At 48.2% G+C, this 57,671-nt stretch carries 45 protein-coding genes, 15 tRNA genes and 1 riboswitch (2 of these 61 cut by a window edge); of the genes, 30 read left to right on the top strand and 30 right to left on the bottom strand.

Features of this window, described 5'->3' with window-relative positions:
* The 6 genes from secF to K0H60_RS07485 all read right to left on the bottom strand — a co-directional run.
* Positions 1-735: the 5' portion of a protein translocase subunit SecF gene (secF, locus tag K0H60_RS07510; RefSeq protein WP_023267666.1), read on the bottom strand. It extends 213 nt beyond the left edge of the window; only the first 735 of its 948 coding nucleotides appear in the window; it begins with the start codon at positions 733-735; its stop codon lies off the left edge, out of view.
* 12 nt (positions 736-747) lie between these two features.
* A complete protein-coding gene (secD, locus tag K0H60_RS07505; RefSeq protein ID WP_088212208.1) occupies positions 748-2,598 on the bottom strand; it encodes a protein translocase subunit SecD in 1,851 nt (616 codons plus the stop codon).
* Between the two features lie 17 nt (positions 2,599-2,615).
* Positions 2,616-2,948 (bottom strand): preprotein translocase subunit YajC, encoded by a 333-nt coding sequence (gene yajC, locus K0H60_RS07500; RefSeq protein ID WP_023267664.1) that lies wholly within the window; start codon positions 2,946-2,948, stop codon positions 2,616-2,618.
* A gap of 26 nt (positions 2,949-2,974) precedes the next feature.
* Positions 2,975-4,099, bottom strand: a complete 1,125-nt coding sequence (tgt, locus tag K0H60_RS07495) for a tRNA guanosine(34) transglycosylase Tgt (RefSeq protein ID WP_220057737.1) — start codon at positions 4,097-4,099, stop codon at positions 2,975-2,977.
* 161 nt (positions 4,100-4,260) lie between these two features.
* On the bottom strand, positions 4,261-5,298 hold the full coding sequence (gene queA / locus K0H60_RS07490; protein ID WP_220057736.1) for a tRNA preQ1(34) S-adenosylmethionine ribosyltransferase-isomerase QueA: 1,038 nt from the start codon (positions 5,296-5,298) through the stop codon (positions 4,261-4,263).
* Positions 5,299-5,362: 64 nt separating this feature from the next.
* Complete coding sequence (locus K0H60_RS07485; protein WP_220057735.1) at positions 5,363-5,566, bottom strand: hypothetical protein; 204 nt, start codon at positions 5,564-5,566, stop codon at positions 5,363-5,365.
* 182 nt (positions 5,567-5,748) lie between these two features.
* On the opposite strand from K0H60_RS07485, the gene K0H60_RS07480 reads away from it, so the two are divergent.
* The 3 genes from K0H60_RS07480 to K0H60_RS07470 all read left to right on the top strand — a co-directional run bounded on the left by K0H60_RS07480 (position 5,749) and on the right by K0H60_RS07470 (position 7,853).
* Positions 5,749-6,375, top strand: coding sequence for an acyl carrier protein phosphodiesterase (locus K0H60_RS07480; RefSeq protein ID WP_220057734.1), 627 nt, complete (start codon positions 5,749-5,751; stop codon positions 6,373-6,375).
* 145 nt (positions 6,376-6,520) lie between these two features.
* Positions 6,521-7,075, top strand: a complete 555-nt coding sequence (locus tag K0H60_RS07475; protein ID WP_220057733.1) for a protein disulfide oxidoreductase — start codon at positions 6,521-6,523, stop codon at positions 7,073-7,075.
* Between the two features lie 106 nt (positions 7,076-7,181).
* Complete coding sequence (locus K0H60_RS07470) at positions 7,182-7,853, top strand: RluA family pseudouridine synthase (RefSeq protein ID WP_220057732.1); 672 nt, start codon at positions 7,182-7,184, stop codon at positions 7,851-7,853.
* A gap of 109 nt (positions 7,854-7,962) precedes the next feature.
* Here K0H60_RS07470 and K0H60_RS07465 read toward each other — a convergent pair whose 3' ends face one another.
* Positions 7,963-8,397, bottom strand: a complete 435-nt coding sequence (locus K0H60_RS07465) for a hypothetical protein (RefSeq protein ID WP_220057731.1) — start codon at positions 8,395-8,397, stop codon at positions 7,963-7,965.
* Between the two features lie 336 nt (positions 8,398-8,733).
* On the opposite strand from K0H60_RS07465, the gene K0H60_RS07460 reads away from it, so the two are divergent.
* Positions 8,734-10,113: a Gfo/Idh/MocA family oxidoreductase gene (locus K0H60_RS07460; protein WP_220057730.1), complete on the top strand. Its 1,380-nt coding sequence runs from the start codon at positions 8,734-8,736 to the stop codon at positions 10,111-10,113.
* A gap of 52 nt (positions 10,114-10,165) precedes the next feature.
* Here K0H60_RS07460 and K0H60_RS07455 read toward each other — a convergent pair whose 3' ends face one another.
* From K0H60_RS07455 to K0H60_RS07420, 8 genes are all read right to left on the bottom strand, one after another.
* Positions 10,166-10,690 carry a CIA30 family protein gene (locus tag K0H60_RS07455; RefSeq protein WP_220057729.1) on the bottom strand — a complete coding sequence of 175 codons (525 nt, stop codon included), beginning with the start codon at positions 10,688-10,690 and terminating at the stop codon, positions 10,166-10,168.
* Between the two features lie 76 nt (positions 10,691-10,766).
* Positions 10,767-11,993, bottom strand: coding sequence for a serine/threonine transporter SstT (gene sstT / locus K0H60_RS07450; protein ID WP_220057728.1), 1,227 nt, complete (start codon positions 11,991-11,993; stop codon positions 10,767-10,769).
* Between the two features lie 172 nt (positions 11,994-12,165).
* Positions 12,166-13,065 carry a chemotaxis protein CheV gene (locus K0H60_RS07445; RefSeq protein ID WP_011716492.1) on the bottom strand — a complete coding sequence of 300 codons (900 nt, stop codon included), beginning with the start codon at positions 13,063-13,065 and terminating at the stop codon, positions 12,166-12,168.
* Positions 13,066-13,156: 91 nt separating this feature from the next.
* Entirely contained in the window at positions 13,157-14,677 is a 1,521-nt protein-coding gene (locus tag K0H60_RS07440) for a phospholipase D family protein (protein ID WP_434086672.1), read from the bottom strand.
* 148 nt (positions 14,678-14,825) lie between these two features.
* Positions 14,826-15,296 (bottom strand): phosphatase domain-containing protein, encoded by a 471-nt coding sequence (locus K0H60_RS07435; RefSeq protein WP_220055117.1) that lies wholly within the window; start codon positions 15,294-15,296, stop codon positions 14,826-14,828.
* A gap of 65 nt (positions 15,297-15,361) precedes the next feature.
* Positions 15,362-16,645 (bottom strand): DEAD/DEAH box helicase, encoded by a 1,284-nt coding sequence (locus tag K0H60_RS07430; protein ID WP_220057726.1) that lies wholly within the window; start codon positions 16,643-16,645, stop codon positions 15,362-15,364.
* Positions 16,646-16,682: 37 nt separating this feature from the next.
* Positions 16,683-17,249, bottom strand: coding sequence for a methylated-DNA--[protein]-cysteine S-methyltransferase (locus tag K0H60_RS07425; RefSeq protein ID WP_220057725.1), 567 nt, complete (start codon positions 17,247-17,249; stop codon positions 16,683-16,685).
* Positions 17,250-17,378: 129 nt separating this feature from the next.
* On the bottom strand, positions 17,379-19,007 hold the full coding sequence (locus K0H60_RS07420; RefSeq protein ID WP_220057724.1) for a DNA-3-methyladenine glycosylase 2 family protein: 1,629 nt from the start codon (positions 19,005-19,007) through the stop codon (positions 17,379-17,381).
* Positions 19,008-19,188: 181 nt separating this feature from the next.
* Here K0H60_RS07420 and K0H60_RS07415 point away from each other — a divergent pair, with 181 nt between their 5' ends.
* Entirely contained in the window at positions 19,189-21,018 is a 1,830-nt protein-coding gene (locus K0H60_RS07415; protein ID WP_109287771.1) for an ABC transporter ATP-binding protein, read from the top strand.
* Between the two features lie 490 nt (positions 21,019-21,508).
* Here K0H60_RS07415 and K0H60_RS07410 read toward each other — a convergent pair.
* The 10 genes from K0H60_RS07410 to gltX all read right to left on the bottom strand — a co-directional run bounded on the left by K0H60_RS07410 (position 21,509) and on the right by gltX (position 24,421).
* Positions 21,509-21,584 (bottom strand) — tRNA-Glu (locus K0H60_RS07410).
* Positions 21,585-21,684: 100 nt separating this feature from the next.
* Positions 21,685-21,760, bottom strand: a tRNA-Glu gene (locus K0H60_RS07405).
* Positions 21,761-21,860: 100 nt separating this feature from the next.
* Positions 21,861-21,936: transfer RNA gene (locus K0H60_RS07400), tRNA-Glu, on the bottom strand.
* Between the two features lie 78 nt (positions 21,937-22,014).
* Positions 22,015-22,090 (bottom strand) — tRNA-Glu (locus K0H60_RS07395).
* Positions 22,091-22,190: 100 nt separating this feature from the next.
* Positions 22,191-22,266: transfer RNA gene (locus tag K0H60_RS07390), tRNA-Glu, on the bottom strand.
* Positions 22,267-22,366: 100 nt separating this feature from the next.
* Positions 22,367-22,442 (bottom strand) — tRNA-Glu (locus K0H60_RS07385).
* Positions 22,443-22,506: 64 nt separating this feature from the next.
* Positions 22,507-22,582: transfer RNA gene (locus K0H60_RS07380), tRNA-Ala, on the bottom strand.
* Positions 22,583-22,688: 106 nt separating this feature from the next.
* Positions 22,689-22,764, bottom strand: a tRNA-Glu gene (locus K0H60_RS07375).
* 67 nt (positions 22,765-22,831) lie between these two features.
* Positions 22,832-22,907, bottom strand: a tRNA-Ala gene (locus K0H60_RS07370).
* Between the two features lie 104 nt (positions 22,908-23,011).
* Positions 23,012-24,421 carry a glutamate--tRNA ligase gene (gene gltX / locus K0H60_RS07365; RefSeq protein ID WP_011625747.1) on the bottom strand — a complete coding sequence of 470 codons (1,410 nt, stop codon included), beginning with the start codon at positions 24,419-24,421 and terminating at the stop codon, positions 23,012-23,014.
* Between the two features lie 586 nt (positions 24,422-25,007).
* On the opposite strand from gltX, the gene K0H60_RS07360 reads away from it, so the two are divergent.
* From K0H60_RS07360 to K0H60_RS07305, 12 genes are all read left to right on the top strand, one after another.
* Positions 25,008-25,083, top strand: a tRNA-Val gene (locus K0H60_RS07360).
* 48 nt (positions 25,084-25,131) lie between these two features.
* A tRNA-Val gene (locus K0H60_RS07355) sits at positions 25,132-25,207 on the top strand.
* Between the two features lie 32 nt (positions 25,208-25,239).
* A tRNA-Val gene (locus K0H60_RS07350) sits at positions 25,240-25,315 on the top strand.
* Positions 25,316-25,356: 41 nt separating this feature from the next.
* A tRNA-Val gene (locus tag K0H60_RS07345) sits at positions 25,357-25,432 on the top strand.
* Positions 25,433-25,457: 25 nt separating this feature from the next.
* Positions 25,458-25,533 (top strand) — tRNA-Val (locus K0H60_RS07340).
* A 25-nt stretch (positions 25,534-25,558) separates the two neighbouring features.
* A tRNA-Val gene (locus K0H60_RS07335) sits at positions 25,559-25,634 on the top strand.
* A gap of 143 nt (positions 25,635-25,777) precedes the next feature.
* Positions 25,778-26,008 carry a hypothetical protein gene (locus K0H60_RS07330; protein WP_069455278.1) on the top strand — a complete coding sequence of 77 codons (231 nt, stop codon included), beginning with the start codon at positions 25,778-25,780 and terminating at the stop codon, positions 26,006-26,008.
* 394 nt (positions 26,009-26,402) lie between these two features.
* Entirely contained in the window at positions 26,403-27,425 is a 1,023-nt protein-coding gene (locus K0H60_RS07325; RefSeq protein WP_011716484.1) for a TRAP transporter substrate-binding protein, read from the top strand.
* 62 nt (positions 27,426-27,487) lie between these two features.
* Entirely contained in the window at positions 27,488-28,132 is a 645-nt protein-coding gene (locus tag K0H60_RS07320) for a TRAP transporter small permease (protein ID WP_086904586.1), read from the top strand.
* Entirely contained in the window at positions 28,132-29,529 is a 1,398-nt protein-coding gene (locus K0H60_RS07315; RefSeq protein WP_220057723.1) for a TRAP transporter large permease, read from the top strand. Before K0H60_RS07320 ends, K0H60_RS07315 begins: the two co-directional genes overlap by 1 nt.
* Positions 29,530-29,628: 99 nt before the next feature.
* Entirely contained in the window at positions 29,629-31,440 is a 1,812-nt protein-coding gene (locus K0H60_RS07310) for a sensor histidine kinase (protein WP_089068140.1), read from the top strand.
* The gene (locus K0H60_RS07305; protein WP_011716480.1) at positions 31,437-32,816 is read left to right on the top strand and encodes a sigma-54-dependent transcriptional regulator; all 1,380 of its coding nucleotides are present in this window, start codon (positions 31,437-31,439) and stop codon (positions 32,814-32,816) included. The genes K0H60_RS07310 and K0H60_RS07305 overlap by 4 nt, the downstream gene beginning before the upstream one ends.
* A gap of 124 nt (positions 32,817-32,940) precedes the next feature.
* Here the strand turns inward: K0H60_RS07305 and K0H60_RS07300 are convergent, their stop codons facing one another.
* Together K0H60_RS07300 and K0H60_RS07295 are read right to left on the bottom strand one after the other, a co-directional pair.
* Positions 32,941-36,012: a transglycosylase domain-containing protein gene (locus tag K0H60_RS07300; protein WP_220057722.1), complete on the bottom strand. Its 3,072-nt coding sequence runs from the start codon at positions 36,010-36,012 to the stop codon at positions 32,941-32,943.
* A gap of 288 nt (positions 36,013-36,300) precedes the next feature.
* Positions 36,301-36,879 carry a thymidine kinase gene (locus tag K0H60_RS07295; RefSeq protein ID WP_126512879.1) on the bottom strand — a complete coding sequence of 193 codons (579 nt, stop codon included), beginning with the start codon at positions 36,877-36,879 and terminating at the stop codon, positions 36,301-36,303.
* A gap of 540 nt (positions 36,880-37,419) precedes the next feature.
* Between K0H60_RS07295 and K0H60_RS07290 the strand changes: the two genes are divergently transcribed.
* Both K0H60_RS07290 and K0H60_RS07285 read left to right on the top strand, forming a co-directional pair.
* Positions 37,420-39,510, top strand: coding sequence for a multiheme c-type cytochrome (locus K0H60_RS07290; RefSeq protein ID WP_220057721.1), 2,091 nt, complete (start codon positions 37,420-37,422; stop codon positions 39,508-39,510).
* 170 nt (positions 39,511-39,680) lie between these two features.
* A complete protein-coding gene (locus tag K0H60_RS07285; RefSeq protein ID WP_220057720.1) occupies positions 39,681-41,831 on the top strand; it encodes a M3 family metallopeptidase in 2,151 nt (716 codons plus the stop codon).
* Between the two features lie 115 nt (positions 41,832-41,946).
* On the opposite strand, the gene K0H60_RS07280 is transcribed toward K0H60_RS07285, so the two are convergent.
* The 3 genes from K0H60_RS07280 to K0H60_RS07270 form a co-directional block, all read right to left on the bottom strand.
* A complete protein-coding gene (locus tag K0H60_RS07280; RefSeq protein WP_220057719.1) occupies positions 41,947-43,515 on the bottom strand; it encodes a Na+/H+ antiporter NhaC family protein in 1,569 nt (522 codons plus the stop codon).
* A 79-nt stretch (positions 43,516-43,594) separates the two neighbouring features.
* A riboswitch (Lysine riboswitch) is annotated at positions 43,595-43,791 on the bottom strand.
* Positions 43,792-43,886: 95 nt separating this feature from the next.
* Positions 43,887-44,813, bottom strand: coding sequence for an electron transfer flavoprotein subunit alpha/FixB family protein (locus tag K0H60_RS07275; RefSeq protein ID WP_220057718.1), 927 nt, complete (start codon positions 44,811-44,813; stop codon positions 43,887-43,889).
* Positions 44,814-45,563, bottom strand: a complete 750-nt coding sequence (locus K0H60_RS07270; RefSeq protein ID WP_011716473.1) for an electron transfer flavoprotein subunit beta/FixA family protein — start codon at positions 45,561-45,563, stop codon at positions 44,814-44,816.
* Between the two features lie 310 nt (positions 45,564-45,873).
* Here K0H60_RS07270 and K0H60_RS07265 point away from each other — a divergent pair, with 310 nt between their 5' ends.
* The 11 genes from K0H60_RS07265 to K0H60_RS07215 form a co-directional block, all read left to right on the top strand.
* Positions 45,874-46,266 (top strand): H-NS histone family protein, encoded by a 393-nt coding sequence (locus tag K0H60_RS07265; protein WP_220057717.1) that lies wholly within the window; start codon positions 45,874-45,876, stop codon positions 46,264-46,266.
* Between the two features lie 199 nt (positions 46,267-46,465).
* Positions 46,466-49,537, top strand: coding sequence for an amidohydrolase family protein (locus tag K0H60_RS07260; protein WP_220057716.1), 3,072 nt, complete (start codon positions 46,466-46,468; stop codon positions 49,535-49,537).
* Positions 49,537-50,826: an amidohydrolase family protein gene (locus K0H60_RS07255; protein WP_220057715.1), complete on the top strand. Its 1,290-nt coding sequence runs from the start codon at positions 49,537-49,539 to the stop codon at positions 50,824-50,826. The genes K0H60_RS07260 and K0H60_RS07255 overlap by 1 nt, the downstream gene beginning before the upstream one ends.
* A gap of 77 nt (positions 50,827-50,903) precedes the next feature.
* On the top strand, positions 50,904-51,284 hold the full coding sequence (gene rcsF, locus K0H60_RS07250) for an Rcs stress response system protein RcsF (protein WP_011622132.1): 381 nt from the start codon (positions 50,904-50,906) through the stop codon (positions 51,282-51,284).
* A gap of 94 nt (positions 51,285-51,378) precedes the next feature.
* Entirely contained in the window at positions 51,379-52,113 is a 735-nt protein-coding gene (gene tsaA, locus K0H60_RS07245; protein ID WP_220057714.1) for a tRNA (N6-threonylcarbamoyladenosine(37)-N6)-methyltransferase TrmO, read from the top strand.
* Entirely contained in the window at positions 52,114-52,743 is a 630-nt protein-coding gene (locus K0H60_RS07240; RefSeq protein WP_220057713.1) for an acyltransferase, read from the top strand.
* A 169-nt stretch (positions 52,744-52,912) separates the two neighbouring features.
* Positions 52,913-54,625 (top strand): proline--tRNA ligase, encoded by a 1,713-nt coding sequence (locus K0H60_RS07235; RefSeq protein WP_220057712.1) that lies wholly within the window; start codon positions 52,913-52,915, stop codon positions 54,623-54,625.
* A gap of 263 nt (positions 54,626-54,888) precedes the next feature.
* Positions 54,889-56,013 carry a patatin-like phospholipase family protein gene (locus K0H60_RS07230; protein ID WP_011716465.1) on the top strand — a complete coding sequence of 375 codons (1,125 nt, stop codon included), beginning with the start codon at positions 54,889-54,891 and terminating at the stop codon, positions 56,011-56,013.
* Positions 56,014-56,284: 271 nt separating this feature from the next.
* Positions 56,285-56,533: a hypothetical protein gene (locus K0H60_RS07225; RefSeq protein ID WP_011716464.1), complete on the top strand. Its 249-nt coding sequence runs from the start codon at positions 56,285-56,287 to the stop codon at positions 56,531-56,533.
* Between the two features lie 151 nt (positions 56,534-56,684).
* On the top strand, positions 56,685-57,395 hold the full coding sequence (locus K0H60_RS07220) for a YjbF family lipoprotein (protein ID WP_011716463.1): 711 nt from the start codon (positions 56,685-56,687) through the stop codon (positions 57,393-57,395).
* Positions 57,396-57,405: 10 nt separating this feature from the next.
* Positions 57,406-57,671 carry the beginning of a capsule biosynthesis GfcC family protein gene (locus tag K0H60_RS07215; RefSeq protein ID WP_011716462.1) on the top strand. It continues 523 nt past the right edge of the window, so only the first 266 of its 789 coding nucleotides appear in the window; its start codon is at positions 57,406-57,408; the stop codon falls past the right edge of the window.

Below are 57,671 nucleotides of genomic sequence, written 5' to 3'. Positions count from 1 at the left end.
ACCGGTAGTAATAATGGTACGGCTCATGGTTTGGGTGATAGAGACGTTGACCACTTCTTCTGGCTCGCTCTTACGCATCTTGAGGAAGTTTTCACGGATACGGTCAAACACAACGATGGTATCGTTCAGTGAGTAACCCACAACCGTTAATACCCCCGCCAATACGGTCAGGTCGAATTCCAGTTGGAATAAGGAGAACACCCCTAAGGTCACAATCACGTCGTGGGCAAGTGCTGCCACCGAACCGAAGGCTAAACGCCATTCGAAACGGAAAGACACGTAGATCATGATACAGATAAGCGCGACCAATACCGCTAAACCGCCCTGCTCGGCCAGTTCTTTACCCACTTGAGGACCGACGAATTCAACACGTTTCTGTTGAACGCCCGCATCCACTTGTTGGGCAGCAGCCATCACAGATTTCACCTGTACGTCGCTGCTCACGCCTTCTTTAACAGACAGACGCACTAAAATGTCACGGCTAGAACCGAAGTTTTGTACCACAGCACCATCTAACTCAGGTGCAGACAGTTTCGAACGCAGCACGTTCAAATCGACGGGTTGAGTGAACTCCATCTCAACCACAGTACCGCCGGTAAAGTCTAAGCCCCAGTTGATGCCTTTGGTCGCCAAGGACACCAGCGAGCCAAAGACCAAAATGGCAGACATAATACTGATAGGCAGCGCATGACGGAGGAAGTTAACCGTACGTTTTAAAGATAAAATTTCTAACATTATCGCTTCCCCTTAGATAGACAGCGTCTTCACGCGCTTACCGCCCCAAATCGCGTTCACGATTGAGCGAGTCCCCACGATAGCGGTAAACATCGATGTCGCAATACCGATCATCAGGGTTACCGCGAAGCCTTTGATCGCGCCCGTACCGACGGCGAACAGGATCAGCGCTGTCAAGAAGGTGGTGATGTTAGCGTCGGCGATGGTCGAGAATGCGTTACCGTAACCTTCGTGAATGGCTTGCTGTACGCTGCGACCTGCACGTAACTCTTCACGGATACGCTCGTAAATCAGTACGTTACCGTCAACCGCCATACCCACTGTTAACACCATACCCGCAATACCAGGCAGGGTTAATACGGCGCCAGGGATCATAGACATCACCCCAACCACCATCACTAAGTTGGCTGTTAAGGCTAAGTTAGCGATCAAACCAAAACTACGGTAGTAAACCAACATGAAGATAAGTACGACTGCCATACCCCAAATCATAGCTTGCACACCGCTTTCGATGTTTTCCGCACCTAGGCTTGGACCGATTGTACGTTCTTCCACAATCGATACTGGTGCAATCAGGGCACCGGCACGCAGCAACAGTGCGAGGTTTTGTGCTTCACCGTGGCTTAAGCCGGTGATCACAAAGTTACGGCCTAAACGCGCTTGGATGGTCGCCACAGAAATCACTTCTTGGATTTTCTGCATCTTGACGCTGCCATCGGCGTTACGCTCACCGCTGTCTTTATATTCGATGAACAAGGTCGCCATCGGTTTACCGATATTGTCCTTAGTCACGTTAGAGAAAATGGTACCGCCTTTAGCATCGAGGTTGATGCTCACCTGTGGACGGCTGTATTGGTCAAAACTTGGTTGTGCGCCAGTGATATGATCACCCGTTAGCATCACTTCCTTCTTCAGTACCACTTGACCGCCTTCACGGCGTTGATACACCTCAGAACCCGCTGGAACACGGCCAGATTGCGCCGCATTCGGGTCGGCCTTATCGTCTACCATGTGGAATTCAATCGATGCAGTAGCACCTAAGATTTCCTTGGCACGGGCAGTGTCTTGTACACCTGGCAGCTCAACGATAATACGCTCAGCACCTTGGCGTTGAACCACAGGCTCAGCTACCCCTAACTCGTTCACACGGTTACGGATAGTGGTAATGTTTTGCTGCAGCGCTTCTTCTTTAATCTGCTTGAGATAGGTTTCGCTCATCACGGCTTGCAGGGCAAAGTCTTCACCCTTGGTCACGTCGGTGAACACCATGTCATTGCTGCGCGATTTTAAGAAACGTTCTGCACTGGCTAAACTTTCTTTGTCACGGAATTTAATCTCGATACCTTGTGCATTGTTGCGAATGCCCGCGTAACGGATTTTTTCTTCACGTAATTGTGAACGGAAATCGGCCACTTTGGCCTCTTCCATCTTACGGATGGCTTCGCCCATGTCCACTTCCATTAAGAAGTGCACACCACCACGAAGGTCCAGACCGAGTTTCATTGGGCTACCGCCCATGGACTCGAGCCACTGCGGCGTCGCAGGGGCAAGGTTAAGTGCCACGGTAAACTTATCGCCTAAGTCTTCGGCGATGGTTTCCTTGGCCAGCAACTGTTGATCCGCGTTTTGCACGCGAACCAACAATTGGCCTTTTTCAAGCTCAGAACGTTTTACCGCAATGCCCTTACTGGCTAACAGCTCGTTCACTCTGGCTTGGGTAGATGCCGTGACTTCAGCACCTCGAGTCGCCACTACTTGCACCGCATGATCTTCACCGAACAGGTTAGGTACGGCATAGAAACAACCTATGGCGATGACGAGCACCACCATAATGTTTTTCCACATTGGGTATTTATTTAACACGCCTGAGCCCTCTTGGCTTACAACGACTGGATAGAGCCCTTAGGCAATACAGCTGCAATGTAATCTTTTTTAATTGTAATTTGAGTTGTGTCGTTCAAGCTCAGTAACACGTAGTCATTTTCATCGCTGATCTTTGCAATCTTGCCTAAGATACCGCCGCTGGTCAGGACTTCGTCGCCCTTGCTTAAAGATGACATCAGGTTCTTGTGCTCTTTAACACGCTTAGATTGCGGACGGAAAATCATGAAATAGAAAATCAGACCGAAAATCACCAGCATGAAAATCAATTCCATGGTGCCGCCACCCTGTGGAGCGCCTGCAGCATTTGCATATGCATTTGAAATGAACATAGTTTTCTCTTCTTATTAGCAAAAAATCAATCGACTAACTCTGGTACTTCACGACCTTGACTGGTATAGAAGTCCTTTACAAAGGCGTCTAATGTACCCGTCTCAATCGCCCCGCGCAAACCTTCCATTAACATTTGATAGTATCTCAAGTTGTGAATGGTGTTTAAACGCGCACCCAGAATCTCATTACAACGATCTAAATGGTAAAGGTATGCCCGTGAATAGTTTTTACAGGTATAACAATCACACTTAGGATCGAGCGGTGAAGTGTCATCACGATGACGCGCATTGCGGATCTTGATCACACCTTCACTGGTAAACAGATGACCGTTACGGGCGTTACGGGTTGGCATCACACAGTCAAACATGTCGATACCACGACGCACACCTTCAACTAAATCCTCTGGCTTACCGACCCCCATCAGATAGCGCGGCTTGTCCGCAGGAATTTGTGGACAGACATGCTCAAGAATGCGGTGCATGTCTTCCTTAGGCTCACCTACGGCCAAACCACCGACGGCATAACCGTCGAAACCAATGTCGACTAAGCCTTTTAAGCTCTCGTCGCGTAAATCTTCATAAACACTGCCTTGGATGATCCCAAATAATGAATTGGGGTTTTCCAGACGGTCGAACTCGTCGCGTGAACGCTTAGCCCAACGCAGTGACATCTGCATTGACTTGCGCGCTTCATCTTCTGTCGCCGGATACGGCGTACATTCGTCAAAAATCATCACCACATCACTGCCCAATGCATGTTGAATTTGCATTGATTTTTCAGGATCTAAGAAGATTTTCTCGCCGTTGATTGGCGAACGGAAATGCACACCTTCTTCGGTAATTTTACGAATGTCACCCAAACTGAACACTTGGAAACCGCCCGAATCGGTCAGAATAGGACGCTGCCAGTTCATAAAATCGTGCAAGTCACCATGCTTACGCATGATTTCTTCGCCGGGACGTAACCACAGGTGGAAGGTGTTACCAAGCAGAATGTCCGCGCCAGTAGCACGCACTTCTTCAGGCGTCATGCCTTTTACCGTACCGTAGGTACCAACAGGCATAAAGGCTGGGGTTTCCACCGTGCCGCGTTCAAAAATCAAGCGACCACGGCGCGCACGGCCGTCGGTAGTGTCGAGTTCAAATTTCATAATTCACCTCGCCAGATAAACAGTCTGACTACATTTGTAATGGCACGCGCCATTTTGATTAACAATAGAGATAGGGGCAGATCCAAAAGGTTCAACCTTTGGCTGAAAAAAATTACCGCCCAAACTCAATGTGGGCGGCTATTTTAAAACAAAATCTTGGTCTAGTGAGCTTTTTTCGTCACAAACATGGCATCGCCATAGCTAAAGAAGCGATATTTTTGCGTGATTGCGTGTTGATACGCCGCCATAACATGGTCAAAACCAGCAAAGGCACTGACCAACATAATGAGGGTCGACTCCGGCAGGTGGAAGTTGGTGATCATGGCATCGACGATTTGGAATTGATACCCAGGGTAGATAAAGATATCGGTATCGCCGCTAAAGGCTTTAAGTTCACCTTCACTTGCACGGGCCGCACTCTCCAGTGAACGCACGGACGTCGTCCCCACTGCAACCACACGCTTGCCCGCCGCTTTAGTTTGGGCAATTAAATCCACCACATCCTGCGGCACACTAGCCCACTCGGAATGCATTTTATGCTCGAGCACGTTATCGACGCGCACTGGCTGGAAGGTGCCAGCGCCCACATGCAAAGTCACAAACGCGATATTCACGCCCTTGGCTTTTAAGGCATCGAGCATAGCATCGTCAAAGTGCAATCCCGCCGTTGGCGCGGCAACCGCACCTGGGTTTTGGTTATACACGGTTTGATAACGCTCTTTGTCGGCATCCTCATCGGGACGGTCGATATAAGGGGGCAGTGGCATATGCCCTACCGCTTCGAGCACTTCTAAAATCGTCAGGTCGGATAAGAGTTCGAGTTCAAATAAGGCGTCATGGCGCGCAGCCATTTTCATCTCATAACCGCCGTCGAGGTGGATAATGCTGTCCACCTTCGGGGATTTAGAGCTACGTACATGGGCGAGGATGCGCTTATCGTCGAGCATACGCTCAACTAAAATCTCGAGTTTGCCACCACTGGCCTTTTGGCCAAATAGACGCGCAGGGATCACCCGGGTATTGTTGAATACCATTAAATCGCCAGGATTAATCATCCCCAGCAGATCGGTAAACTGTTTATCAGCGAGCGTGCCAGTATTGCCATCTAGGGTTAACAGACGTGACGCATTGCGTTGCGCCATGGGATAACGAGCGATAAGTTCGTCGGGAAGATCGAAGGAAAAGTCTGTTACGCGCATGCAAAGGCCTCTAGATAGCTTAGAACGGCGGCTAGTCTATGGTTAGAGGCCAATAAGATCAAGATTACTTGTTCGCGATATCCATATCGGCGTCTGACTTATTTAGCACATTTGAGGCTAACGCATCATCGACATCATATTTAGGTCGAGTCCGCGAAAAATGATCCATACGAAAGCTATGTTGCTCATAGGGAATATCGACAAGCACTTTTTTACGCTTAGGGCGCTCGTCTTTACCGAGCATTTTGGTAAACCAGTTCCACATCATCCATGATCCTTAACAGGTTAATTGATTGGTGCATTTTCAGCCCATTGTTAGCATTTACCCTCCTGTTGAAACGCTAACGTAAGCACTCCCTTAGAAAAGCACACGATTTTTGCCTATTTGCGCTTTCCTCAGCGCGCCCGCCCATGATACCGTGAACTAACGCGATTAACCAAGCACAAAAAATGAACATTCTTACACACTTACATCTGGCCGAGATCAGTAAAACCCACCTAAGCGCCAATCTGGCAGGCAATTTTATCACCGCGCCAATCGATTCTGCGCCGCAAGCACTTCGCCAAGGACTGTGGTTAAACCAAGAAATCAATCAGCTCTGCGCCACCCATGAACTGACCCAAGAGCTAATGGCCCTGTTCCCTGCCCAGTTAACAAGCATAGCAGCTGATTTGATGTTCGTAAGTTTCGATCATTATTTAGCCTACTACTGGGAAGAATATCATCACCTGCCGCTGCCCGAGTTTAGCCAAAAGGCCTATCGCGAACTGGCAGAATTTGCGACGCAAAGCGATGAGTATCACCCTCAGCCCTGTCTGGACATCATCGCCGATATGCGCAGTCAAGATTGGTTAAACGCTTACGCCACACCTAAAGGCATTCAACAGGCATTGGCGCAACGCGCAAAAGGTCATCCGCACAGTGCCTTATTTAACGGCGCGGATAAACTGCTAGCGAAAATGCAGATAGAGACAGAAACCGCCTTTCGCACCTTTTACCCTCAGTTGATGGCATACACCCGTATTTGGAGTCGTAAAACCCCGAGTGACTATCTACCCAGTGGCTCAGCCGACTAGATTTGAACTTAGCGCTTAGCTCGAACTAAGCTCGGAAGTTGGCACAGACTCGAATAAGTGAATTCAGTGTTCAAGCCTTATTTAAGCCTAAGCGTTTACTCTAACGCCTTTGCGATAACGCCTATTCAGTGAGGTTCCCGTCACAGTGACGACTGCAAACTCAAGCGCTAAGCCATCTAAACCACTCAGTTGGCGCCAAAAACTACGAAGCCCGCGCTTTTGGCTTAAACAGTTTAGGGATCTTAGCATCATGGCGCTGGTGCTCTACGGCGTCAGCCTCTATTTGCAACGGGATATGCTCACCGGCCAAGCGCCAGAATTAAGCGGTATCGCGATTGATGGTAGCCAGCTTGCACTTAATTCTGCCCAGACAGAGCCAACATTAGTCTATTTCTGGGGCACTTGGTGCCCGGTGTGCCGCGTCACCTCCCCTATGGTTGAGAGTATCAACCAAGACCATAATGTCATTTCAGTGGCGGTGGCTTCTGGCAGTGATCGCGAGGTCCAGCACTATATGGACGAGCACCAATATCACTTTCCGGTGCTAAACGATGACAAAGGTGAGCGAAGTACTCAGTGGGGCGCGATGGCATTTCCAGCCATTTATATTATCGATACCCATGGGGAGATCCGTTATATCACCTCGGGAGTCACCTCGACTTGGGGCATGAAGTTCAGATTGTGGTTGGCACAATTCTAGTTCAGCTCTAGTTCGGTTCTAGCAACCTCAGCAAACGCCAGCTCGAGAATATACTGCTTAGTGACTGATATTTTGCTAGTATGGCCGCGCAAATGATGAGGATACGATGCAGATATTTGATTACCAGCCCCCTTCAGTCCCTTGGTTAGATCTTCGCTATCAAGATAGAGATTTAATCATTATTAATAAACCTTCTGGATTGTTGTCTAACCCCGGCAGGGCCGCACATACCTTCGATTGCGCCCTCACCCGGCTACAACGTTTGTATCCTGACACTATTCTCGTGCATCGACTCGATTGTGCCACCTCTGGCATTATGGTGTTTGCCCGCAACAAAAAGGCCGAGTCCCAGTTAAAAACCCAGTTCCAAGATAGGCAAAACGAGAAAGTGTATATCGCCGAAGTCATGGGGATGATAGCAAAGGATGCAGGGATAATCGATTTAGCTATCGCGCCCGATCCCGAGCACCCGCCCTATCAAAAGACGCAAGCGGCAGGGACGGCTGGCGCGAAGAGTGCTCTGACCCATTACCGTGTGCTAGAAAGACGCGAAAACAGCACCTTAGTCGAATTAACGCCACAAACGGGCCGTACCCACCAACTGAGGGTGCATATGCTCGCCTTGGGACATCCCATTCTTGGGGATGAATTTTATGGCGATAATGAAGTGATAAAGGCCAGACCGAGACTCTGTCTTCACGCCCAAAGTTTACGTTTTACCCATCCTTACTCGGGTAAAGCCATGCATTTTTACAGTAAGCATCCCTTCTCGGCTTAGCACAAATAGTTAACCGCTAAAGACACGAGGTCGCCTTAAGCGACCTCGTATCGAGCAAACCGGGTTGGTGTTTGCCGATTTATTGATTAGCGTATTTCGCTGCGACTCATTAAGCCACGCGCTGATTGAAATCAATATCCGCCATCAACTTATCGACTTGGAAATAACTGCCCTGCTCATTGCAAAACTGCAGTTGCATGGCGGGCGTCACCATAAAATATTCACCGAAGAAGTTGCCGCCGACATCTTCCACTTTTTGGCCCAGCGGCGTATCGGACAGACTCACTTCATCCAAACTATGGCAGCCATCGCTAAACCAGGTTTCTAAATAATATTTGTCCGCTTCTTTATAGAGGGTAATTTTGTCACCAAGCAGTGGACGCTCATCTAACCAACGACCAATAATTTCTCGATTTTGCATATCTGACTCCCGCCAATGAAGGCGACGGCGTTTTTCAATCCCAGACATCCTGATATCCTTATGCAATACCCACTCACCTAAAGTGAACGTCAGTTGTGGTAGTACATTAAGCATAGAACCCATTTACCGCTTTACTCCCCCGAGTCGCAAATTACCCCAAATTCACCACAAAATGTAACTTTTTGGTTAAATTAAATTTGCTAAACGTTTAAAAACTAAAAGATAATTTCGCCTGATTAATTAATCGGCAGTGTAGCTTAATTAGAAAATAAAAACGCGATCTTTATCACTATTTACCTATCGCTAAAGTAAAGATAAATACCTTATTTCACATCTTGCGCATTCATCCGCACGAATGAGGTTGTTACATCTTTTATTATTCACTCGGCTTAGGATTCTGATATAACAAACGGGATATACATCGCCCTACAAATAATCAAAAAATAATGCAGGAAGCTTATGCACAATATTCATCGCCGCCATTTTCTAAAAGCTGCGGGCGCCGTTACCGCAGGTCTAGTTACGGCCAATATTGCCCTCAATGCCAACGCCAGCAGCGTTGCCCCTAAACCCCGCGTTGGAAGATCCGTAATCGGACTTATCGCCCCAAAAATGGAGCTGGTTAGAGTCGGTTTTATCGGTGTGGGAGAGCGGGGTTTTAGCCATGTCGAACAATTCTGCCACTTAGACGGCGTAGAACTTAAAGCCATTTGTGATACCCACCAAGCCGTTATCGATAGAGCCGTTGAGCATATCGTTAAGCAAAACCGGCCAAAACCTGCGGTCTACACGGGGAATGATCTCAGCTATCGCGAACTGTTAAACCGCGATGATATCGATATTGTGATTATTTCAACCCCGTGGGAATGGCACGCTCCCATGGCCATCGATACCATGGAAAGTGGTAAACACGCCTTTGTGGAAGTGCCATTGGCATTGACGGTGGAAGAATGCTGGCAACTTGTCGACACCGCCGAACGCACCCAGAAAAACTGCATGATGATGGAGAACGTCAATTACGGCCGCGAAGAATTGATGGTGCTTAACATGGTGCGCCAAGGTGTGTTTGGCGAGCTGCTCCACGGTGAGGCGGCTTATATCCATGAGCTGCGCTGGCAAATGAAGGAAATCGACCATAAAACCGGTTCGTGGCGCACCTATTGGCACACCAAACGCAACGGTAACTTATATCCGACCCACGGCTTAGGGCCGATTTCTCAATATATGAACATCAACCGCGGTGATCGTTTCGATTATCTCACCTCCATGAGTTCACCCGCGCTCGGTCGCGCGCTGTATGCCAAACGAGAATTCCCCGCTGATCATGAGCGTAATCAGCTCAAGTACATCAATGGCGATATGAGCACTAGCCTGATTAAAACCGTTAAGGGCCGAACCATTATGGTTCAGCACGATACCACAACCCCTCGACCCTACAGCCGCCATAACCTTATCCAAGGCACCAATGGCGTTTTTGCCGGATTCCCAAATCGGATTGCCGTTGAGCACGGCGGTTTTGGTAAGAGTTACCACGAGTGGGATATGGACATGCAAAAGTGGTATGACAAATACGATCATCCACTCTGGCAACGCATCGGTAAAGAAGCCGAAATCAACGGCGGTCATGGCGGGATGGATTTTGTGATGCTCTGGCGTATGATCTATTGCCTACGTAACGGCGAGGCGCTCGATCAGGATGTCTACGATGGCGCCGCTTGGTCTGTGGTGAATATTTTAAGTGAGCAATCGCTGAATAACCGCAGCAACTCGGTCAACTTCCCCGACTTTACCCGCGGCGCGTGGGAGCATGCCACGCCATTGGGGATTGTCGGCGCCTAAATCACTCTAAAGTGAGCGGTTAACGTAAAGGGATAAACTTAGGATTATCCCTTTAATAGCAACCTATCGATTTAATCTTCAACGAAAAATCACCACTTTGCTGCGCACCAATCACCAGCCCTATGCTAGTCAAACGGCTTAAATCTATCGCAGCACGCTCAATCGGCTTACCACGGCACTGGGGATAAAACGCCGTAAAAGGGATTTCGATGCGTTGCCAGTGAATAATACTGCCACCGTTAACGCCAAAGGATTGATGCTTAGCATCGGGCATTGGCGCCTGATAAACCGTGCTCTGCGGCGTATCGGCATCCTTAATGTTCACTTTGTAGTGCTTGCTTCTGTCGCGGTCGAGTTCGAGGTAAATCCCACTAAACTCGCCGACATCAAGCGGCGAAAACTCGCAGCGCACCGAGGCAAAGCCACCCCCATTGGCGAGCGACACATGGCCGCTAAACATCCCATAACCTAAAGGTGAGATGGTGAGCTTACTGCGTGACAGGCCACCCATCACGGTATCATTGACGCCATACCAAGACTTAGCCGCATCTAAGTCCTTAAAATCGAAAAGGATCATAACTACTCCTATAAAAAAAGCAGCCACCGTGGTGACTGCTCTTATGATACTTTTTCTACACTAACAACAGCACACTTTATCCAAGTTTAGCTTTGTTTTCAGCGGCTTCACAAGCAGCGGCCGTAAAAATCACGTCCGTAGAGCTATTCAGTGCGGTTTCGGCCGCATCTTGGATAACCCCGATAATAAAGCCAACGGCAACCACTTGCATGGCCACATCATTAGAAATACCAAACAGGCTACAGGCCAGCGGAATAAGCAGTAACGAGCCACCAGCCACACCGGATGCGCCACAGGCCGAAATCGCCGCCACCACACTCAGCAGTAACGCCGTTAATAAATCCACCTGAATGCCTAAGGTATGCGCCGCGGCTAAGGTCAGCACGGTAATGGTAATCGCCGCGCCGCCCATGTTGATGGTTGCACCTAACGGAATTGAAACAGAATAGGTGTCTTCATGCAGCTTTAACTTTTCACACAGCGCCATATTCACCGGAATGTTTGCCGCACTGGAGCGGGTGAAAAATGCGGTTACACCACTTTCACGCAGACAACGGATCACTAAAGGATAGGGATTACGTTTAATTTTCACGTAAACAATCAGTGGGTTCACAATCAAAGCTATGATAGCCATCGCGCCGAGTAACACGGCTAATAGCTTGGCGTAACCCGCAATGGCGGCAAAACCGGTTTCGGCAAAGGTCGCCGCTACCAGACCAAAAATACCGATAGGCGCTAAACGAATGATAAAACGCACCATTTGTGAAATACCATGGCTCACATCGGCAAACACTTGCTTGGTCGAATCACTCGCATGGTGCAGGGCTAAACCTAAACCCACACCCCACGCCAAAATGCCAATGTAGTTGCCCGTCATTAACGCATTGACTGGGTTATCAACCAGTTTGAAGAGTAAGGTATTGATCACATCGCCAATGCCCTGCGGCGGGCTGGTGCCCTCAACGCCAGCGACCAACACTAAATTGGTTGGGAACAGCATGCTCAACACCACGGCGGTTAACGCAGCGGCGAAGGTACCAAATAAGTACAGCACCACAATCGGGCGCATATTGGTTTGAGTATTTTTCTTTTGATTGGCGATGGAAGACGCCACAAGGATAAACACCAGAATAGGTGCGATGGCTTTTAATGCACCTACGAAGAGACTACCTAAAAACGCGACTTGCTTTGCGGCTTCATGTGAATAACTGGCTAAACTCACACCAGCGATGATCCCCACGAGAATTTGCAGCACCAAACTGCCATTAGCCAACTTGGCTAACAAAGACGATTCTTGTTTCATTACTTAACCTATCGTTATTATATTTCGGCTGAGTTTCCCCACCCCACACCTTCAAAATCGAGGCCAATAAGGTTTTTATAGGATGTGATCGAACTTGTCTAGCTTTGCAGGGAAATAAGCCGATTAAATTACCCTGCCCCTGCAAAACCCTTACAAAAATCCAACATGGGACCTAATTCGCCCGCGTTGCCGCTAAATCGGCGCCCCGCAGCATGGCTTCCACCAGCTCATGGGCATCAAACTTTGTCAGTGCCTCATTTGCGCCAACTTGATGGGCTTGGCTGACGCTGATCTCGCTCGAAAGTGAGGTATGCAAAATGATATAAGCTTTGGCGAGAAGAGGATTGTCACGCACTTCAAACGCCAGCTCATAACCATCGAGCCCTGGCATTTCAATATCGCTGACCAGAATATCGATGGGATGATGCTCGGCGGCGGCCTGCTCCATAATCGAGAGCGCCTCTTTACCGTCTGGGGTCACAAAATAAGGAATGTTAATGCTATCGAGCGCATCGGAAAGTTGTTTACGCGCAACCTTAGAATCATCCACCAGCAAAATACGCATGGGTTTTAACTTCTCGCGCTGCACGTCAGTTAAAATGGCGCGATTGGCCTCGGGCGCATCGGGGAAGACTTTCGACAGCAACAACTCAACGTCGAGTAACTGTACCAGCTGATTATCGTAGCGCGTCACTCCGGTTAAAAAGGCATTACGGCCTAAATTGGCCGATGGCGCTTCAATATCGCGCCAATTGCACTCGATGATCTTATCAATCGCACGTACCAAAAAGCCGATAATCATCCGCTGACAATCGGTAATGATGATATAGCAATGTTGACGCTCTTCATCGCTGATGGGGCGATAACCAATCGCTGCCGCCATATCTACCACGGGAATGGTATGGCCGCGAATCGTTGCGGCTCCCATGATCGTCGGATGAGATTGAGGAATTTTACTCAGCGGAGTGTAAGGCACTAACTCACGGATTTTAAGCGTGCCCAGAGCAAAGACCTGTGTTTGCGACAACCGAAACAGTAATAGCCCCTGGGATTGACTTGCCTTGCTTTTCATAAACCTAAATTCTCATTAACTATTCTGTTTTTATCATAACGGTTCACAAAATGAGTTGCGATAGCTAAAACCGCTATTTAGTCACCTTAGCTTATAACTGTGACTCTATTGGCAATAGCCCGAGGAAATCGGCGACAAAGATACGCCAAAATCCCGCGTCGGGCTCACTGTCGTAGCGCTGCTGCGCCCCATCGTCCCACCAGATGAGATCGCCATCCTCCAAGGCGAGTCGATAGGTATTCGTCGCGAGCTTTTCTTCAATATTATGGCTGACATGGCCACTCAATTGCGGCTGAGTGATCAATAATCCAAGCTCAGTATTCACCGCCGCAGAACGGGGATCAAAGTTAAATGAGCCCACAAATATTTGATTATTATCAAATACAAACGATTTGGCGTGCAGGCTGCTTTTTGAGCTGCCATGCCAGCTGTGGGAGCGCTCACCCGCCTGAGCTTTCACCTCGTAGATTTCGACGCCCGCAGCCAACAAGGTTTTTCGATATTGCTTATATCCCGCATGCACCGCCAGCACATCGGTTGCCGCCAGACTATTAGTAATGACTCGTACCCGCTTACCCGACTGTGCCAAGAGTGTGAGCAGATCGGTTCCCGATTGCGTCGGCACAAAATAAGGCGAAATGATGAGTAACTCGGACTCCACCTGCGTCAGGTAAGGTAATAACTGGCTGAGTAACCAAGTGGATTTATCGCCCTGCTGCAATTTATCGGGCGGGTCAACCAGCACTAAGGCTTTGCCCCAAAACCAAGTCATGCTATCGCTCTGCAAATTTGCCAATAATTGGCTTTCGGCTAAGCGCTTCACATATTCGCTGGACTTAGACTGTTCACGCTGCTCACTCACCCGCCGCGCCAGCGCCTCAAGCTCCGCCTGCGTGGGATTATGATCACTTAAGACTTCAATCGGATGGGTCGTGTCGGCATTCCAATATCGGTCAAATTCATCGGACACCTTAGGCACTGCATCGCCCATGGCTAACAGGTCAAAATCGCCAAATTCGAGGTCACGATTCGCGGCAAAATACTCATCACCAATATTACGTCCACCGACAATGGTCATCACGTTGTCCACGGTGAACGATTTATTATGCATCCTGTGATTTAGGCGACTAAAACCAAACAACATGGCAAGGCCGCGGTAATTGCGCTCTGTGCTTGGGTTAAACAGCCGAATATTGATGTTAGGGTAGCGCGCGAGGGCAATTAGCTGCTCGTCCATGTCGGCACTGGTCATATCATCCAGCAATAAACGCACTCGCACACCGCGGTCCGCGGCATCCAATAAAAACCACGTCAGCAAGCGGCCGGTTTCATCATTACGATAAATATAATATTGCAGATCGATACTGCTGACGGCGGACTCAATCAGCAACAAGCGAGCGACGAAGGCATCGACCCCATCACCGAGGGGGAACACGCCAGTTTGCTCGGGATGCTGCGCGATGGCGGTTTTTACCGCCTGATACAGGGTGGAGTTTTCGGCTAAGGGATAGGCTGTTTCAATTGATTTTGCGGGTAATTCTGCCATTGAGCTACAACCGTTAATCAACAGGAGCAAAAGCCCCCAAAAGGGAAGCGAGAGACGAAATACCATTTGTTTGACGGGATAACTCTTGCGTTTTTGCCCTATCTCCTTGGCAAGATGCTGAGCGATTGTGTTGGCGAAAACGGCGCCACAATTGCGCGATGATATCCCGAATATCGTCACTAAATGGTATTCCTTATTTTATGAATTCAGATGGTTATTCCTGTAACGCATAGAGCACATCGAAGGCAAACTGGTCCCAACCTTCGGCAGTAAACGCAATATCGCGAATGCTGCGCACTTGACTAACGGCATGCAAAGGCGCGGCGCCATTGACCATCAAGTAATAGGCCATAATAAGCCCTGTACGATCTTTACCCGAGCGGCAATGGATTAACACGGGCAAGTTATCGGCTTCACACTGCTGAATAAACGCCAGCGCACGCGGTAACTGGGCAACACATATAGCAACATCCCCTTCCTGCGGCGGAACATTGCGGGAGAAAGGAATGCATTCATAACGCAGTCCGTGGTGCTTAAAACTGCCCGGCTCACAGCCCTCTCCGCCATTCACGGATAACACGGCACGGATCCCAGAGTCCTTAAGCTCGGCTAAATCCCAAGGATCCTTATTGGGGCCACTTCGACCCGCTATCTTGCCTTCAACTAACCAAAATAGATGCTGCATACTGCTCCCACAAACCAGATGCGAAGGGACATGAGATGCACTAAGCATAACTCACGCCCGAGGAATTAAGATTTTTTACCCCAAAATTCAAGGTTCGCCGCGGGTAACTGTTTACGCTTTTTCTTGCCAGTACCTTCGGGTTTAGCCTGCGGTTTTTCCTGCGCTAACACTTCGAGTGGCATCTCGGCATTCGCTTCAAATCCTGGGATTTGTTCACGTACAAGTTTGATTTTGTTTTTCTTTTCAATCACGCCGAAGTGATGATATTCCTCATGGGAAATCAAGGTCACCGCCAAACCCGCTTCTCCCGCGCGGCCGCTACGGCCAATACGGTGCATATAATCGGCCGGACTTCTTGGCAAATCGAAGTTAATCACCACAGGGAGTTTATCAATATCAATACCGCGGGCTGCGATATCGGTCGCAATCAACACACTGATTTCGCCACTTTTAAAGCCATCGAGTACCCGAGTTCGCGCGCCTTGCGCCTTATCGCCATGGAAGACTTCGGCATTGATCCCACGTTTAGACAGCTTCTGTGCGAGGTGATTACAGGTGTTTTTAGCACTAACAAAAATAAGCGCCTGCGACCACTGATGCTGTTTAATCAAGTGTGCCAACAGCGCGGTTTTTTGTTCACGGTTGACTGTGATAACGCGCTGTTCAATGGTGCTTTCTTGCTCACTTTGTAGATGATATTCAAGCGGTTGATGTAACAAGGTAGCCGTGAGTGCACGCACTTCTTCAGGGAATGTCGCCGAATACAATAAGGTTTGTTTCTTGGCGGGCAGCGCCTCAAGCACTTGATTAAGTTCATCGGTAAACCCAAGGCTTAACATGCGATCCGCTTCATCCAGCACTAAGGCCGAGACGCGATTGAGCTTAAGCGCATTGCTGGCTAATAAATCCAATAAACGGCCTGGTGTTGCCACCAGCACATCGGCCCCCGCGCGTAAACTTTGCATTTGCAGATTGGCTGACACGCCGCCAAACGCCGCAACTATCTTAAGTTGGCCATTGAAGTGAGAGGCATAGGATAAAAAGCTATCGGCAACTTGCTGCGCCAATTCGCGGGTTGGCACGAGTACCAAACAACGCACTTGGCCTGCCGATTTTTCCGTGGTTTTTGCCTCAAACAGGCGCTGTAATAACGGCACGGCAAAGGCGGCGGTTTTGCCAGAGCCCGTATTCGCCCCCGCTAATACGTCCCGCCCACTGAGCACGGCCGGAATAGTGGCCGCTTGTATGGGCGTAGGCGTCACATAGCTCAGCTCAGAGAGTCGATTACACAGGGGCGCAATAATGCCAAGTTCGGCAAAGCTGGCAACGGAGGAAGAAGCTTGGGTCATAAAAAATTACATGGCTCATCAATAACAAATATGACCGCTATTCTAACGTAAAATGCGCTCCCTTGCTTGTCGATTCCAGCATTAACAGCTGTTGTTTCATCGTGAGTCCATAAGCATAACCGGTTAATTGGCCATTTTTACCAATGATACGGTGACAGGGCACAATAATAGCGATGGGATTGGCGCCATTAGCGGCACCGACCGCCCTAACGGCTTTGGGCCTGTCGATACGCTGGGCGATATCGCCATAACTGCAACTCTGCCCATAACCGACCTGCACCAGCGCCTGCCACACCTGCTGCTGAAACTCGGTGCCCTTAGGCGCTAAACTTAAGTGGAACTCGGTTCGCTCACCGCGAAAATAATCTTGAAGCTGGGCCTTTGCCTGCTCAATATGGCTTTTGGCCCGCGCAAGTTCGTCATCAGTTGCAACCTTTAGTGGGATCTCCGTTCGGCTCGAGCCAACGACAGTTAAATGGCTCAATCCGTAGGCATTGGCATTGAGTTGTAGTTCGCCGACAGGGGTACTTAAGCTATCGACAGCGCAGGGCTGATAATCTTTGGCCGTTGGCGCGCTAATCAATTGGGAGAAATTCGGGCTCATAATGGGTCTCGTAAACGGCTTTAGTACAGTGTTTTCGTACTGTGTTTCAAATAGTTAATAGTCACTCTCATATGGAGCCTCGTCACTGGATCCTAGTCACTGGAACAATAACGAATGGCCTGAAATGCCTTATGCATTGGACCACAGCTGGAAGGTCAAATAACTCCCCCAAGGGGCGATATCCGCACCCACCCGCTGTGCAAGCGCCGTATAATCCAGCTGTTTTACCGCTTCAATATCCAAGCCTCTTTGCTCGGCAACACTGGCTAACAATTGTTTTTTAACGATTAAATCTGTGTGCAAGAAGATATTCGGATCGCCAAGTCCACGCAATTTGGCGTAGGCAATGGTCCAAGGACCTATACCTTTTACCCCAATCCACTCATCGACTGGAGCTTCAGGCTGCTCACAGATAAAGGCTGCAAGCGCATTAAGCGCCAGCTTGCGCGCACCGGGCATTTTAAGCTCATCGAGACTCGCTTCACGAATCGCCTGCGGTGTGGGGAACAGGCGATATTCCCGCCCGTTTAAACTAAAGCGCTCGCCATAGGCTTCGACCAATATATTCAGTAATTTAGTCGCCTGCACTACGCTCACCTGCTGACCTAAGACGGCTCGACAACCCGCCTCAAACACCGCGCCTGCGCCGGGGATCCTAAGCCCGGATTTGCTACTGAGTTTAAGATCGGTCAAATGCTGAAGGTTGTGTTCAATCTGCTGCATATCGGCATCGAGATCTAAAATGCGCCGCACTTGGGTGATGAGCTTTTGTAGGCCCGATAAGGGCGAGTCTGGCGTTAACGTCAGCGTGATTTTAAAGCGATGCAAAGGTGCCTCATGGACGATATGCACCACAGCGCGAATATCCTCAATTTGCAGGGTACGGCAATACTCAAGTGGCATATTTGGGTCAATCGCCTCATGGGAGTGAGGGGCTACACTCTCACTAAACCATTCCATGCCTTCGACGGCGCGCAGGCGATAAAAGGCTAATTGCGCCGACCAATCGAGCGGCGGTCGATAATACTGATACAGACTCAAGCTGTGTGCTGGCATCTCCTGCGAACAAGCGAGTTCGGCACACTCCCCATCGTCTACTTTAATAGTCGATTTCTGGCTGGATTTTCGTAATTGTGTGGGCGTTAATTGCAGCGCCTGCTGAAACGCCTCGTTAAAACGGCGAATACTGTTAAAGCCTGCGGCAAGGGCGACCTGAGTGATGGGCAACTGCGTCTGATGCAACAACTGCTTTGCGAACAATAACTGACGATAGAGGGCAAATTGTTTAGGTGAAGTGCCAAATCCTGCAGTAAATAACTTATTTAAATAACGGCTGCTGATCCCCAGTTTGTCCGCCAAGGCCTCGACCGTTAATCCGTGCTCGCCAGATAAGGCGCCAGCTTCAATCAAACCTATCGCTCTGTCTAAGGTTGTGTTAGTACCTTTCCACGGATTAGAGCCTGGGGCACTGTCTGGGCGGCAACGCAGACAAGGCCTCAGCCCCGCCTGCGCAGCTTTAATGGCCGAGTCAAAATAACGAACATTTTCTTCCTTCGGCGCTACTGCTGGGCATACTGTTCGGCAATAAATCCCCGTACTTAACACACCCACAAAGAACTTACCGTCAAAACGTGGATCGCGGCTCATGCGCGCTTCACGGCAAATCCCGGCGGATATTTGGCAATCCTGCGCGTCGCTTGATGCCGGCTCGAATGGCGGTTTTGGGGCTGAATTTTGGCTCACGCTTGTCTGCTTCATTTGGCTATCCGACACTCTTATTCACAATTTTGTACTTGTCGGTTACTGTACGTCACCCTATGCTAGCACACTCGCGGAAAACGGAACTGGATCATCGCGTGCTTTTAAAGTGCAAGATCCTATATGCTAGACACCTCGACGTTTTCCCCATCCACTTTTCTCAATTAAATAGAGTCAATTCATGTTTAAACGATTTGAATCTTGGGTTGAAGCCCTGCCCGATGGCGAACCAACCAAGCCGCCCACGGGGGTGTATGCGTTCTGCCGCCATTACACTAAGGGCTATGAATTACCGCTTATCTTAATGTCAGTGCTGACGGCATTAATCGCCATGCTCGAAGTCTCGCTCTTTGGCTTTATGGGGCAATTAGTCGATTGGTTAGTGAAAAAAAGCCCTGAGACGCTCTTTCAAGATGAGGGCTCAACGCTGTTATTAATGGGGCTGATGGTCCTAGTGGTGATGCCATTATTAGTGCTATTCCATGCGCTGATCATGCATCAAACCTTGCTGGGTAATTATCCCATGTCGATTCGTTGGCTTGCGCACCGCTATCTGCTCAAGCAAAGCGTGTCCTTCTATCAAAATGATTTTGCTGGCCGTATTGCCACTAAAGTGATGCAAACTTCCCTTGCGGTACGCGAAACCGTCATGAAACTGCTCGATGTGCTGGTATACATTTTAGTATATTTCACCTCCATGCTGGTGATGGTGGCCAGTGCCGATGTGCGTCTGGTGATCCCCATGCTGATCTGGCTAGCGCTCTATATCGGTTTACAGTGGTATTTTGTGCCTAGGCTGAAAACGGTTTCGACTGAACAAGCCGATGCGCGCTCGACAATGACAGGACGCATTGTCGACAGTTACACCAATATCACCACGGTGAAACTCTTCGCCCATACGGATAAAGAAGCCGAGTATGCCAAGGCAAGTATGCGCAGTTTCCTCGACACTGTGTACCGCCAGATGCGCCTCGTTACGGGGATCAGTGTCAGTGTGCAGGTGATTAACTATATGCTCGCCTTCAGCATTGCCGCTGTGTCTATCCTGCTCTGGAGTGACAATGCCATCTCTGTTGGAGCGATTGCAATTGCCGTGAGTTTAGCGCTGCGTCTCAATGGTATGTCGCAATGGATCATGTGGGAAATCAGTTCGTTATTTGAAAATATCGGCACTGTGACCGATGGGATGAACACCCTTTCCAAAACAACACTGATCCAAGATTCGCCCAATGCCAACACTTTAGTGGTTGAGCAAGGACGTATCGATTTTAATCAGGTGAGCTTCCATTACGGCGAAGAAACCGGTGTTATCGAAGATCTGAACCTCAATATCAAAGCGGGCGAAAAAGTCGGACTCGTTGGCCGCTCGGGCGCGGGTAAGTCCACCCTAGTGAACCTATTGATGCGTTTTTACGATGTTGAGAAAGGCCAAATTTGTATCGATGGCCAAGATATTAAAGCGGTCAAGCAGGACTCACTGCGCTCACAGATTGGGATGGTGACCCAAGATACGTCTCTACTGCATCGCACTATTCGGGAGAATATTCTTTACGGTAATCCTGATGCAAGCGAAACCCAGCTCGAGCATGCAATAAAACAGGCTCAGGCCCATGACTTTATTAATGAACTGACCGATCCTAATGGCAACCATGGCTTAGATGCACAAGTGGGTGAACGTGGGGTTAAGCTCTCCGGCGGACAGAGACAGCGTATCGCGATTGCTCGGGTACTATTGAAAAATGCGCCGATTTTACTGCTCGATGAGGCGACTTCTGCCTTGGACTCCGAAGTGGAAGCTGCGATTCAGGAAAGCTTGTACGAATTGATGCAAGGAAAGACTGTGATCGCGATTGCCCATAGATTGTCCACTATCGCGGCGATGGACAGATTAATCGTGCTCGATCAAGGTCGTATTGTCGAGCAAGGCACCCATCAAGAGTTAATTGCCGCAGGCGGTATCTATGCCCAGCTTTGGGCGCATCAAACTGGTGGCTTCCTCGGGGTTGAGTAGATTGAAGCATTCCTTAAGCGCACTACCGTGCATTTTGATTTGAAAAATCATTGAGTTTGGATGTAAAAGGCGACCTAGAGTCGCCTTTTTATTTGGCTTTATTATTGGTCTTATTGTTTGCTTTATTAGCTGGGCTGATACAGGCACAAAAAGTTTGTTGCCAGCACTTATCCTCAACAATATCCGCAAACCAATTCCTTCAAGTATGGTGCTCTACTGAGATGACACGCCGTTTGCTCTTATATAGGTACTGCGATTTGATAAGAGGTAAATACAGCAAAAGTACCAACTCCCCTACTCCCCCCAAGACAAATAAACTGATACGGTCTCAATAGAATAGGCTTATGGCTTATGGCTTATGGCTTATGGCTTATGGCTTATGGCTTATGGCTTATGGCTTATGGCAGGATAACGAATTTTAGATACAAAAAAACCACCTAACGGTGGCTTATTGTTCTCAACTAACATTAGCGATTAATCTTAGTTGAGGTGGTATCCCCTAGGGGATTCGAACCCCTGTTACCGCCGTGAAAGGGCGGTGTCCTAGGCCTCTAGACGAAGGGGACACAAGGACTGATGTTTAGTCTCATCACTGAGGTCTTACTAGTTATCTCACAAATCACTCGTTAGTCATTTGTGATAGCACCCTATCTTTAAGGGATAGAGTGGTATCCCCTAGGGGATTCGAACCCCTGTTACCGCCGTGAAAGGGCGGTGTCCTAGGCCTCTAGACGAAGGGGACACAAGGACTGATGTTTAGTCTCATCACTGAGGTCTTACTAGTTATCTCACAAATCACTCGTTAGTCATTTGTGATAGCACCCTATCTTTAAGGGATAGAGTGGTATCCCCTAGGGGATTCGAACCCCTGTTACCGCCGTGAAAGGGCGGTGTCCTAGGCCTCTAGACGAAGGGGACACAAGGACTTATGTTTTTCCTCATAACTGAGGTTTTGCTATTTATCTCAAACAACTCGTTAGTCATTTGGGATGAAAGTGGTATCCCCTAGGGGATTCGAACCCCTGTTACCGCCGTGAAAGGGCGGTGTCCTAGGCCTCTAGACGAAGGGGACACAAGGACTGATGTTTAGCCTCATCACTGAGGTCTTGCTAGTTATCTCACAAATCACTCGTTAGTCATTTGTGATAGCACCCTATCTTTAAGGGATAGAGTGGTATCCCCTAGGGGATTCGAACCCCTGTTACCGCCGTGAAAGGGCGGTGTCCTAGGCCTCTAGACGAAGGGGACACAAGGACTGATGTTTAGCCTCATCACTGAGGTCTTGCTAGTTATCTCACAAATCACTCGTTAGTCATTTGTGATAGCACCCTATCTTTAAGGGATAGAGTGGTATCCCCTAGGGGATTCGAACCCCTGTTACCGCCGTGAAAGGGCGGTGTCCTAGGCCTCTAGACGAAGGGGACACAAGGACATATTAATTTGAAAACTATTAATGACTAACAGTGCTCTCGCTTAATACGGCGAATTTGGTGGAGCTAGACGGGATCGAACCGTCGACCTCTTGCATGCCATGCAAGCGCTCTCCCAGCTGAGCTATAGCCCCAAATTCTTTCGACATACTGATATTCAGTATATATCGCAGAAACTGGATTTGTTCTTACCAAACGACTCGTTAGTCATTTGCTAGGAACCCTATGTGATAAACATAGTGGTATCCCCTAGGGGATTCGAACCCCTGTTACCGCCGTGAAAGGGCGGTGTCCTAGGCCTCTAGACGAAGGGGACACAAGGACATATTAATTTGACTCGCATTATTACTAACGCTTATCCCGCTTAATATCGGCGGTAAGTTTGGTGGAGCTAGACGGGATCGAACCGTCGACCTCTTGCATGCCATGCAAGCGCTCTCCCAGCTGAGCTATAGCCCCAAACTTATCAAGCTGTATTTAAGTGCACTACAAGCATTCGCTCGTCTGTGTCTCAACTACGGGGCGCATTCTATGCAGCGCACCTAAATGTGTCAACTCGTTTTTTAGGAATTTATTCTATCTGCTACAAATTCAATCGCTTTGGATATTCTTTGCTCAGAACGCGCCTTTCCTATTAAGAATAAGGTGATATCTAAGCCAGGAGACTGCCCAGCACCTGTCACAGCGACACGTAAAGGCATACCTACTTTACCCATACCGACTTCTAATTCGGTCGCGGTGGCTTCAATCGCTTGGTGGATAGCTTCAACAGTCCACTCAGTTAATGCTGCCAGTTTTTGTTGCACTAATTGCAATGGCTCAAGCGCGACACCACGTAAGTGCTTTTTCGCTTGCTCGGCATCGAACTCTGCGAAGTCCTCATAGAAGTAGCGGCTAGAAGCGGCTAACTCTTTTAAGGTCTTAGCGCGTTCAGCCAGAGCCGTCACTACCGCAGATAACGCAGGGCCATTTGAGGTATCGATCTTTTGATCGTCCATATGCCATTGTAAGTGCGACGCCACATATTCAGGATCGAGCGTCTTAATATAGTGTTGGTTTAACCAAACCAGTTTCTCGGTATTAAAGGCAGAAGGCGCTTTGTTGATGTCGTCTAACTTAAAGAGCTGCTTCATTTCTTCTAAAGAGAACACTTCTTGATCGCCATGTGACCAACCTAAGCGAACTAAGTAGTTAAGCAGTGCTTCAGGCAGATAACCATCATCACGGTATTGCATTACGCTTACCGCACCATGGCGCTTAGATAACTTGGCTCCATCATCACCTAAAATCATCGACACGTGGGCATATTCAGGAATAGGTGCGCCTAATGCTTTAAGGATGTTGATTTGACGTGGGGTGTTGTTGATATGGTCTTCACCACGAACCACACAAGTGATCCCCATATCCCAATCGTCGACAACCACACAGAAGTTATAAGTCGGAACGCCATCGGTACGGGCAATGATCAGATCATCTAATGCATCGTTTGAGAATTCGATACGACCACGAACATGGTCATCAAACACCACTGAACCGCCGATGGGGTTTTTGAAACGCACAACAAAAGGCTCGTCAGTGTCACGCGCCGGCAAGTCACGGCAGCAACCATCGTATTTTTGGGCTTCGCCATTTGCCGCTTGTGCTTCTCTTAAAGCATCGATACGTTCACGCGAGCAATAACATTTATAAGCTGTGCCCTGCTCTAACATCTGCGCGATGATTTCGTTATAACGATCAAAACGCTTAGTTTGATAGTACGGGCCCTCATCCCACGTCAGACCTAACCAGTTCATGCCCTCTAAAATGGCATCACAGGCCGCCTGAGTAGAACGTTCAATATCCGTATCTTCGATACGTAAAACAAACTCACCATTATTGGCACGGGCTTGTAACCAAGAATAAAGAGCAGTACGGGCACCGCCCACGTGCAAAAAGCCTGTTGGGCTGGGGGCAAAACGCGTCTTAGTTGTCATAATGGGACACTAACCTATATAAAGTCGTCTAGATAAAGACAATCACAGTAAAAAGTGGGCTTATTCTAGCAGCCTAAGTCTGCGCTGCAAATGGCACTTAGCGCAGGTATTGCAGATCCCCTCAAAGTATCTGCCCAAAGGTGAGCGCTTTAGATGGCTCTGATAAAAATGAGAATCCAGCATTCCATATCCGAAAACAAACACTCGAAAACCAAAGCCATGTAATTGAAGGATACGCATCTCTATTTAGAAACATACCATCGAAATTTAGCAAAATAGATGAAGAGAATGGCGCAGCGCCCTCCCTTTATCGTTCAAGCCGTATAGACAACACTCTTTAGCCTAAAAAAGCCGCAAACCCTCAAAAAAGAACGCTTAATGATGCGATAGGCTGACTTATTGGCAAGGTGAGCGCAAAAGCCTGAAAAGAAAATACCGACGAAATTGTCCAATAAAGTAACACTTTGAATGATGACATGATTAACATTAAGTCAATCCGAGCAAAAATAGCGCGACCAATGCTTTTTTCATTAAAAAGCGTTGACACTCGATCGAACCTCCCTATAATACGGCTCCACACAGCAGAGGTCGCTTAGCTCAGCTGGGAGAGCACCTCCCTTACAAGGAGGGGGTCACTGGTTCGATCCCAGTAGCGACCACCATGTGTTAAATGCAAATTTAATCATGGTATACAAGTTGTTATATGCCCGGGTCGCTTAGCTCAGCCGGGAGAGCACCTCCCTTACAAGGAGGGGGTCACTGGTTCGATCCCAGTAGCGACCACCATATACTTCTCATTCACTGTGTCGTCATTCTCCGGTCGCTTAGCTCAGCCGGGAGAGCACCTCCCTTACAAGGAGGGGGTCACTGGTTCGATCCCAGTAGCGACCACCATTTTTTTAGAATGACATTAAAATTTGTATTGAAAGAATTCCGGTCGCTTAGCTCAGCCGGGAGAGCACCTCCCTTACAAGGAGGGGGTCACTGGTTCGATCCCAGTAGCGACCACCATATTCTTCAGTACTGATTTACCCCGGGTCGCTTAGCTCAGCCGGGAGAGCACCTCCCTTACAAGGAGGGGGTCACTGGTTCGATCCCAGTAGCGACCACCATATTCTTCAGTATTGATTTACCCCGGGTCGCTTAGCTCAGCCGGGAGAGCACCTCCCTTACAAGGAGGGGGTCACTGGTTCGATCCCAGTAGCGACCACCATATTCCCCCAAAAACTTTACCCCTAGCTCAACTCAACTATGCTTGATCTTAATCAGCATCTGCTTAACTGAGTCTGTTACCCAGTATTTAATCCGATTAAACGCTGCTGATTGTTGCCTTAGGCATATTCGGAGATCAGCACTATGGCCAGCGTCAGTCAATCTGCATCCCTCACCAATATTGCAGCGTATTTAAAGCATACTCATGCCTGCGATGAACAAACCGCGCTGAGGGAAGCCCGTGAAGTCATGCACAATCTCGTCAGCATGCGCCAAAAAGGTTTTATTACTGGCTGGTATTTCGATGAGCGCGGGCATTTGGAGTTACTTCCTAGTGATGAAATCCTTAAGCGAATTGGCGAAGATCACGGCTGACTGCCGCATTACTTCATCTTAGCCATCTCACCAATCCCCTGATCTATAGTCATTTTTCAGCCAGCTTTTGATCTAAAAGCAACTTATTTTGCTCAGTTAATCATCAAGCTAAAAACCTCTGCTCATACCCCACAAAATGCAGTTTGGGTGGATTTCCACCCATAGCCAAAATCAACGTGAGCGAGATCTCACCCACAAAACTAAAAGTGTGACAAACGTCAAATGAACTACACTTTATTAACCAAACACTTACAGAGTGCATCGTAAGTTGGCGTGGTATTTGCCTTTATTAAGACAGACCTCAGGGAAATCAAGGCTGTATTCCTACTCACACTTGGTAACAAACTAACCAAGGCTGAGGACAAATCCTAACAACAGAAAAAGGAACTCAAAAATGACATTGAATCAACAAATGGGTATCACACGTCCATTAAAAACCGTCGCAAAAATGCTGGCACTGGCCTCAGTGTTTGCGACCAGCTTTAACGTGTTTGCGGCGCCCGTTGAAATCAAGTTCTCCCACGTGGTTGCAGAAAATACGCCAAAGGGTCAAATGGCGTTGAAGTTTAAAGAACTCGTTGAGCAACGTTTACCTGGTGAATATACGGTCAGTGTATTCCCTAACTCACAGTTATTTGGGGATAACAACGAGTTAGCGGCACTGCTGTTAAACGACGTGCAATTTGTCGCGCCTTCTCTCTCAAAATTTGAACGTTATACCAAACGCCTACAGGTTTTCGACCTGCCATTCCTGTTTAATGACATGGATGCAGTAAACCGTTTCCAACAAGGTGAAGCCGGTCAAGCACTGCTGAACTCAATGAGCCGTAAAGGTATTGTCGGTTTAGGTTATCTGCACAATGGTATGAAGCAGTTTTCTGCTAACACACCACTGAAACAACCTTCTGATGCTAAAGGCTTAAAATTCCGTGTAATGGCATCTGACGTATTAGCCGCCCAGTTTGATGCTGTGGGCGCCATTCCTGTGAAGAAACCATTCTCTGAAGTGTTTACCCTGCTGCAAACCCGTGCGATCGACGGTCAAGAAAACACTTGGTCTAACACCTACTCACAAAAATTCTATGAAGTTCAAAGCCAAATCACCGAAAGTAACCACGGCGTGCTGGACTACATGGTCGTAACCTCTGACGCCTTCTGGAAGAGCTTACCAGCGGATAAACGTAAAGTGATCAAAGAAGCCTTAGATGAATCTATCGCTTTAGGTAACAAGATCGCCGCTGAAAAAGATAACGAAGACAAGCAATTAATCCTTGATTCTAAACGTTCGCAACTGGTGACCTTAACGCCAGATGAGCGTCAAAAATGGATTGATGTAATGAAACCTGTTTGGGCGAAATTTGAAGACCAAGTAGGTAAAGATGTGATTGAAGCCGCTGTTGCTGCAAATAAACAATAATGAAATAAACCGCTTAACCTCTATTTGGGGTTAAGCGGTATTTGAGCGAGGGGAGTACAGCTGTGATATCGCGAATTTTTGGTTACTTTGAAGAAGGGGTGCTCAACCTCTTAATCACCTTAATGACACTCTTAGTGTTCACAGAGGTAGTGGCGCGGTTTTTCTTCAATACCGGTTTTTTATGGATCCAAGAACTGACCTTAACCCTTTGTGGTTGGTTTGTGCTTTTTGGTATGTCCTATGGGGTGAAAGTCGGTGCTCACATCGGTGTTGATGCGTTTGTAAAAAATCTGCCCCCTAAGGCTAAAAAGATCACTTCCCTAGTGACGGCATTGATTTGCTTAGCTTATTGCGGACTATTTTTAAAAGGTAGCTGGGAATATCTGTCACAGATGTACCAAATCGGCGTACCGATGGAAGATATTCACTTTCCTAAGTTCCTGTTAAACAGCTTAGATCCCGACTTTGCTTGGAACACCTTAAAGATTGATGTCGAAGACGGCGCTGTGCCTATTTGGTTATCCCAAAGCATTCTATTGATTGGTTTTAGCATGTTGACTTGGCGTTTCTTAGAACTCTTTATCGCCATCCTACGCAACCAAGTTTCTGGATTCCAATTTGCCGACGAAGCGAAAGAAAGCATGCATTTAATTGACGAAGGTGCTCAGCACGCACAACAAGAAACAGACAATAAGGAAGCGAAGTAATGGCCATTGCGACCCTCTTTACTGCCCTACTCGTCTGTATGTTTTTAGGTATGCCTATCGCGATTGCGTTAGGTTTCTCGAGCATGCTGACGATTTTATTCTTCTCCAACGATTCCCTCGCCTCTGTGGCGTTAAAACTTTATGAGTCATCGTCAGAGCACTATACCCTGCTGGCGATCCCTTTCTTTATTCTGTCCTCAGCCTTCCTATCAACGGGTGGAGTGGCGCGGCGGATCATCGACTTTGCGATGGACAGTATCGGCCATATCCGTGGCGGTTTAGCCATGGCTTCTGTGATGGCCTGTATGTTGTTTGCTGCGGTGTCAGGTTCTTCCCCTGCAACTGTGGCCGCTATTGGCTCTATCGTTATTGTCGGCATGGTGAAAGCGGGCTACCCCGAAAAATTTGCCGCTGGTGTAATTACCACTTCAGGCACCTTAGGGATTTTGATCCCACCTTCTATCGTGATGCTAGTGTATGCGGCGGCAACGGAAGTCTCGGCAGCCAGAATGTTTATGGCGGGCTTAATCCCAGGTCTGATGATGGGCTTCCTGCTGATGATAGTGATTTATATCGTCGCTCGTTTTAAGAATCTGCCATCACGTCCCTTCCCCGGCTTTAAACAACTGGGAATTTCCAGTGCCAAAGCCTTAGGTGGTCTGGCGCTGATCCTTATCGTATTAGGTTCAATCTACGGCGGTGTAGCCAGTCCAACCGAAGCCTCTGCCGTGGCATGTATGTATGCCTATCTCATTGCGGTATTTGGTTATCGCGATATTGGTCCATTGAAAAATGTCGTATGGCGTAACGCTAACGAGCCCATCCCCAGCGCGATTGTCCGTAACTTAGGTCATATGGTACTCGGGCTGATTAAAACCCCAGTCGACAAAGAAATCCGCCATGTAGTGCGTGACGGGGCAAAGGTCAGCATTATGTTGCTGTTTATCATTGCCAACGCCATGCTATTCGCCCACGTGCTAACCACTGAGCGTATTCCCCATATTATTGCCGAATACATTGTTGGCATGGGCTTACCCGCTTGGGGCTTCTTAATCATTGTTAACTTATTGCTGTTAGCGGCGGGTAACTTTATGGAGCCATCGGCCATCGTGTTGATTATGGCGCCAATTCTGTTCCCGATTGCGACTCAGTTAGGTATCGATCCTATCCACTTAGGTATCATCATGGTAGTGAACATGGAGATTGGCATGCTGACGCCGCCGGTGGGGCTTAACCTCTTCGTCACGGCGGGGATCACTGGCCGCAGCATCGGTTGGGTGATCCAATCAGTACTGCCTTGGCTAGCACTGATGTTAGCCTTCTTGGCGCTTATCACCTACGTGCCACAGATTTCCCTGTTCTTGCCGGAATTACTGGATAAGCTCAACGGATATTAATCTCAAGAAATAAGGATTATTCCTTGATTCTAGATAGTTTTTAAGCGAGCCTACTCAGGCTCGCTTTGTTTTATTCAGTGTGGATCAGGATCGCCTGCTATGTTGCCTATGACGCCCAAGGCCAAACAACGTCTTTTAATGACCATAGTGCTACTTGCGGGCTTATTTGCCATCTTAAAATTGACCTATTGGGTGCACTTTCATCAGGGCAAAATTGAAATACAACAACAATCCGAGCGACAACTCAAAGAGCTGGTCAGCTTCTTAGATGGCGCCCTATCGCGCTACGAGAGTATCCCCCACGTACTTTCAACTAACCCTATGCTCGCCAATGTCTTAAACGATCAACAAAACCCCAAGAAGGTACAAGAGCTCAACCTATATTTGGAAGAAATTCAGCATGTGACTGAGGCATCCGATATCTATCTTATCGACGCCCTCGGCATTGCGATTGCCGCCAGCAACTGGCAGCAGCCTTTTTCGTTTATCGGCAAAGACTACTCCTTCAGACCCTATTACACCGATGCGATTTCGGGCAATTTAGGCCGCTACTATGCGGTGGGCACCAGTTCGGATAAACGTGGCTTTTACTTCTCTTACCCTATTTATCAGCAAGGCGCCAAAGGCATTCTGGGCGCCATTATTGTAAAAGTGGATATCGCCGATATCGAGCAGCAAAGCACCAGCATTGCGATGGCTGGCCAATATCAATTCTTAATCAGCGACCCCGACGATATTGTATTTATCTCCAGTGTCGATGAATGGCGCTTAGCCTCACTCACACCGCTGACTCAGGCCAAACAATATGCCTTAAATGCCTCAAAACGTTACGCGGAGCGGCCGATTGGTGAATTACTGATAAAGCCACAATATCAAGAAGATAGCCTAAGTAACGGCCATATCTACCAAATTCGCTCCGGCAACAGTCAGGCGCAATATATGGATACCCATCATTTGATGACCAAGGCGGGTTGGCGGGTGCATATTCTGGCGCCGATGAAACCCCTGCTCGAATCCATGCCCGCACTGATGCTGTTATCGGCCTCTATCTACTTGTTGCTCGCCTTAGGCTTACTCTTTAGTAGCGAGCGGCGCCGCAACTTGCAACGTATGCAACTCGCCCAGAGTTTACTGGAGCAAAGGGTGGAAGAGCGCACCCAAGATCTGCAACAGGCCAATGATCGCCTCAAGGACACTCAGGATGAACTTATTCAGGCGGCTAAGTTGACCGTGATAGGTAGCCTATCCGCCAGTATCAACCACGAGCTGAATCAGCCCTTGGCCGCACTGCGCAGTTATGCGCAAAATACCCAAACCTTCCTCGCTCGCAATATGCCGGATAAAGCCTCTGATAATCTTAAAATTATTATCGAGCTGACCGACCGATTAGCCGATATTGTCGGCCAATTTAAGAGTTTTACCCGTAAGAGCCAAGGCACGGATAGTGCGACCGATCTTAAGGGCTGTATCAAACAAGCCCTGACCATAGTCCAGCCCGAAATCGACAAGCAAGGGGTTGAGCTCGATGTGCTGTTGCCCGAAGGCCAATATCAGGTCTGGGGTGATAAAGTGCGATTGCAGCAAGTGTTTGTGAATATTATGAGCAACGCGATTGTCGCCATGCAGCAATCTTCAAAACGGACACTGAGTATTAGGGTAAACTGTGCGGACAAGTTCTGTATCAGTATTCAGGACTCAGGCCCCGGGGTGCGCGAGAGCCAGATGGAGAAGATTTTCGAGCCCTATTTCACCACCAGCGAGCGTACAGGGCTTGGCCTGGGTTTATCCATTTCCCAGCGCATTATCGAGTCTATGCAGGGGCAAATTAATGTTGCCAATGCCGAGGACGGCGGCGCGATTTTCCATATTATTTTACCGATTTATTTAGCCGAGGAACGTCAGTCATCATGAGTCTGCCCAATTCAATTCAAGACTATAGCGTACTGATCATCGACGATGAGCCCCATATTGGCACAGTGTTAGTCCAACTGTTTGAGCTGGAAGGCATTAAAGCCTTCGCCACTACCGATCCCAAAGGGATTGCCAAATTACTCGACAGGGACTGGGCGGGCGTGGTGATTTCCGATGTGAATATGCCGCAACTCGATGGCATCAGCCTGATGCAACAAATTCGCCAGCAAGATCCCGATTTACCCGTCGTGCTGCTCACAGGCTTTGGCGATATCGCCATGGCGGTCAATGCCTTAAAACAAGGCGCCTACGATTTTCTCGAAAAACCCTTTAACAACGAACACATGCTAGATGTGGTGAAGCGCGCCCTAGATAAACGCAGCCTCACCCTAGAGAACCGTAAATTAAAGAAAGAGTTAGAAAGCCATAACGTGCCTGGGCCAAGAATATTAGGCCACAGTGTCGGCATTTTGCGCATGCGCCATATCATAGACCAAGTAATCGACACCCCCGCCGATGTGCTTATCGAAGGTGAAACGGGTACGGGTAAGGAATTGGTCGCCCGCTATCTGCACGACCACAGCAGTCGCAATCAAGCTAACTTTGTCGCCATTAACTGCGGCGCGATTCCCGAGAACTTGATTGAGAGCGAACTCTTTGGCGCCGAAGCCGGAGCCTTTACCGGTGTCGATAAACTGCGTATCGGTAAGTTTGAGTATGCCAACGGCGGCACACTCTTTTTAGATGAAATCGAAAGCACGCCACTGTCGTTACAGGTCAAACTGCTGCGGGTACTCGAAGATCGCAAAGTCGAACGCTTAGGCTCCAATAAGAGCATTCATTTGGATATTCGGGTCATTGCCGCCACTAAAGTGGATTTAAAGTCCCTGTGCGACACCGGAGAGTTTCGCCAAGACCTGCTCTATCGCTTAAATCTGGTGACAGTGCCGATTCCGCCACTCAGGGATCGCCGCGAAGATATTCCCTTATTATTCTTACATTTTGCCCGTATGGCTTCTGCGCGTTATCACAAGGCACTGATTGCCCTCAATGCCGAGCAGAATGCCATCCTCACCTCCCACGACTGGCCAGGTAATGTGCGTGAGCTGCGAAATCTGGCAGAACGTTATGTGTTACTCGGTGGTGAAGCGGCCTTCGCCGGCAGCTTAGGTAATGCACCGAGCCTGCATACCAGCATGTCGCTGCTGCAACGGGTCGAGTTTTTTGAGCGAGTATTGATAGAAGAGGCCTTAAGCCATAACAAGGGCAGCATTAAGCAAACCATGGAGCAACTCGAACTGCCCCGCAAAACCTTGTACGACAAGATGCGTAAGTACGATTTAGACCGCAAACAATATATCAACGCTGACGAGTAGCCTGTCGGTGCCAATAAAAACCCCGCAAACCGGTTCACGGCTGCGGGGTTTGCTTTATCTAAGGAACCTCAAACTAGCATTCCAATGCTGATGTATCAAAAATGCATATCGCAAAAGTGAGTCATTACTCATCCCGCACACACATGCCCTTCGAGGATTTCACATAGGGCGCAAGGATTGGCATCATGCCCTTCATCACTTGTAATGGCAGCGCCGAGGTAAAACTAAAATCGTCCGACTTACTGCCCGGCACAAACGCAGTTAAGGTGCCGAAATAATTATCGCCTAAGTAAAACACGAACGTCGCGGTACGGTTCATCGCCGTGGTAGCCACTTTGCGGCCCTGCTGCATCTGAGTCACGATACGGTTATCGCCCGTCCCCGTTTTACCGCCAATTGCCAGCATCTCGCCGTTGTCGTCGGTAAAGATGCCCTTAAGACGTCGTGCAGTACCGTTTTGAACGACGTTTGCCAGCGCCGCCTTTAAGGCCTGAGCGACTTCATGGCGCATCACTCGTTCACCTTGGGCATTTTGGTTTTCGAGCCGAACTTCATAGGGTGTCTCTTCGGCAAAGTGCAGTTGATTAATCCGCACCGTCGGTAAACGATAACCATCGTTTTGAATAATCCCCATCAATTCCGCCAGCGCCGCGGGTCTGTCACCCGAACTGCCCAGCGCCGAGCCTAAAGAAGGCACCATAGATTCAAATGGATAGCCTAAACGCGCCCAACGCTGATGAATGTCGAGGAAGGCTTCCACCTCCAGCATTACCTGTACCCGCACATCCCGCGCGTTTTTATGTCGGGTTCTAAATAACCAGCGATATACTTCCTGACGCTCATCCTTACTGGCCTCCTTCACATCGTTGAGGTTGGCCTCAGGGTGTTGATTCAAGTAATCGAGCACCCATAGCTCGAGTGGATGCACCCGCGCGATATAACCTTGGTCAGGCAGATTATATTTTTCAGGGCCGTACTTGTTATACAGTTCTTTAATGCGTTTATCCGTGTAATTGTTTTGCGGCAAACGCTGCTGCAGGAAGGCCTTAAACGAGGCCATAGACTCATTAGGTTGCAAATAACGGTAAGCCGCGGTGAGCTGCTGCTCCGCTTGGGTTTGACCATCGAAGAACAGTTCTAAACGCTCATTGGGCGCGACTTTTTTATATTTACGGTAGAACTTATTGACGAAGGTATTGCCTTCGCGGTCCGCAAACACCCGCAAATACTCCTCACGGCGTGGATCCTTATCGTTGCGCAGCAGACGCGCCATATTGCCTTCGTTTTGCATACTACTGCTGTAGTTGACTATGTCACGCATCAAGCGAACGAAGGGTAAGTTGATGGAGTTTTGCAGCGCCTCATACATGGTTGGCACTTTAAAATCTTCTGATTTTTTAAAGTTATTAAACACATGTAAACCGCCACCCGTGAAGAATTGCTCATTCGGCGAGGCTGAATATTCCCGCTGCAACGCAGCATCCAGCATGCGGTCGAGGCGTCTATCCGGATTCACAATCAAGTAATCAATCGCCCAGCGCGTGAGATGATCGCGGGGTTCAATCTCAATCGACTCCAACTCAATGCCGTGTTTCTTCGAGTATTTGTCGTGGATCTCGGCAATGATCTCAAGGTAAGTTGCGAGCACCCTGAGTTTGGCCGTCGAGCCCAGCTCTAACTTACTGCCTTCGTTAATATCGAAAGGTTGATCGGTACTGTCGGTTTGCACCCGCACACGGTTCGCCGTCTCGGTTTTTTCATAGAGGGTAAAACTGTAGAGCACGTTTTGCAGTTGACTGGGTTCGAGTAAGCGCTCACCTAAGAGGCCGACCTTCTCGGCCGTTGCGGCCTGCCCAAGACTGCGTAAGTAATGACTCACCTGTTGTTGTAAGTCGCTGTGCAAGCTGCTGTTTACGGTCAAATCGAGGCGGTCTAAATCATACAGGCCGACATTTAACATGCCCGCAGTACGAATGCGTATCGTATTAACGCCCTTATCCGCTCCCGACTGGGTATTACGCTGAGCTTTAGCCACCTTAAACTGCAGTTTTTGAGCAAGTGCTGCGTCTCTAAGTTGGCGATCAATCAAGTAATACTGGCCGAGTAACCGAATATGGCTGTCGACCAGATTTTCTAAGTCCTCGTGTCCCTGCAACAGATAATAGGAAGGACGACGCTGGGCAATCATTAACGCCACCACTTGGCGGAACACTTGGCCACGCTTAGCGGCATTGGCTTTGATTTGCGGCGAAGCAAGCAGTTTATTGGCGGTATCGAAATCGGTCCCAAACCACGCCCACAGGCCATCGCCTATGCCATGCACTTCACCGTGATTAGGCGCTGAGGATAAAGGCACAGTATTTAAATAATCTTGAATAATACGCTTACGGGCAGGCTCAGTAATTTCCCCCTGCTGATAAACCCGCACTGTGGCAGAGCCAATTTGCAGCAGCTTATCCTTAATGCTTAAGGTTAACCCTTGGGAGGAATGGCGAAACTTCTCAATTTGTGTCGCCAGTGTACTGCCTCCGGCGGTAGACACATTCATCCCCACCATTTCAGCGATTTGACTCATCCCCGCCACAATAAACCTTGGCCAGTCGATCACAGGGTTAAGTTTTGGCTCAGTGGTCCACAGTTCGCGGTTTTCAATAAACAGTAAGGTATTGACTATTTCATTGGGGATTTTATCGTCATCCTGATACACGCGTTTAGGATAAGCAAACTCATAGAGGTCGGTATTGCGACAATCCAGCAGGGTCAAACCCGATTGCGCCTTCTCATGGTAAGGCGGGAAAAAGCCCATCTGGGCATATTCCTGCAGCGCGGGGGAAAACTCGACTTGCTGCGTCACCTGGAAGTTACGTTGCAGCAATCTATCGATATATTGCGGCAGCTTACTGTAACCGTGACGCTCATCGAAGGGGCCGTAGCTTGGATAGATAATTGACTGAGTGGGCTGATTTTTCAGCTCATAGGTCAAGGTCTTCGCATATTGATGAACATACTTAGACTGGAAATAAGAGGTTTTGACCTCCTGGCCAATCAACACCGCCACACAGATAATCAGAATAAAAAACAGGAACCAGACACGCCCCTTAGATCTCGGCTTGCGCTGACGCTTAGCCTTAGGCTCGGGTTGTGGCGGACGAGGACGATAATTTTCGAATTGCATTTCTTGCGTAGAATTAGGCAAAACGGCTCCCAAAAATCACTTAACAAATCCTTTCTACGTGGGAAAGTTCCCAACCTATGCTCAACACATCCAGTATCAGGGCAAAACTCACACTTAAGTTCGTCCACTGTGCATGAGTCTGCAAATACATTCCTTTGCCTTCATTGAGCAAGATCTAACAACACAGGATCATTGCGTCTCTCGTTAGATCTCACCGTATTTTAATGAGTTGGCAGCATGCCTCAAAGTGGTTAGCGCAAAAATACTTATCTACATTTTACGAGCTGCTAGCCACACTTAAAGCTTCAATCAATCCCAAATAAATTCACGAAAATGCTTACGGCAAACCGATTCGTAACTTTCATTACCGCCAATTGCCACCTGCTCACCTTCACGCATCACTTTGCCTTCGCCATCGAGGCGCACCACCATATTGGCTTTACGGCCACAGTGACAAATGGTTTTCAGTTCAACTAATTTATCGGCCCAGGCCAATAAATAATGACTGCCGCTAAAGAGTTCGCCTTGGAAGTCGGTACGTAAACCATAGCACAAAACGGGGATATCAATTTTATCAACAACATAAGTAAGTTGTTTAACTTGCTCTTTGCTTAAGAATTGGCATTCATCCACCAATACACAACTTAAGTGATTTTGTTGATGGGCAGTGGTGATCATCTCTATCAGATTGTCTTGGCTACTAAATACCTGGGCTTCAGTTTCAATCCCAATGCGTGAAGCCACTTTACCTTTACCATATCTGTCATCGATGGAGGCGGTCATCACTAAGGTATTCATGCCGCGTTCGCGGTAGTTATAGGAAGACTGTAGGAGAGAGGTGGATTTACCCGCGTTCATTGCTGAATAGTAAAAGTACAATTGCGCCAAAACGAATCCCTTTTTTAAACTGAATTTATCGTTTCTCTGTTGCCAGAGCTTATGGCGCCTAGTTTACCATTGCGTCGCCCCCTAACACACTAGGCCTGTCTCAGCTTTTCTACTGAAATCCACACTCGATTTCACGAATGCGCATTTTTACCACTATCCCTCCCCTTCGACGCTTCGATTGATTGTTCGTATTTCCGTCCAAACCGTAAAAGACGACTGGAGACCCATGGGCAAAATGGCAATTGTTACAATAAGCTTAATTTAACCTTAAATATTGTTTTACATAAGAAAAAACACATTAACAAAAGTTTAAAAATGAGATCTACCTCCAAAGTAATAGGACTAAATGCGGTTTGGCTCAAAAAACAAACATATCGATAACAGTAATATTTCGCTCGAGACAGAAATGCTCAATAAAAAAATAAAAGCTATTCGAACGCTTGCAAATTAAATCAGCGGCTCAAAGCACTAATCTCCCCTGCAAACTTTAGTGCTGCAATCCGTGCCTTTATACGCGTATTGGATTAAATGGAGATTATGATGAGAATATTCACATCAAAGAAACTGGCATACCTAGTCGCATTAGCCCTAACGGGTGCACTCGTAGGTTGTGGCAGTGACGGTAAAGACGGCGCACCAGGCCAACCAGGCGATCCTGGCCAACCCGGTAAACCAGGAGACCCATGGACTCCACCACCAGTCACAAGTTCAACAGTGACCAATGTTAAAGTTCTGGGCTACAGTTTTGCCGAAGGCAGTATCACCTATGAATTTGAAGTCACCGACGAAAATGGCAATTTAGTCAATGGACTGTTAAATGCTGAAGCCAAAGTCGCAGCATTAACAGACAAAGGCTTTATCAATAACCGCGATGAAGCCGATATCAACAATGTCGCCGACAATGTGCACATTGGTGGCGCAGCGACTCAAGCCACTGAAGGCGCAGAGATCAAGTCATTAGGCGATGGTCACTACAGCTTTAAAGCACCGATGAAAGGCGTCAATGCAGGCACTGAGGGCATTGTATGGCTCAGAGTCGGCGGTAACAGCGAAAGCGGTATTGCACGCTCAGCCCCCATGGTGGTGAATAAGCCAGAAGGCACACATTCAACCACCACCGACAGCTGCTACGCCTGCCACGTGGATTACTCCACGAGCCCACGTCGCCACGCCAGCTATGTCGCCACCGGCATGGACAGCGAAGTCACCTTCGTTGAAGGCTGTTTAGCCTGTCACGGCTCAGTGAGCCGCGGCGCGAAAAATGCCGAAGGTTTCTCAATCGGCGGTTATGCTACCAATACCCTGTCTAAGATTGGCCACATTAATCACCAGAAATTCACTAAGGATTTCAGTGTGATGAACTGTACTTCTTGCCACGTTGAAGCACCGACCAATATCAGTGTTTCAGGCCCTGGTTGTATCGACTGTCATAACACTGGCGGCGTACCAGGCGCGATCGTGCCAAGTAACGGTGCCGATGTGCGTCCAATGCATGAAGGCAAAGAAGGTATTACCGAGCGTCAAGCTATCCGTGCTAAGTACCAAGTTGCCCTATCAACGCCAGTTAAAGTGGATGATATTTCAACCTTAACGGATCACTATGCGCCCGATGGCTCAAGCGTTGCAAAAGCCGAACCTGGCTGGTGTACCACCATTACAGTGAAAGATACTGACGGTAATATCTTTAGCATTAAAGACAACTTCAACTACTCAGATCCTCTGGTATTTGATGCCAAGAAGCCGATTGTCTACGCTGGTGCTTATCTACATGCTTATGACAACAACACCTTAGTGGGTCGTCCAGGTAACCGTACTAACTATTACTATGGTTACAATGCCGATGGCACTAAGAATATCTGTCACTTGCTCACAGATATCAGCGCAGTAAACGCTAACTATGCCTACTCTGCACGGGTCACCTTCAGCACTGCTGGCTGGATGGAGTACGACGGTAACCAACGCTATCAAAGCAATGGCAACCTCAGAGCCAACGGTTATGACGGTTCAATGGGTGTTTCCTTCACCGCCTACTCAGATGTGGTAAATCCAGTAAGTGCTGAGAAAGTATCTGGTTTTGAACGTCGCACAGTGATCAGCGATAACAGCTGTACGACTTGCCATAACGATGCTACCGCCTTCCATAAGAACGGTGCATTCGATCAAGGCGGTAACGGTTGTATTGCCTGCCATGATAACGGCATGGCGCGGACATCGGCCACACTGGGTGCAGGTTTTGGTCCTATGATCCACAGCTGGCACTGGGGTAATGGTGCGAATGTTGGTGAGATGAAGGCCGATGGCACTCAAGCCAAGACCGCGAACGGTGCAGGCGCCATCAACCCAGTCACCAGCTGTGTTGCCTGTCACGAAACCGCGATTGATTTAAACAAAGTGCCAAATCAATACATCCTTGAGCCTGGTAACAAGATGACCAGCCCTGTCACGGCAAACTGTTATGCCTGCCATACTGGCGATGCAGTCAAAGCCCACATGGCAAGCAATGGTGGCGAGATCAGCGTCCCAGCCACTGGCGACTGGTTCAAACAACCAACAGGTGAATCTTGTGCCGTGTGCCACAACACAGGTAGCAGCTCTGGTATCGACAAGTACCATAACTTTACCCGTAAGTAGTTAGTCGTCCCGCTATTTTCCCTGCAAGGAAATAGTCCAAGCGCCCTACGATTGTAGGGCGCTTTTTTGTTTACTTTTACTTACAACTTCACCCCATAGGTTTTCAGTCCCATTTAAGTTAGTAACGTTAGAGTCACAAAAAACTACAATTCTAAGGAAATCACTCAACTATGCGTAAAAGTTTTATTGCCATCGCCATTGGCGCCACACTGATGACAGGAGCACTGGCAGGTTGTAGCTCTCAAGATACCAAAGCCGCAAATGTGACCGCAGTTCAAACCCAAAATCCTCTGTTCCAAGCCAGCACACTGCAATACCAAGCGCCTGATTTCAACGTGATTAAAGACGAGCATTTTCAGCCCGCATTAGAGCAAGGCATTAAAGAGCATTACCAAGAGATTTTGGCCATTGCTAACAATCCTGCCGCCCCGACCTTCGACAACACTATTGTCGCCATGGAAAAAAGCGGTGCCCTGCTGACTCGCGCATCGAGCGTGTTTTACAACCTAGCAGGTTCAAACAGCAATCCAGCACTGCGTAAAATCCAAGGCGAAATGGCGCCCAAAATGGCGGCTCACTCGGATAACATCAACCTCAATCCAGCGCTATTCGCCCGTATTGAAGCCATTTATAACGACCGCAATAACTTAGGCTTAACGCCTGAAGCCGTTCGTTTGGTTGAGGTGTATCATCAACGGTTTATCATGGCCGGCGCTAAGCTGACCGATGAGCAGAAAGTGAAGATCCGCGCTCTGAACGAAGAGCAATCGACGCTGACCAACGAGTTCTCACAACGTTTACTGCGCTTAACCAAAGAAATCGCCATCGTTGTCGATAACAGAGAGCAACTGGCAGGCCTGACTGACAGCGAAATCACCTCGGCAGCCAACGATGCCAAGGCCGCGGGCCACGAAGGTAAGTACTTAATCAACATCACCAACACCACTCGCCAGCCTGTGCTCGCCTCTCTAGAGAACCGTGAACTGCGCCAACGCATTTGGGAAGCCTCGGCAAACCGTGGCTTAACGGGTGAAAACGAAACGGCATCTTTAGTGTCTCGCTTAGCGCAATTACGTGCCGAGCGCGCAGCCCTCTTAGGTTATGAAAACTGGGCCAGCTACCGCCTCGCGCCACAAATGGCAAAAACGCCTGAAGCGGTATACAGCATGTTTGGTTCTATGGTGCCAGCAGTCGTAGCCAATACCGAGAAAGAAGCGGCCGATATCCAAGCGATGATCGACAAGACTGGCGGCAAGTTTGAACTTGCGCCATGGGACTGGGAATTCTATGCAGAGAAGGTTCGCCAAGAGAAATACGCCCTCGATGCAAATAGCATTCGCCCTTATTTCGAATTTAACCGCGTACTCGAAGACGGCGTGTTCTACACCCTCAAAGAACTCTATGGCGTCACCTTAAAGCCGCGCCCAGATTTACCCGTATACCACCCGGATGTGAAAGCCTACGAAATGTTTGATGCCGATGGTTCAAGTATGGCGATTTTCTATGCCGACTACTTTGCCCGTGAAGGCAAACGCGGCGGCGCATGGATGAGCTCGTTCGTGGGTCAATCCTTCCTCGAAGGCACTAAGCCTGTCGTGGTTAACGTGATGAACATTAAGAAGGCGCCAGAAGGACAACCGACCTTCGTCAGCTACAACGAAGTCACCACTATGTTCCACGAAATGGGCCACGGTACCCACGGTATGTTCTCTAAGGTGACTTATCCAAGCTTGGCGGGCACCTCGGTCTCCCGTGACTTTGTGGAATTCCCATCAACCTTCGAAGAAGACTGGGCAGCCCATCCTAAAGTGTTAGCCAACTACGCCAAACACTTCGAAACTGGTAAGCCAATTCCCGATGATTTGCTGCAAAAACTGCTGAAATCCGGCAGCTTTAACCAAGGCTTCGATACCTTAGAGTATATGGCTGCGGCGCTTGTCGACATGGAATGGCACTCATTAAGCCCAGATGCTCCACTGCAAGATGTGGCAACATTCGAAGCCAATGCGCTGAAAAAACACGGCTTAAATATCACTGCCGTGCCACCACGTTATAAATCAACTTACTTTGCCCACGCCTTCCCGGGTGGTTACTCAGCGAGTTACTACGCTTATATGTGGAGTGAGATTTTAGCGGCCGATGCCTACGCTTACGTGCAAACGCAAGGTGGATTAAACCGTGAAATCGGTATGAAATACCGCAAGACGATTCGCGAAGTGGGCAACAGTATTGCGCCAATGGAGGCCTACAAGAACTTCCGTGGTCAAGAGCCTACCACCGAAGGGTTATTGAACCGCCGTGGACTCAACACCGCCCTGTAATTGGGGATGAGTGAACAATAAAAAATCAGCCAGCATAATTGCTGGCTGATTTGTTTCTACTGCTCGGTAAATTCACAGAGAAGACACGCGAATAAACCGCTCACTTAAATTAAGCTTATTTCGCGTTACTTTGGGATTTGAATCGCAACCACACAATGCTCAAGACAAACAGCACGCCACAGGTGAGTAGTCCCGCATTCACCGATTCCGTAAAGCCAAGCACTACATAGCCCACCATGCTGATCAGCGCCACAATCACAGCGTAAGGCAGCTGAGTCACAACATGGTCGATATGGTGACAGCTCGCGCCAGTTGACGACAAAATCGTGGTATCCGAAATAGGTGAGCAGTGATCACCAAATACCGCGCCCGCCAAAACTGAAGCCAGCATTGGTAACATCATGGCTGTATGGCTGCCCATCGCCATATCGGCGGCAATCGGCAGCATAATGCCGAACGTGCCCCAACTGGTGCCGGTAGAAAACGCCGTAAGACCCGCTAACACAAACATCAACGCAGGCAAGAAGGCAAAGGGAATGTTCCCTGTGGCGAGGCTTGCCATAAACTTACCGGTTTCAAGCTGGCCAATCACGCCCGCTATGGTCCAAGCAAATAACAGGATATAAATCGCAGGCAGCATAGAGCGAGCACCCTGCACCACGCCTTTAACGACCATCGACTTTTCAACGCCTTGCACTAAGTTAAGCACCAGCGCAACCGCTAAACCAATCAGCGCACCAAAGAACAGTGATGAACTCACATCGGTTTTTTCAAAAGCAGAAATAATATTAAATTCAATGCCTTCTTTCGCTAATACCTGAGCACCGCTGTCGATCATAAAATACAGGGTCGCAAATACCAGCACGGTAATAGGTAAGAATAAACCGAGAATTTTACCCGTTTCGGCTTCGGGTAAATCGGCATTCGCCCCAGGTGGTAATCCTTTATTCTCATCATATAAATTACCGCGCTGTGCATTTAATTCATGATCACGCATAGGGCCAATATCTAAGCCCATAAACGCAACACAAAGTAATAATAATAAAGAGAAAATAGCGTAGAAATTCATAGGGATCATTTGAATAAACACACTCAAATGACCAGAGTCAGCAAAACCGTGGGCGGTTAATATGCCGCCGATCAGCGCGATAATATAAGCACCCCAACTGGATACCGGCGAAATAACGCAAACCGGCGCCGCCGTTGAATCTAATAAATAGGCTAACTTAGCGCGGGAAATATAATAACGGTCGGTAACGGGTCTGGCGACAGAACCCACGACTAAGCTATTGAAATAATCGTCAATAAAGACAACACAGCCTAAAAACATGGTCAGTAATTTGGCATCGCGTTTATTGCGAATATGCAGGCGCGCCCAATCGGCAAATGCCCTAGCACTACCACTGACGGTAATTAATGCCGTGATCATCCCTAATACAATTAAAAAGCCAAGAATGTATAAATTCCAAGAATTTACGCCATCTTCTGACCAAAAAAGTCCTTTTACACTGTTAAATAAAAACTCACCGCTGGCCACAGGTGAAAATTGATTGAGTAATAACACCCCAATCACAATACCTAAACCGAGGGAAAGGAGAACGCGGCGAGTGAAAATCGCCAACACAATTGCGACCACAGGCGGCAGCAGAGAAAGTGCCGAATCGGCGTAACTTACTACAGTCATTGATTATTTCTTCGTCAAAATACGAATGGAGGGCGACTGAACTGGTGGGAAAAGGCAATAGATACCCAAGATCACCTGTCCTATCAGTAGCGCTCCATAGTAACTATTCCTAATATCCGTATCAGAAAATACTATGGCAGTGTTGTACCTATTCGGCACAACCCCAGCAGTTGATCGTGATAAATCAAACCACTTCGGCACCAAATCCTTTCGTGAACGATCAACGGAATCACCCTACTGATCACTACTGATATTTGGTGCGCCTCTACTTCTAAGAACGCCCATGCACGGGCGTGAGGCACATAAAAACATAAGCGGCTAAGCAGTTGCCACCGCAAAGCCGCTTACTTTGACTTAGATCACGGATAAAATCAACCTAGAGTTGAAATCAACTCTGGAACGGCGTCGAACAGGTCGGCTTCGAGGCCATAATCGGCCACTTGGAAGATTGGCGCTTCAGGATCTTTGTTGATTGCCACAATCACCTTAGCGTCTTTCATCCCGGCTAAATGCTGAATCGCACCCGAAATCCCCACGGCGATGTAGAGATTTGGCGCCACAATCTTACCGGTTTGACCCACTTGCAGATCGTTAGGCACAAAACCTGCGTCAACCGCGGCGCGAGAAGCCCCAACCGCGGCACCGAGTTTGTCCGCCAATTGCTCTAACATACCGAAGTTTTCACCGCTGCCCATACCACGGCCACCAGAAACGATAATGCCCGCATTACCTAACTCTGGACGTGCTGAAACGGTCAATGATTGAGATACAAACTGGGTTTTGGCTTCAAATACTTTATCTAAGGTGGTCACGGCCGCACTGTTGCCCTGCGCCGCTGCATCGAAGGCACTGGCACGGACTGTCATTACTTTAATCGCGTCATGGCTTTGTACTGTTGCTAAAGCGTTACCTGCGTAAATCGGGCGAACAAAAGTATCACTGCTCACCACGCCAATCACTTCCGAAATTTGCGCAACGTCTAACAAGGCCGCCACACGCGGTAGCGTATCTTTGCCAGCGCTCGATGCTGCAGCGAGGATATGGCTGTAGTTTGGTGCTAAGTCCACCAGCAATTTAGCCACGTTTTCAGCTAAATGGGCTTCATAGGCACTGTTATCGGCGACGAATACTTGAGCGACACCTTGTAGGGCTTGCGCGGCTTGTGCCACGGCGCCACATTGGTGACCCACCACTAATACATGTACATCGTCACCAATTGCACGCGCGGCGGTGACAACCTTTGCGGTATCCAGTTTCAGTGCCGCATTATCGTGTTCTGCTAATACTAAAATGGCCATTTAGATCACCTTCGCTTCATTCTTTAACTTTTCAACCAGCTCAGCTACCGACGCAACCATGATGCCCGCCTTACGTTCGGCAGGTGGCGTCACCTTCACCACAGTTTGATGGGCTTTTAGCGTCACACCTAAATCCGCAACAGTGAGCACATCTAATGGCTTACGTTTAGCTTTCATGATGTTAGGCAATGAAGCGTAACGAGGTTCGTTCAAACGTAAATCGGCAGTCACCACAGCTGGCAGCGGCAGACTTAAGGTTTGCATCCCGCCATCTATCTCGCGAGCCACTTGCACTGAATGACCTTCGACTTTGATTTCAGAAGCAAAAGTGGCTTGTGGCATATCCGTTAATGCCGCAAACATTTGGCCAGTTTGGTTATTATCGCCATCGATAGATTGCTTACCAAACAGCACTAATTGCGCTTGTTCTTTTTCTTGTACGGCTTTGAGTAATTTGGCAATTGATACTGGGGTTAACTCTTCTTCAGTATCAATGTGAATCGCACGGTCAGCACCTAATGCTAACGCGGTACGCAATTGTTCTTGAACGGCTTTATTGCCGATACTGACGACCACTACTTCAGTAGCACTGCCCGCTTCTTTTAAACGAACCGCTTCTTCTACTGCAATTTCACAAAAAGGGTTCAACGCCATTTTGAGGTTTGCGGTATCAACGCTGGTGTTGTCAGCTTTTACCCTGACCTTCACATTGGCATCAACTACGCGCTTAACAGGCACCAATACTTTCATAGGGTTTCCTTCCTACACTTTCATGTACATGGACAAAACATTGGTCATCACCAATGCAGGATAGAGCCACTTTACGTCCTGTTAACGTTAACGTCAACTAAACTCAAACGCCTGTTTGCATTTTTTAAGACTGTGGTATTGGCCACATTTTTGAACACTTATCTGCGATATTTAAAAAGTTCAAAAATTAAATAATATTTAATTTCTGTTTATTGCATAATTTTATTTGATTCGAGCTATATTACTTTCTATCATTTAGCTGTTGTTCACCATTATCCTGTAATAAAAATAGAGTGGGACGAAAATAGATATGAGCGAATTTTTAGAGATATTAACTCACGGTCGTCGTTTTAAAGCTGCAGTAAAAGATCTTAGCGTTGAAGAACTGCGTGATTTAGCGGCTAAGCTAGATAAAATTTTAGTTGAGCGTGAGTCAATGGCAGCAGAAGAGCAGCAAGCTATTGCTGCACGTAATGCTAAAATCGAAGAAATCCGCCAACAAATGGAAGCAGTTGGTTTATCAATCGACGACTTAGGTGGCGTTGCAGTTAAAGCTGCAGGTAAAAAACGCGCTCCACGTCCAGCAAAATACCAAATCGAAGTAAACGGCGAAGTGATCCAGTGGACTGGTCAAGGTCGTATGCCAACGGTATTTAAGAACGAAGTCAATAAAGGCCGTTCTATGGATGATTTCTTAATCTAATCCAATACCGTGCTGGTAATAGCCGTTTGCTATTAGCACTGAGTAACATAAAAAAGCTCGCGCCCTGCGAGCTTTTTTATGCCTGAATGCCACCCCCATTGCATTCAAGCAAATGCTTAAATTGCGTTACAATTCAGCTTTAGTATTTACATCTGCTTTAGGTTACTCTTTATTCCCCCTCCGTCTAAGTGAATAAAAAATGCAGATAAACAATAAGATAATAATAAGCTGCGGCATTATAAGTAGTTTTGTATCCCACAACATTTTTGCCGAGGCCAATCCCATCTCCCCCGTCAATAAGTTAACGGCCTTCACCAATGCTGAATTAATCATGGCGCCAGGGAAGCGACTCAAAAATGCCACATTATTAGTTGAAAACAATCGGATCAAAGCCATTATTGAAAAAGGGGATATCCCAGCAGCGGCATTAAAAGTTGATCTCAGTGGTTATACTATCTATCCCGGTTTTATCGATCCCTTTACCGATTATGGTATCGAGTTTGAATATCCCAAATTGGGGCTGACTCGTCCGGTATATGATATTAAGCGTATCGGCGGTAATGCGGAAAATGGCGCAATTCACGCTGAAAAAGAATGGTTTAATTACGTTTACCCAAATAAAGAACGCGCACGTGATTGGATCAATAACGGCTTTACCAGCGTACAAAGCAGTAAACTCGACGGTATTTTCCGCGGTACGGGTGTTAGCCTTTCATTAGCCGATAAAACCGCCAACGAGGTGATTTATCGTGCTCGCAGCCAACCTTTTATGGCCTTCGATAAAGGCACGTCTGAACAGGACTACCCCAATTCTCTGATGGGCAGTATTGCACTTATCAGACAAACCTTTGCCGATGCTAACTGGTATAACCAAAATAAGCACAAATCGGTTAATAGTTCAGCAAATGCTCAAATTGAATTTAATATCGCCTTCGAACGCTTAGATAACTTAGCCGAGAAACAAATCGTCTTTGAAACAAAAAATCTCAACGATTTGCTGCGCGCCGCTAACTTGCTCAAAGAACACCAGCAGCCCGCCAACCTACTCGCAAGTGGCCAAGAATATGCGCGCATCAATGAATTAAAGGCCCTGAATTATCCTTTGATCCTACCGCTAAATTATCCGCAGGCACCCGATGTGGGCACCGATGATGCCGACCGCGAAGTTTCCCTTGCAGAACTCAGACAATGGGAGCGTGCACCCACAAACCCTGCTGCAGTGGCGAATGCGGGCATCCCCTTTGCCTTTACTCAATTTGGCATTAAGACCGAGGCGTTTTGGCCTCGCCTACGTCAAGCCATCGCCCAGGGACTGAGTGAAGACAATGCCCTCGCCGCGCTGACGACTCAAGCCGCAGAGATGGCGGGGACGGCCGACTTCGCTGGCAAACTAGCCCCCGGCTATATGGCCGACTTTGTGATAACTAAGGGCAATATCTTTAAGGATGGTCAGATTTATAGCGTCTGGCTGCAGGGCGAAGAGCAGTCCATTCGCTCACTCCCACAGGCCAAACTCTTGGGTGACTATCAGCTCACGCTGAATAATCTCACCTTAGATTTGAGCCTTGAAGAAACAGTCAAAGCAGGCAAAACCGCCTTCCAAGGTCAGCTAAGCAGTGGCGAGAAGAGTATTCCACTCACCAATCTTAAGCTTGAAAACGACGGCCGTGTGAGCTTTAACGCCGATTTAAGCGATGCAGGCATTCATGGCATCAGCCGTTTTACCCTCTGGCTCGCTAAAGATGGTATTCAAGGCCGCATGGTGGACGCCCAAAGTCGCAGCATTAATGTGGCGGGCATTGCTATCGCTTCGAGTCCAAAGACGGAACAAGAAGGTACGCCTAAAACCGATGCCGCACCAACCTTAGTGAGTCAACTCACCTACCCTAACGTCGCCTATGGTTTGAGCGAAGCGCCAAAAGCCGAAAAACTCCATATTAAAAATGCCACCCTGTGGACCTCAGATAAACAGGGCATTTTGGAACATGCGGATCTGTTAATGGCCAATGGCCGAATTGAAAAAATCGGTCAGCAGCTCAGCACGCCTTCGGGTTACCAAGTTCTCGATGCAACGGGTAAGCACTTAACTGCGGGTATCGTCGATGAGCATTCCCATATTGCGATCAATGGTGGCACTAATGAAGGTACAGATGCGGTCACCTCTGAAGTGCGGATTGGCGATGTGATCAATCCCGAAGATATCTCCATCTACCGTGCACTCGCGGGCGGCGTCACCAGCGCACAATTGCTCCATGGCAGCGCTAACCCAATTGGTGGTCAATCCCAGTTAATCAAGATGAAATGGGGTGAAAGTGCCGAGCAGCTTAAATTTGCTAACGCCCCTGCCAGTATCAAATTCGCCCTTGGCGAAAACGTCAAACAGAGTAACTGGGGTGAAAAGTTTGTTCAGCGCTTCCCACAAACACGCATGGGGGTAAAAGCCTTATTTGAAGAAACCTTCGATGCCGCAATCGCCTATGAGAAAGCGCTGAAGGACTATGATGACTTACGCAGCAGCAAGAAGAAAACCATTGCGCCGCGCCCAAGCTATCGCCTACAGGCGGTCGCCGAAGTGTTAAAGCAGCAGCGTGATGTGCATATTCACTCCTACGTGCAGTCAGAAATCTTAATGTTCCTGCGATTAGCCGAAGCCTATCACTTTAAAGTGCAAACCTTTACCCACGTACTCGAAGGTTACAAGGTGGCCAGTGAGCTAGCCGCCCATGGCGCAGGCGCCTCAACCTTTGCCGATTGGTGGGCCTATAAATTCGAAGTCTATGATGCGATCCCGCAAAACGCCTGCCTGATGCAGAAACAGGGCGTGCTCACCAGCATCAACTCTGACGACTACGAAATGCAGCGCAGACTCAACCAAGAAGCGGCCAAGTCAATGATGTATTGCGATATGTCTAAAGAAGATGCTTGGAATATGGTGACCATCAACCCAGCGAAACAACTCAGGGTCGATGAGTATGTTGGCTCACTCACCCCAGGCAAGATGGCCGATATCGTGCTGTGGAACGCCGAGCCACTGTCGATTTACGCCAAAGTGACCCAGGCTTGGGTCGAAGGTAAACGCTATTTCGATCGCGACCAAGACCAGCTTGCCCAGCAGCAGGTCGTCGCAGAGCGTGCCGCCCTTATCCAAAAAATTCTCAGTAGTGATGATAACGCCAAGGCGGGTGAGAAAGTCACACCGCTTAACGAGCCACAATGGCACTGCGATACCCATTATCAAGCTTGGGGCCAACATCATCAGGGAGCAAAATAATGAAGCACTTTCCTACAACCTTGCTGCTGTCGACACTGGCTATCACGCTGTCAGCGCAGGCGCATAATCTCGTCCCTGCGGCCAAACAAACCCAGAGCGTGTTGATTAAAAATGCTACTGTACATACCGTCAGCCAAGGGACATTAACCAATACCGATGTGTTGATAGAGCAAGGTAAAATCAGCGCCATCGGGCCACAGCTAAGCGTCAACAGCGCTGATGGCCAAGCGCAGGTCATCGATGCCACAGGTAAACACTTATACCCCGGCCTTATCGCACTCGATACCAGTCTTGGTTTAGTGGAAATCGAGATGGTGCGCCCAACCGTCGATAATGCAGAAGTCGGTGATTTTAATCCGCAAATCAGCGCGGCAACGGCTTACAACCCAGATTCCGAGCTATTGCCGACCATTCGCTACAATGGCATCACTCACGCCCAAATCGTCCCCAGTGGCGACGGACTCGCGGGCCAATCTGTGGTCGTCGACCTCGATGCTTGGACGATTGAGGACGCCCTGCAACCAAGCGAAGGCCAATTCCATGTTTACTGGCCGCAAATCAAGCGCATGCCAGAAGATGAAAAGGAAAAAGCCAAGGCCATAGAGAAAAATCAGCAGGCCATAGCGACACTGACCACAGCCTTTGAGGATGGCTATCGCTACTTTTTAAGTCATAAAGCAAAGGATTCGGCCAAGACAACCAATTTACGTTGGCTGGCCATGTTGCCCCTATACCAAGGCAAGGCCACGCTATTTGCCCATGCGGACAGCGTCAGCCAAATTGAGCAAGTCATTGCCCTGACGAAAAAATATCAATTTAAATTGGTGATTGTCGGTGGCTATGATGCATGGCGACTAGCGTCAAGCTTGAGGGAAGTGAACGCCAGTGTGATTTATCCGCACACTCTGAGTCTGCCCAAACGTAAAGATGAACCCGTGGATTTGCCATTTAAAATCCCTTCGTTGCTGGCAAGTGCAGGCATTCCCTATGCCCTTGGTTTTTCATCGGATTGGAACAGTCGTAACCTTCCCTATGCCGCGGGCTACAGTGCCGCTTACGGCGTCACGCCCGAGCAAGCATTAAAATCGGTGACCTTAGATGTCGCAAAACTGCTGGGTATCGCCGATTTAGGGGCCATCGCCGTCGGTTATCAGGGCAGTGTTGTGCTGAGTGACGGGGATATCCTCGACCCTATGAGCAACAAAATTAATGCGATCTGGATTGAAGGACGGCAAATAGATCTGAATAATCGCCACCAGCAGCTTTATCAAAAGTATCTTAAGCGCTAGAATTTGCTCAGATAAATCGCTCGATAACGCGCAGTCCGTTGGACTGCGCCTATTTACCCTTACTCTCAGGTCAAACCATGAAAATCATCCTCTCAAGTGCATTAGTGCTACTGCTTAGCGCCTGTGCCAGCGATTACAGTTTTAACAGCAATTTGGACGGCGAGGCGATTAATGACTACTTCAAGGCAGGAGATGTCACCCTGTTTGAGGGCGATAGTTTGCCTAAAGGCCATTACGAATTAAAAGGTTTGGTACAGGGCGAATCTTGCCAAGCCGATGTGAATGCAGTGCCCGCGTCCTTAAGTGAAGCAAGAACCGAAGCCCGCCGCGCGGCGGCCGATAAAGGCGCCAATGGCATCATCATCAAACAATGCGTAATGATGGAAGAAGCAGCCCAAGGCTGCGTCAGCCGCGCCCTCTGCGTTGGCCAAGCCATCAAAATGGCCTCTGCCGACTAGTTTAAAGTGTGTATACTGCACGCCAATATTGATGTACTTAACAACCTAGGCCATCTGAGTTTGGGTTGTTGCCCTTGCTTTAGGTATTTTTTGCATGACATTTACCAACCAAATTACCGCTGTCGCCACTTGCCGCACTCCCTATAAACAAAAATTTGGCATTCCACGGCAGCCCGGTTTGGTGGAGGCGCGCGGTTATGTTGAGCTGGAGCCCCATGTCAATCATCTCGATGCCGTGCGCGGTATCGAACAATATTCCCACCTTTGGTTGTTGTTTTGTTTCCATGAGAATCTCGCCCAAGGGTGGAAAACGACCGTACGCCCGCCCCGTTTAGGCGGTAATGAAAAACTCGGCGTATTCGCAACTCGCTCGACCTTTCGTCCGAATGGCATAGGCCAATCCGTGGTCAAACTCCACGGGGTGGTGCAACGTAAAGGCAAAGTGTGCCTAGAGATTTCGGGCATGGATCTTGTCGATGGCACGCCTATTATCGATATTAAGCCCTATATTCCGTTCTCGGATTCGATTGAAGGTGCCGTCGGCGGTATCGCGCAAGAAGCACCAAAACTTATCAGCGTGATGTTTTCCGAACTCGCCGCAACCCAGATTGACACTTACAGCAAGCAGGACGCCTATACTGATCTAGCCGTACTCATCCACGGCGTGCTGGGGCAAGACCCTCGCCCCGCCTATAAAAAAGCCAAGGATGACCCCAAGTTATATCAAGTGGCTTTGTATGATTTAGACATCTTTTGGCGGATGGCGGTCGATGAGGATGAACGGGAATACATTCAGGTTTTAGAACTCAAACCGGGGAAATGTGGCTAAATGCAGATGCCAATCACAACGGCCTTGCCTGATTATCAAAGCCAACATAAAAAGCGTCTGTCTTGGATGCCCTGGCTGTATTTTTCACTCAAAGAAAAACACTTAGTCTGGGCTAAGCCCTGGCAGGATGAAGTGCAAGCCAACCTTTGCGCCCTCGAAACTGTGACCATTGGCGAAAACTGTTTTATTGCGCCCGAGGCGCAGTTATTTGCCGAGCCGAATCGCGATATCACAATCGGTAATCGCTGCATGATTGCGGCAGAATGCTTTTTGCATGGTCCTATCACGCTCGGTCATGAAGTCGCTATCAATCACGGCTGCTCCTTCGATGGTGGCCGTGTGGGCATTCAAATAGGCTCCCAAACCCGCATTGCTAACCATGTCACTATTTATGCGTTTAATCATGGTATGGCGCCCGATACGCCCATTTATCAACAAGCCTCCCATTCTAAAGGAGTCGTGATAGGTAAAGATGTGTGGATTGGCGCACAGGCAGGGATAGTCGATGGTGTCACCATTGGCGACCATGCAGTGATCGGCATGGGCTGTATTGTCACTAAAGATGTTCCCGCATGGGCCATCGTCGCGGGTAATCCTGCTCGGGTGATTGGCGATCGGCGGGATAAATAACTCACTTAGCTTTATCTGTATGCATCGCCCTCTGTGGCGATGCGGCACACTTTGTAAATGAAAACGGCCATTTGTCTGCAGCTGATTGAATTTAACCTCAATCCATAGGTGACATCATCGAAGCAGGTGATAAAATGGCGCCCATTCAACTCAAATTTGGACATCGGTAATGCGCGTTAGCAAATACCTACTTTCTACTCAAAAAGAAACACCTGCGAATGCAGAAGTCATCAGCCATCAATTAATGCTACGTGCGGGTATGATCCGCCGTAACGCTTCAGGTCTATACAGCTATCTGCCCACGGGCCTGCGTGTATTGCGTAAAGTCGAAGCCATTGTTCGTGAAGAAATGAACAAAGCGGGCGCGATTGAAATCCTAATGCCTATGGTGCAACCGGCTGATTTATGGGTAGAAACGGGTCGCTGGGACAAATTTGGTCCTGAGCTGCTGCGTTTTAAAGACCGCCATAACCGTGACTTCGTTTTGGGGCCGACCCATGAAGAAGTGATCACAGACTTAATCCGTAAAGAAGTCAGCTCTTATAAGCAATTACCGCTGAACCTTTACCAAATCCAAACCAAATTCCGTGACGAAGTCCGCCCACGCTTTGGGGTGATGCGTTCGCGCGAATTCCTGATGAAAGATGCGTATTCTTTCCATCTGGACGTAGATACCATGAATGAAACCTATGAGGCCATGTATCAAGCCTATAGCAACATTCTGTCGCGCATGGGCTTAGCCTTCCGCCCTGTTTTAGCGGACACAGGTTCTATCGGTGGCAGCATGTCACACGAGTTCCACGTATTGGCGCAAAGCGGTGAAGACTTAATCGCCTACTCTACTGGTAGCGACTATGCCGCTAACATCGAGAAAGCCGAATCGCCAATGCCAACCGAAGCGCGTGGCGCGGCGACTGAAGAGTTACGTTTAGTCGATACCCCAAATTCGAAAACCATTGCCGAGTTAGTTGAGCAATTCGGTTTGGATATCACTAAGACAGTGAAAACCTTGATTGTTAAGGGGGCGACGGAAGAAGCACCGCTGGTAGCGCTGATTGTACGTGGCGACCACGAGCTGAACGAAATCAAGGCAGACAAGTTAGATTTAGTGGCATCGCCATTAGAATTTGCTCCAGAAGCCCTGATCCGTGACGCCATTGGCGCAGGCCCAGGCTCATTAGGCCCTGTCGGCCTGAATATGCCTATCATCATCGACCATAGCGTTAGCGTAATGAGCGACTTCGCCGCTGGCGCAAACCTTGATGACAAACACTACTTTGGCATCAACTGGGAGCGCGATCTGCCACTGGCACAAGCTGCCGATATCCGTAACGTTGTTGAAGGCGAGCCCACACCCGATGGTTTAGGTACTTACGCTATGGCGCGTGGTATCGAAGTGGGTCATATCTTCCAACTCGGTACTAACTATTCTAAATCGATGAATGCGACTGTTCTCGATGAGAACGGTAAATCACAAGTGCTGCTGATGGGTTGTTACGGTGTGGGCGTGAGCCGTATCGTGGCGGCAGCCATTGAGCAAAACTTCGATGACCGCGGCATTGTATGGCCAGAAGCCATTGCGCCATTCAGTGTGGGCATTCTGCCAATGAATATGCACAAGTCGCACCGCGTGACCGATATCGCCGAGCAGTTATACAAAGACTTAAGTGCTGCGGGTATCGATGTCCTGTTGGATGACCGTAAAGAGCGTCCAGGCGTGATGTTCGCTGATATGGAACTGATTGGTATTCCACATACAGTGGTGATTGGCGATCGCAATATCGACGCCGGCGTTTTTGAATACAAAAACCGCCGCACCGGTGAGAAGCAAGACGTTCCATTCGACCAAATCGTCGATTTCTTAAAGAATCTGCAAGCTTAAGCACTGTCTTCAAGCACTGAATGCACATTCAGCCAGTGTGAATTAATGGTTAGCCATTGGCCGCTCAATACAGAAACGCACTTAGGTTAAACTTAAGTGCGTTTTTTATTTCACGTCATTCGATGGCAAACTGAGTCACAAACGCTCCCTACTCTCCTCATCAGAAACTAAAGATATGTCATTAAGATAACTGCTCAGACTTGCTTTTTTAGATAAGGCATTGCTTTAATAAAATCATAATAACAAGTCGTTGAGTCATAAGATTGCCAACATCAACAGCATTAGTTCTCGGAGGCGGTGGCGCTCGGGCCGCCTATCAAGTGGGAGTGTTAAAAGCACTGGTCCAATTGTATCCCCGCAACCATGGCGTGCCCTTTAAAATCATTTGTGGCACCTCTGCGGGCGCCATTAATGGCACCTCCATCGCCACCCACGCCTCCTGCTTTCACTTAGGCGTCAAAAAACTAGAGTGGGTTTGGCGCCATTTTGAAACGAGAAAGGTATATCGCGCCTCCATCCCAGGCGTGTTAAGTCATTTAGCCAAGATGGCGCTCAAGGGCCTGCAAGATGATAAGGTGAATACCGACGCGGGTAGCCTACTCGATAACGAGCCTTTACGGCATTTACTGAATGAACTTATCGATTTTAAGAGAATCGATCGCAATATCCGCAACGGTGCATTGACGGCGCTCAGTGTCGATACCTCGTGCTATAACAACTCGCGCTCGGTGACGTTTTTTCAAGCGGCCAGGGATATTGAAAACTGGACTCGCGCTAGGCGCAGCGGTGAGAGACGGATGTTAAATACCGAACATCTTTTGGCAAGCTCGGCGATCCCTATGGTGTTTCCGTCGATTAAACTCAATCAAGCTTATTATGGTGATGGCTCAGTCCACCAACTCGCGCCGCTCTCAAGCCCAATTCATTTAGGCGCCAATAAGCTATTAGTAATCAACCTAGACAGTCCCCATAAGCATTTTCCTATGGAGCTAGAATATCACCCGAAGACAGCGACCATTGCTGGTCATCTGCTGGATACTATCTTTTCCGATACCTTAAATAGCGATCTTGAGCGCCTAGAGCGGATTAATCACACGCTGTCGCTTATTCCCGAAGAGAGCCGTACTCAACTGTCATTACATCCCATACAGACCCTAGTGATAAAACCCAGTGAAGACTTAAGTAAAATCGCCGCCCGTTTCTATGATGATATGCCTTGGGCGATTAAAACCTTACTGGGCTTTATCGGTATCGACAGGCAGTCAGACTCGAGTATTGTGTCCTATCTTTTGTTTGAAAAGTCCTACACCAGCGCCTTGATCGAATTAGGCTATAAAGACGGTATGGCTCAAATGGACGAAATAAAAGCATTTTTTAATCTGACATGAGGATGGCTTAAGACTTGTTACAAACGGCCAAATAAATCGATTTGAAGCACCACCTTCTGCGTGGTATAAAATAGGAGTAGCCTAAGAGTTATCCCGTGAATGTGGCAAACCCATTCTAAATTAAGGATTATTTGAAGGCGAATCGGCAGCAAATCAGTCTAAAGTTTGAATAGCGAAACAGATTTAACATTGATCATTTAAGTTGAATCGCCTATCATGCTGTACTAGATTAGCTAAAAATTAGGTTAATTTTTTCTAAAAGGGAATCACGATGAAAAAAACTTCATTAGCACTTATTGCTGCTATTTCAATGTTAGGTTCAGTTGCTGCTAATGCTAACCCAACGACTGGTGGAACGACTACTGGTGGTACTACGAGTGGCGGCGCTACTGGTACTATTGTTGCGGGTAGTATCGCAGCAGGGGCAGTTGTAACAGGAGCGTTAGTTGCTGCAAATGGTTCAGATGGCAACCCTGTCACAACATCTAACAGCAACTCTACATCAGTGTCATCTAACTAATCATTAGTTAGTGCATATCGCTAATAACCGCCTTCTGGCGGTTGTTTTTTTTAGGGTATTTAAATTTCCTAATCAAAATAGTGAAAACTTGAAATCATCTCGCCATATATTTACATTGGTTATCTATCATTATTGAGAATAAGCAACTCGGATGCGTGTATATAAAAAACTCCTCCCCTTTTTTGCCATTTCGGCAATAATTGCAGGGCTCTCGGGCTGTAGCCAACGAATTAATGCTCTGAACGAAACCGCCAAACTCGCCTTTTTAGGAAGTGAGGATGTTGTTCTCCCCCCTGAGCAAATATCTGCAAATCCCTATGCCAGCATCTATGTAAAAATTGAAGATACACCTCAGGCATTTGTGGTGCTAGCTTTTGCTGAACCTAAAACTAGTCTATCTGCAGTAAAAAAGGTACCTGAAGCACTAGAGCTTAAATGGTTATCTGCGGATAAAGGTATGTTAGTTACGGTAAACGGCCGCTTAGTCAAAACCCACAATCTACTCACTGGTAATTTAAGTGCGGTTGAAAGTGATGACCCGGACCCTTTGCTACTAGGTTTGCACTTAAGCAATACACCCAAATTCTGGACTCGTACACTGGACTGGCAACCCGGTTATCATTATGGCTACAAAGCAAAGTCAGAATTTAAATTGATTGCCGAAGAGAATATTCTAATCAATGGCTTTCCTACGCAAGCCCTACATTTTAGTGAATATGTCTCTGTGGATACCCTCAATATCCAATACCAAAATGATTTTTGGCTAGATCCACAAAATGGTAACGTCCTTAAGAGTCGTCAAAAGATTGCACCTAATCTGCCATTTATTGACATCACATTACTAAAGCCTTTTGCGGCATAGTGGAGCCATAATGAGATCCTATATAACACCTGTGGCTTTACTGCTCAGTACCTTGTCTTTATCAACAGCCCAAGCAAATATCCAACTTTATGTCAGTATTTCTTCGACTAAAGAGCCGCTGGTACAAATAACCTATCCCACGACAATCCGAGTTGGCCAAGCTGTACAAGATGGTTTAGCACAACTCCCCCTTTATAATCAGAGTGCTAAAAGCGAAGAAATACCGATTTACTGGTTAGGTGCAGCTCTACTGGACATTCACAATACAGCGGCACT

The sequence above is a fragment of the Shewanella mangrovisoli genome (genome assembly GCF_019457635.1).
GTDB lineage: Bacteria > Pseudomonadota > Gammaproteobacteria > Enterobacterales > Shewanellaceae > Shewanella > Shewanella mangrovisoli.
This window is presented reverse-complemented; position numbering and strand designations above follow the sequence as displayed.

Bases quoted from the DNA above. Each gene is read 5' to 3' on its own strand.
- yajC (WP_023267664.1), bottom strand. From the start codon at position 2,948: ATGTTCATTTCAAATGCATATGCAAATGCTGCAGGCGCTCCACAGGGT.
- tgt (WP_220057737.1), bottom strand. From the start codon at position 4,099: ATGAAATTTGAACTCGACACTACCGACGGCCGTGCGCGCCGTGGTCGC.
- queA (WP_220057736.1), bottom strand. From the start codon at position 5,298: ATGCGCGTAACAGACTTTTCCTTCGATCTTCCCGACGAACTTATCGCT.
- K0H60_RS07485 (WP_220057735.1), bottom strand. From the start codon at position 5,566: ATGATGTGGAACTGGTTTACCAAAATGCTCGGTAAAGACGAGCGCCCT.
- K0H60_RS07480 (WP_220057734.1), top strand. From the start codon at position 5,749: ATGAACATTCTTACACACTTACATCTGGCCGAGATCAGTAAAACCCAC.
- K0H60_RS07470 (WP_220057732.1), top strand. From the start codon at position 7,182: ATGCAGATATTTGATTACCAGCCCCCTTCAGTCCCTTGGTTAGATCTT.
- K0H60_RS07465 (WP_220057731.1), bottom strand. From the start codon at position 8,397: ATGGGTTCTATGCTTAATGTACTACCACAACTGACGTTCACTTTAGGT.
- K0H60_RS07460 (WP_220057730.1), top strand. From the start codon at position 8,734: ATGCACAATATTCATCGCCGCCATTTTCTAAAAGCTGCGGGCGCCGTT.
- K0H60_RS07455 (WP_220057729.1), bottom strand. From the start codon at position 10,690: ATGATCCTTTTCGATTTTAAGGACTTAGATGCGGCTAAGTCTTGGTAT.
- sstT (WP_220057728.1), bottom strand. From the start codon at position 11,993: ATGAAACAAGAATCGTCTTTGTTAGCCAAGTTGGCTAATGGCAGTTTG.
- K0H60_RS07445 (WP_011716492.1), bottom strand. From the start codon at position 13,065: ATGAAAAGCAAGGCAAGTCAATCCCAGGGGCTATTACTGTTTCGGTTG.
- K0H60_RS07440 (WP_434086672.1), bottom strand. From the start codon at position 14,677: ATGGTATTTCGTCTCTCGCTTCCCTTTTGGGGGCTTTTGCTCCTGTTG.
- K0H60_RS07435 (WP_220055117.1), bottom strand. From the start codon at position 15,296: ATGCAGCATCTATTTTGGTTAGTTGAAGGCAAGATAGCGGGTCGAAGT.
- K0H60_RS07430 (WP_220057726.1), bottom strand. From the start codon at position 16,645: ATGACCCAAGCTTCTTCCTCCGTTGCCAGCTTTGCCGAACTTGGCATT.
- K0H60_RS07425 (WP_220057725.1), bottom strand. From the start codon at position 17,249: ATGAGCCCGAATTTCTCCCAATTGATTAGCGCGCCAACGGCCAAAGAT.
- K0H60_RS07420 (WP_220057724.1), bottom strand. From the start codon at position 19,007: ATGAAGCAGACAAGCGTGAGCCAAAATTCAGCCCCAAAACCGCCATTC.
- K0H60_RS07415 (WP_109287771.1), top strand. From the start codon at position 19,189: ATGTTTAAACGATTTGAATCTTGGGTTGAAGCCCTGCCCGATGGCGAA.
- gltX (WP_011625747.1), bottom strand. From the start codon at position 24,421: ATGACAACTAAGACGCGTTTTGCCCCCAGCCCAACAGGCTTTTTGCAC.
- K0H60_RS07330 (WP_069455278.1), top strand. From the start codon at position 25,778: ATGGCCAGCGTCAGTCAATCTGCATCCCTCACCAATATTGCAGCGTAT.
- K0H60_RS07325 (WP_011716484.1), top strand. From the start codon at position 26,403: ATGACATTGAATCAACAAATGGGTATCACACGTCCATTAAAAACCGTC.
- K0H60_RS07315 (WP_220057723.1), top strand. From the start codon at position 28,132: ATGGCCATTGCGACCCTCTTTACTGCCCTACTCGTCTGTATGTTTTTA.
- K0H60_RS07310 (WP_089068140.1), top strand. From the start codon at position 29,629: ATGTTGCCTATGACGCCCAAGGCCAAACAACGTCTTTTAATGACCATA.
- K0H60_RS07305 (WP_011716480.1), top strand. From the start codon at position 31,437: ATGAGTCTGCCCAATTCAATTCAAGACTATAGCGTACTGATCATCGAC.
- K0H60_RS07290 (WP_220057721.1), top strand. From the start codon at position 37,420: ATGAGAATATTCACATCAAAGAAACTGGCATACCTAGTCGCATTAGCC.
- K0H60_RS07285 (WP_220057720.1), top strand. From the start codon at position 39,681: ATGCGTAAAAGTTTTATTGCCATCGCCATTGGCGCCACACTGATGACA.
- K0H60_RS07280 (WP_220057719.1), bottom strand. From the start codon at position 43,515: ATGACTGTAGTAAGTTACGCCGATTCGGCACTTTCTCTGCTGCCGCCT.
- K0H60_RS07275 (WP_220057718.1), bottom strand. From the start codon at position 44,813: ATGGCCATTTTAGTATTAGCAGAACACGATAATGCGGCACTGAAACTG.
- K0H60_RS07270 (WP_011716473.1), bottom strand. From the start codon at position 45,563: ATGAAAGTATTGGTGCCTGTTAAGCGCGTAGTTGATGCCAATGTGAAG.
- K0H60_RS07265 (WP_220057717.1), top strand. From the start codon at position 45,874: ATGAGCGAATTTTTAGAGATATTAACTCACGGTCGTCGTTTTAAAGCT.
- K0H60_RS07260 (WP_220057716.1), top strand. From the start codon at position 46,466: ATGCAGATAAACAATAAGATAATAATAAGCTGCGGCATTATAAGTAGT.
- K0H60_RS07255 (WP_220057715.1), top strand. From the start codon at position 49,537: ATGAAGCACTTTCCTACAACCTTGCTGCTGTCGACACTGGCTATCACG.
- rcsF (WP_011622132.1), top strand. From the start codon at position 50,904: ATGAAAATCATCCTCTCAAGTGCATTAGTGCTACTGCTTAGCGCCTGT.
- tsaA (WP_220057714.1), top strand. From the start codon at position 51,379: ATGACATTTACCAACCAAATTACCGCTGTCGCCACTTGCCGCACTCCC.
- K0H60_RS07240 (WP_220057713.1), top strand. From the start codon at position 52,114: ATGCAGATGCCAATCACAACGGCCTTGCCTGATTATCAAAGCCAACAT.
- K0H60_RS07235 (WP_220057712.1), top strand. From the start codon at position 52,913: ATGCGCGTTAGCAAATACCTACTTTCTACTCAAAAAGAAACACCTGCG.
- K0H60_RS07225 (WP_011716464.1), top strand. From the start codon at position 56,285: ATGAAAAAAACTTCATTAGCACTTATTGCTGCTATTTCAATGTTAGGT.
- K0H60_RS07220 (WP_011716463.1), top strand. From the start codon at position 56,685: ATGCGTGTATATAAAAAACTCCTCCCCTTTTTTGCCATTTCGGCAATA.